Raw genomic sequence first — 57,671 nt, 5'->3', positions numbered from 1 at the left:
CCCAACCTGATTCAGAGCAACCTGACTCAACTGATCAGTATGGTACGTGACGCTGGGTCAGAGCCATTATTGATGCAGATACACGTGCTACCTAACTACGGGAAACGCTACACTCAGGCATTTTCTGCACTTTACCCAGAAACAGCAAAGCAGCTTAACGTCCCGTTACTGCCATTTTTCCTCGAAGGTGTCATTACCAAACCTGAGTGGATGATGGACGATGGCCTCCATCCAAAAGCAAGCGCTCAACCTTGGATAGCAGAATTCGTTGCCAGTGAGCTAATTAATCACCTCTAATTGGTCTAGCTCAATAAACTTTACCTAGCTTTACGTTAATGTTGCGAAACTCCGTATTGAAAAGGATGTTTCCATGATCATTGAACCAGTCATCGACGGCGTGATTGCTCGCTCTGCCCACCCATTAGGATGCGAGCAATCTGTTCTCCAACAAATTGAATACGCAAGCCAGGCCAAGCCGATCAAAAACGGCCCTAAACGCGTACTCATAATCGGTGGTTCGTCGGGCCTCGGCCTCGCGTCACGTATTGCGTTGACGTTCGGAGGCGCAGAGGCAGATACCATTTCGGTTTCATTTGAACGCGAGCCATCTGAGAAGTCGGTGGGTTCTGCAGGCTATTTCAATAACGCCTTTTTCAAAAAGCACGCACAAAAAGAAGGCCGTTTAGCAATCAATATTCAAGGTGACGCTTTTTCACCACAAACAAAATCGGAAGTTGTAGAAGCCATTGAAACTTATTTTGAAGGCGAAGTGGATTTAGTTATTTATAGTGTTGCAAGCGGCATGAGGCTTAAACCCGATTGCCAAGATGTCTGGCGCTCGACAATTAAACCTATCGGTCAAAGCGTTTCAGGTGCGTCCATTTCCCTCGAACACGACCAATGGATTGAAACAACACTTACATCTGCTACAGAAGAAGAAGCAGAGTCCACACGAAAAGTGATGGGAGGCGAAGACTGGGAGATGTGGATAGACACTCTCATTAACTCCGAATCGATCGCTCAAGGATGCAAAACCATTGCCTTCTCATATATAGGCCCAAAAGCAACCCACCCTATCTATCTTGATGGCACACTTGGACGAGCCAAAATAGACTTGCATCAGACGAGCCACTCTTTAAACCTCAAAATGGCAAACTTCAGCGGGGGTGCTTATGCGACAGTGTGTAAAGCGCTAGTCACCAAAGCGAGCGTCTTTATTCCGGGATTAACACCTTACATTCTAGCTTTGTATCAAGTAATGAAACGAAAAGGCACCCATGAAGGCTGCGTCGAGCAAATGCAGCGTTTGTTCAATGACAAACTCTACAATCACAATTCGGTACCTCTAGATAGTGAACGTTTGATCCGAATGGATGACTGGGAGCTTAATCCTGATACCCAGCAACAAGTTATCGACATTCTTGACCTTATGAATGCTGAAAACTTTAAAGAGTTAGGTGACTATTCAGGCTTTAAATCAGAGTTTTTAAAACTTAACGGATTCGGATTCAGCGAAATTGATTATACCAAACCCGTTGATTTGAGTGAGTTTTAACAACTAGCCGTATGCTCTTGAAGAGAGTCTTAATTTTGAAACACTAGTACAACAAGCGCCCTGCCTTACTGACAGGGCGCTTTTTTAAACGTAGCATCTGCCTTTCTTAATAATAAGAACGAAGGTTGTCTCCCAAGCATGCCCCTTCTCCTGCTTCCGACTAAATAGCGACTATTATTAACATAAGGGCTAGGATTGCCCGGTTAGAAGGCGAAGCTGCCAGGGATAAAAAATGTATGTCAAAAATAAATACTTCGAATTTGGTCATTCCAGACGAAATGACCAGTGGTTGGCAAAATATTGTCGACCTGCTTGCTGAGATTGTGTCGGTGCCTGCTGCATTAGTTATGCGTATTTACCCTAAACATATCGAAGTGTACTCATCAAACAACAACGGGCAACACCCTTATCGCGTCGGTGACTCAGAAACCTTGGGACAAGGGTTGTATTGTGAAACCGTGGTTAATAAGCAGAGCCAACTCATTGTTCCGAACGCCGAAATTGATCCTCAATGGCAAGATAATCCAGATATTAAATTTGGTATGCTGGCTTATTGTGGCGTTCCGATCAACTGGCCGAATGGAGATACGTTCGGCACAATCTGTGTGCTTGATAACAAGGAAAATCATTTTTCCGAAACTTATCAACAGTTGATTGAGAGCTTTCGAGACTCCATAGAATCACAGCTAAAAACTCTATATCAAAATGAAAAGCTCAAACACCTCAACTTAGAGCTCAAATCCAGAGTCCACACTCGCACGCAGGATCTTGTCGATCTCAACTATTCTTTGAACCAAGAAATAGACAAACGACGTGCCGCTGAACAAAAGATACGTTATCAGCAGAGACACGATTTGGGCACTGGATTTTTAAATCGCTCCGCCCTTGAACACGAAGCGGAACACTTCATTAAAGATGTAGGTGTCAGTCCTTCGCTACAAGCCGCGGCCATTCATATCGGCTTTACAAATGGCCGAAGGATTCAGTCGAAATATGGCTACAGCTCGTGGGAGACTGTTTTAGTCCAATATAGTAAAAGGCTGGGCGATTTAAGTCAGTATCAACTTCTGACCGCTCGTCCCACTTCCACCGACCTAGTGCTTCTACTTGAGTCGTCTCAACTCGAAAGCGACTTAAACTCGATCAGCCACCAATTGGTTGAGGTGAGTCAATCTGAGTTTGATATTGACGGCGACAAACTTCATCTCAATGCGTACATCGGTATCAGCACTACAAACGATACACTCTGCCCCAAAAGCTTACTTAAATACGCTTCTGAAGCGATGCAATCATGCAAAGACTCGGGGCATAAGTTTAGCTATTACTCGCAAGCCATCGCCGACATACAGAAACATATCAATCAGATGGAAAGCTATTTACTTCAAGCGGTTCGTAACGATGACTTGTTGCTCTACTTCCAACCTAAAGTGTCACCAACTACGCATAAATGGACAGGCGCTGAGGCACTTTTGCGTTGGCGCCATCCTATCCTCGGCGATATCTCTAATGAAACGCTCATTCATATGGCTGAACAGAATGGGCTCATTTTTGAAGTTGGTAGCTTTGTTTTGCGTGCAGCCATTCAAAAAGCAGCCGAATGGGCCGAGTATGTTGACGATTTTAAAATCGCCGTGAACATATCGGCCATCCAGTTGAAAAACCCTCACTTTATCGAGCAGATTGAAGATTTGCTCAATGCGTATCAATTGCCAGCTAAATTTCTGGAACTGGAAGTAACTGAAAGTGGTTTGATTGCTGATGAAGTCACGGCTCGTAATACTCTGATTGCATTAAACAATCTTGGAGTGACATTGTCACTTGACGACTTCGGAACTGGTTATTCTTCGTTCAATTATCTGAAAAAATTTCCCTTTGATGCTATCAAAGTGGACAAAAGCTTTGTCCAACAACTGGATGAAAGTGAAGAAGACAAAGAGATTGTGCGCTCAATCATTCACGTTGCTAAGAAGCTAAATTTAATTGTAACTGTTGAAGGTATTGAAAGTGAAACACATGAAGACTTCATTATTAGTGAAGGCTGTGAATATGGTCAGGGCTACTTTTACGGTAAACCGATGCCATGCGATGAATTTGAAACCGGCCTGCTGAGACAAAACTACCCAGGGAATACAAACATTACCTATCAGTAGCTTAATCCTTTACTCTGTGGCGAGCGATTCTTATAATCCTCGCCTTTATTTTATCTCGCTTGTGAATGCCTTATGGATCAGTTAACCGCCACGCTCAAAAAAATCGAAAAACAAAACTATCGCGCTTATCAGCAGATAAAAGGTCAATATGACTTCGGCGATTACACCTTTTTCATCGACTATGTTCAGGCAGACCCTTATGCTTCAGCATCAAGAGTGAGAGCGGTTAGACCATGGTCACTAACCGGTTTACAGTGGCTACGCGAAACATCCGAAGCCTATCAAGTGGCTGCACGTGATTTCATTGCACGTAGTTTTGCTGAATTCGCCAAGCAAGAAAACAGCGTTAGTATTGCTCTCACTGGTCAGACGGTCATGGATAGCACGTCTGTCTTGTTCACAGACGAAGGTATCGAACTTCGATTCCGCGTTAATCTTCCAGCTGAAGGCCGCTCGGTATTAGGTAAAAAGACAAACAACATCCTGACCTTCCACTTACCTAAGTTTATCCGTCGTGCCACATTAGAGCGTGAACTGGATAAAGAAGCACTAGTGCACCACTGTCAAATCGTTGAAGACCAAGAATTCATTCGCAGTAAGTTAGATGAGTATAACTTGCTTGCGTTCGTTGGTAATGGTTCTGTTCTACCTCGAGTGGCTGGTAACTGTGATTTACCCATGAAAGACGCGGTCGCACTGACTGCACCAGAGTCTTTGCAGGTGACTATCGCCACACCAAACCAAGGCGAAATCACTGGTTTAGGCATCCGTAAAGGCATCACTTTGATTGTGGGTGGTGGATTCCACGGTAAGTCTACTCTTCTGAATGCCATAGAACGTTCCATTTACAACCATATTCCAGGTGATGGCCGCGAGCGCATTGTAACGAATCTAAATGCGATGAAGATTCGGGCAGAAGACGGCCGATGTGTACATAGCCTCAACCTTTCTAACTATATCAATCATCTTCCAATGCAACGTGATACCGAAGATTTCACAACGCAAGATGCATCAGGCTCCACCTCTCAGGCGGCTTGGCTACAGGAATCAATTGAGGCTGGCGTTCAAGGTATTCTGATTGACGAAGACACGTCCGCAACAAACTTCATGATCCGAGATGAGCGCATGCAGGCGCTGGTTAGTAAGGGCGACGAGCCGATCACGCCTTTAGTTGACCGCATTGGCCAGCTGCGTAACGAACTTGAAGTTTCAACGGTTATTGTCATGGGTGGTTCCGGCGATTATCTAGACGTGGCTGATACTGTTATTCAAATGCACGATTATCAAGCCGTCGATGTAACGGAAAAAGCACGACAAGTTGTAAAACAACACCCAACAGAACGAAACAACGAGTGTGAAAGCGAGCTCAGCACATTCCGACCAAGATCTTTGAATCGAGCTGCTCTACAAAAAATTCTCGCCGACGGAAAATTCCGCGTTTCAGCGAAGGGCGTCGACTCTTTACGATTTGGTAAAGAATTTACCGACCTGTCTGCGCTGGAACAGCTGGAGTCTAGCTCTGAAATCAACGCCATCGGTTGGTTGTGGTTTCAGCTAGCAAAATTGCCAGGCTGGTCGAACAACCCAGCGAAGGAAATACAGCAAATGCTTGATGGTGATTGGTCTAAGAACATGCCAAATCAGGGTGACTTGGCCAAACCACGCACCATAGATGCGATGGCAGCATTGAACCGAATGAGAAAATCGCAGTTCAAATCAGCAAATTAACCAAAAAGCGCCTTATTCAATAAGGCGCTTTTTTTCAATGTCTTAATACATGCCAAGCTTCACACAGTACGCGGAAGCGATCACTATTTCCGTTTTCTCTATCAGGGTGCCATTTCAGCGCCAGTTTACGCCAAGTCTTGCGGATTTCAGTTGGGCTCGCGTCGTGTGGGAGTTTAAACAACGACAACGCTTTCGCTCGATCCATGTCACCGCCGTTAGTACTGCCAACAAATTCACGATAACGAGTCCAGAACTCATTCAGCAGCCTCTTAACTTCCCCCTCTTCTGCTTCGTAATTGTGCCAATCGAGATAATAATCACGCAAAGGGTCTTCATGATCAACTTCATGTCCAAAGACTCTAGATTGAGGCATCAGCACGATATCCATCGCTTGCACCTGTAGCCAGTTGTCTGGGTACAAGGTTTCTTGCAATTGGTACAATGCATTCATAATAAGAAAATTACGCTTGAAGAGGTCTTTCTCGGGCGAACCGTCTAGCACTGGCAGTAGCTCTAGCTCGCTGAGATGGGAAGATAGTGTATGAACTTTCCATCCTGAAGGCTGTTTTCTGAGAACTTCCATAATAGGCCACAGCAAAGGATTCTCCATATACTGCTGGAACTGGGCCGCGACTTCCTGATGTTCGTTCATATCCACTCTACGACGGGTTTATTTTTAATGAAAATGCAAAATGGCCCATTTGTCGAGAGATTATCTCAGAATTGACGATCATCACCCAAAAAAAGAGCCAGCATTTGCTGGCTCTTTCTTAGAAATTCGTGGTTAGATAACACCTAGCTCACGTAGTCGCTCCATCAGGTAGCTGCCTGCTGTATGGCGCTCTGAAAGAACAACTTCTGGTTTCGGGTGCAGGAACAGTGGCAATGAAATGCGTGATGTTTCCTGACGTTCACCTGTAGGGTTGATAACACGGTGTGTTGTTGATGGGAAATAGCCACCAGATGCTTCTTGAAGCATGTCACCGATGTTGATGATCAAGTTACCAAAGTCACAAGGTACATCAATCCAGTTACCATCTTTACCTTTAACCTGAAGGCCTGGTTCGTTCGCTGCTGGAAGAACCGTTAGAAGGTTAATATCTTCATGCGCAGCTGCACGGATTGCACCTGGTTCCTCGTCACCTGTCATTGGTGGGTAATGAAGAATACGAAGTAGCGTTTTGTCACTACCATTGATCATTTCAGATAGAGCAACAGAGAATTTCTCCTGCACATCTTTTGGTGCATAAGCTTCAACCCAGCCTAATAGTTCTTGAGCGAACTTGTTGGCACGATCATAGTAATCCATGATCTGTTCTTTGAGCTCTTCTGGCATTTGACCCCAAGGATATACATGGAAATATTCTTTAATATCCTTAACTGTATGTCCTTTTGCAACTTCAGAAACTGAAGGTGGGAAGTAACCGTCTTGAGTTTCAACATTATAAGTGAACTCGTTCTTGCGCTCAGTCATAAAGAACTGATACCAGTTCTCATAGATAGACTCTACAAGCTCTTTAGGAATCGGGTGGTTTTTCAATACACCGAATCCAGTCTCACGCAGTGAGGTAACAAATTGCTGAGCAGCATCTTCAGCTAGATAATCGACAGTTTCCAGTTTCATGGCTTTACTTTGAGTAGTTATTTAGTAGTTGGAGCGGCAATTTTAAGTGTGACATATAGGTAAATCAAACTTTGATGAAATGAAACAGACAGTTTGAGCGTTAAATGTGCGATGTTTACGCGTTTCAACATAAATAGTTAATTATTAGTTGACGAAAACGTTCAAATGAACAATTGAACACCGTTTTATTAAGTGGCATGATATAAAGAAATGTATTCAGGGAACCTTTCAATGAACTCAAACAACAGGTCTTCATTTTCGCTTTTAAGTGGGTTAACCGTTGCTTACGCTCTGGTCTTTTTGTTTTCCGCTTTCGAGCCATCTTCGCGCGCGGTTTGGATAGCTGAAATCATTCCAGCAATTGGTATTCTGGTACTTATATGGCTTGTATCACGTCAGTTTCAGTTTTCTAGTACCGCATATTGTTTGATGTTTATCTGGCTTACATTGCACACCATCGGTGCCAAATACACATTTGCCGAAGTACCATTTGACTGGTTTAACAACTTAATCGGTTCAGAAAGAAACAACTTTGATCGTGTGGCGCACTTCTCTATCGGTTTGTACGCGTACCCTATCGCCGAATACTTGATTAAAAAACGATTAATGAGCACAAAGCTAGCAATCGCTTTTGCTCTATTTGCGATCATGTCTCTGGCTGCAGGCTACGAAATTGTTGAGTGGTGGTACGCTGCCCTCGCGGGAGGCGACGAAGGCATCGCGTTTTTAGGGTCTCAAGGTGATATTTGGGATGCACAAAAAGACATGCTTATGGATACGCTGGGGGCACTTACTGCTCTGAGCTTGCTAGTGTCTCAGCAGCGGGTGTTTTCTTCAATCCAAGCAAGGTAAGGATTAAACCCTTCAGTAAACGGAACTTGAACAACTTGAGGTACCTCATAGTCATGATTGGAAACGATCACTTGTTCAAGTTCCGCATAGCAGGCTTTTTTGGTTTTGATGATCAACAGGGTTTCGTTGTCACAGCACACTTCACCTTCCCAGATATAATGGCTATTGACTGGCATGGTCTGAATGCAGGCCGCCAGTTCTTTCTTCAATACTGAGTTGATGATTTTCTGTGTGGTTTCATCATTATTTGTTGTCGTTAGCGTAATGCAGAACTGGCCACTCATACTTAATCCAACTCCCTATTTCTTAACTATTACCGGATAATCTTGTTCAGTAAGCTCTTTGACAAAACTCGAGCCTGAACCTGTATAAGTTATCCAAACTTTTTTCTTCGCTCGCGTCAGAGCAACATAAAACAGTCGGCGTTCTTCAGCATAAGGGAACGTATCTTCAGACTGAGTCAAGGCTCCATCAATATGAAGCGCTTTAACCCGCGCAGGAAACTGCCCTTCATCCACAGACAGAACAATAACAAAATCCGCTTCTTTGCCTTTACTCGCATGACAAGTCATAAATTCAATCGACAACAAAGCGAACTGTTTCTGCCATTCAGAAAGAAGCTCCGGCTTGTGATAATGATTTCTCCCGAGAAGCAATACAGTTTGCGTACTTTTAGCTTTTCGGTTGAGTTCGTCCAATATTTTCTCAACAGTGTTACTCGGTGCCAGCGTTACAGTTTTCGCCTTCTGCTCTTTGTGGCTTTGCAACACTTTTTCGAGCTGTGCTGGGTTCTGCTGAACAAATTGGTTTGCCACTTCCCCAATCTGATTGTTGAAGCGGTAGGTCGTATCAAGATGATGGATCGTAGAATGTGGGAAGCGTTCGGCAAATCCTGTCGTCAAATCAACATCCGCGCCTGCAAATTCATAAATAGACTGCCAGTCGTCCCCCACTGCAAATAGTACACAGTTGCGCTCATCCTTCTGTTGACATAACGCTTCTACCAACGCCAACCGCTGAGGTGAGATGTCCTGATACTCATCTATCATGATGTACTTCCAAGGTGCCTTGAACTTACCTTTCATCACGTGCTGTGTCGCTTTAGTGATCATAATATTGAAATCAATGTGGCCTTCCGACTTAAGCATATCCAGCCACGCTTGATAACAAGGCCACACCAACGCAAGCTCACTATTCAGGCGAGTATAATCGTTGTGATCCACCAGCCTTTGTTGAATTTCTTTTTTCGTGCAGCCCATCGCCGATAGCTGATTCAATTGTTTATTTAGCCAAGCGATCAGCTTAGGGTTTTCAACGTGACTACCAAGCTCATCATCACCCGCTAAATAGGCTATTGGCCATTTTTGTAGATGTTTTTGCCAACGTTTGAAAGCGGTAGGTGTCATCCAATGCTTTTTAAGCCAATCTACGCACCATGCACTTTTTAGGTTGTCATCCAAGGCAATGGGAGAAATAGTGACTGGATCTTTTTCAACCTGATTTAGAATCTTAAGACCAAGTTGGTGGAATGTGTTTACTGTCACTTGTTCAGCGCTAAGCCCGATTTTGTTTTCGAGACGTTGTTTCATCTCTTCTGCTGCATCGCGGCCAAAAGCTAACATAAGAATGTCTTCAGCTTGCGCCAAGTGACTTTGCAACAAATAAGCGACACGTGCTGTTAAAACACTGGTTTTACCTGATCCTGCCCCTGCCAGTACCAAGTTGTTGTCATCGTTAAGTAAGACAGCTTGTTGTTGAGACAGATTCAATGGCGAAGACTCGATTTGTGAAAAGAGTACTTTCCAGTTTTCTAACTCAGTGACCATCCAACGTTGGTTTCGTGTAGCCATCACCTCATCGGTGTCATCAATCCAAGGTAAAATCTCAGACATACGATCCGGCATTCGCAAAAGCGCATCTTCAAGCGTCATTTCCATGGTTAAAAAGTCGCGATTCATCTTTTCAAGCCATGCATTGACCGTAGAATGGGTTAAAAACGCAGGCTGGCGTTCAAAACCACGCACTTCCATTTCCCATTCAGGTAAAAACTTATTGAGTTGAACACACTGATGGTGGTGCCACTTCTGATAGGAAGCCACCGCTAATCGCGCAAAGTCTCGGCAACGCTCCCATGGTAATCCCTGAATTAACCAGGACTGCTGCTTTCCCTCTTCTGGGTGCGCAAAGAATTGCAGACCTCCCCAGAAAAGGCCACGCTTAAGTTTAACTTTGCCGCTCCAGACATTAAAAGGAATGCGCTCTTCGCTGCCCCGAGAGCTTAATACGAGAAAATCAGATTCTAGAGAAACCTGATGATATTCATTTTGAATAAGATATTGTGCAGTCTTGTTGGCGATTAGCTGCATTCTTGTTTTGTCCTTGAATTCAATTGCCGACATCATAACTCAACCGGATTGAAGAATGAAAAGATCCTGTCAATATCTACTGCTAAGCTCACGGTGTAGAAAAGGTAATCAAACAGACTTGTTTCTTTATCTGTATCAGAAGTTTACCATTGACTATTAGGTACAATAGTCAGTATCAAGCAACTCTAAGAATCGATAACGTGCAATTTTTCAGTCAGCTCCGCCTTTTTTGGGTAAACAAGACCATTAACTACAGCCTGCTCATTCTGGTGACTCTATTGGGTGTCGTCATTCCTAGCTGGTACTACCCTATTGATGCCTACATCATCCCGCTTATTTTAGGCGTGATCGCAGCAGCACTGGCTGAAAGCGATGACAATTTCACAGGCCGACTCAAATCTATTGTATTGACGCTGGCTTGTTTCGCTATTGCATCGTTTTCTATCGAATTGCTGTTTGAAACTCCCATTCTATTCGCAGCCGGATTATTTGCGTCTACTTTTGGTTTTATCATGCTAGGAGCAATAGGCCCTAGATACGCCAGTATCGCGTTTGGGTCGCTGCTTATCGCCATATACACAATGTTAGGCGCTCATGAAAGCACCAACATATGGCTACAGCCCATAATGTTACTTTCAGGCGCGGCGTGGTATTTCTTTATGTCGATTGTTTGGTCAGCGTTATGGCCTATGCAGCCCGTTCAACAAAGCCTAGCAACCGTTTTTCTTCAGTTAGCTAACTACCTCGAATCTAGAAGCCAGTTATTCCACCCTGTTACCAATCTAGAGCCCCAGCCTTTCCGGATTAAAGAAGCAACACTCAACGCAGCCACGGTTACAGCATTAAACCTGTGTAAAGCCACATTGCTCAGCCGTTCAAAACGAGGTCATGTGGATGGCGCAAGCGACCGATTTCTCAATATTTACTTCCTCGCTCAAGATATTCACGAAAGAGTCAGCTCCAGCCACTACCGTTATCAGGAGTTAGCTGAGCACTTTGGTCGTTCGGACGTTTTATTCAGGTTTAAACATTTACTGGAAACCCAAGCTCAAGCGTGTCGAAACATCGCTCAGGCCATTCGGTTAGGGAAAGAGTATCAACACAGCGAGGACTCCGTCGTTGCATTAGATGAGTTAATGAGCTCGCTTACTCATCTACAGGAACAAAATAATCCCCAGTGGAAATCCCTTCTTAACCAACTCAATTACCTGTTCAATAACCTTGCGACAGTAGAAAAGCAACTCAGTAACATCAGTAACCCCGACGCCAGTGCATTGGAAGAGGATGTACTTGATGATACAGAGGCTCATACACTTAATGCGATGTGGCTACGTATCACATCCAATCTAAACAAAGATTCGATGTTGTTTCGTCACGCAATCCGGATGTCTATCGCTCTGACCGCTGGCTATGGAATCATTCAGGCTTTCGGTATCGAAAGAGGCTATTGGATCCTACTGACGACCTTGTTCGTCTGTCAGCCTAACTACAGTGCTACACGACAGAAGCTAGTCGCTAGAGTATTGGGCACCATTGCGGGCTTATTGATTGGTGTACCGTTATTAACGTTTTTCCCTTCTCAAGAGAGCCAACTGGTCTTTATTGTCGTATCCGGTGTTGCCTTCTTTGCTTTCCGCTTGGCAAATTACGGTTACGCTACAGGCTTTATCACTGTATTGGTTTTATTCTGTTTTCACCAACTTGGAGAAGGCTATGCCGTCGTTCTACCACGCTTAGCCGATACGATTATTGGCTGCGCTTTAGCAGTAGTTGCCGTCGCTCTAATTTTGCCAGATTGGCAGTCAAAACGACTCTACACTGTGATGGCAGATACAATTCAAGCAAATCGAAGCTACCTTGCACAGATCATTGGTCAATACCGGATAGGTAAGAAAGACAGTCTCACCTATCGAATCGCGCGGCGAAGTGCCCATAACCATGACGCTAATCTGACTAACGCGATCAGTTCCATGCTCGCTGAGCCAGGTCGGTATCGTTCAGCGGTAGATGAGAGCTTTCGTTTCTTAACCTTAAGCCACGCGCTACTCAGTTACATCTCTGCGTTAGGTGCTCATAGAACGAGAATTAACGACGAGGACACGCATAAGCTCGTACTCGATGCGCATCGGGTTATCCACCACCATTTGGACATTTTGTTTAATCAGTTGAACGACCATTGTGATACCTGCGATACCAGTGACATCGATGATCCAGCAATGGAGGCAAGGTTGGCTGAATGGCGTGAAGAAGATGACAATTCCGTTAAAATGGTCTTACAGCAGTTGTACCTTATATACAGAATGCTGCCTGAATTACACTCATTAGCAAGCAAGTTCGCAGTGCGCGTAAATCAATCAGATACTATCGATAAAAAGCACTAATTGTAAGGGGCCGCGTTGCGGTCTCCTTCACCTTTCTCTAACACTACCTGACATTATCCGGACAAAACTTCACCTCTATTCCATAAACTGGAGTCAGATAATTCTTACGGGAGTAAGAAGATGAAAGGAAACATCTCTTGCTTTTCGAACCAGAAAACTGGATTGATTCGGAGGCAGCCTAATATGAACCCTAAACAGTTTGAACTGTTCAAAGAACAGATAAAAAATTTAAGCCCTCAGCAATTGCGTGCACTAAAGGGCGAGATAACAGAAACACTAGAAGGCTCACGACCTGTTTTGGTAACGGATGAAGAGCAGAAGCTCATCTCTAGCTTGTTTTCTTAGCACAACTTGCTGAAAACGCAAACACACCTTAAGCTTAAGTTATACAGGGGGTGTCCATGTCAGTTTCCTCAGTTCAGCCAGGTTATCAACTGATCGAACAGTCATCAAAAATGGCTGACGAAGCTGCGCGTGAGATCAATCAAGTCCACAAACCCAACCCTATTCAAAAAGACGAATCCTATGAGTTCAATAAAGTTGAATTCAAACAACCAGAACCCTCCGACATCGAACCCATGATCAAACTGACTCAAGCCGAGCAATACAGTCGCATTGGGACAAATATGCTACAACGTGATCAAGAAATGATTGGTACGTTACTCGACGTACACGTGTAGCTGGAAATTTGTACCAATAGGTAAACAAGATATTGTCTTCCCGTTCAGAGTCGTTAGAATCCACTGATAATTTTAATGTCTGTTTTCGCTATGCCCAAACTAAACTTGTCTCACCATGACAATAATCCAGTCTTCAATCAAGGGCCACAATCCGAACAACTTGAACAACTAATGAGCCCCCATTTTGAGGGGCCCGCTTTGCGGTTAACACCAAACCCTTATATCTCTGAGAAAAATTTGGCTAAACGTTGGGATAAGCTCAGTCCGTTGACTGATCGTGACGCGCTGCTCGACCCAGTAACCGAGCAACAAGCTGAGCTCTACAATAAGAACATCGAACACTTTATCGGTACAGTGAAACTACCCGTTGGCCTTGCTGGCCCTTTACGAGTCAATGGCTTGCATGCTAATGGCGATTATTTTGTCCCACTCGCGACAACCGAAGCTGCGCTAGTCGCCTCCTATAACCGTGGCTCACAATTGATCACGGCAGCGGGAGGAGCTAGCGCGATGCTCTTAAACGAAGGAGTCACCCGAACTCCCGTGTTTGAGTTTCAGCACTTAGCAGACGCTGGTCAGTTCGTAGCATGGGTCGTCACTCAGTATGACCATTTCAAACAAGTGGCGGAATCAACCACCTCGCATGGTCAGTTGCACGACATTAACATCAATATTGAAGGTAACCATGCCTATCTAATTTTTGAGTTTCATACTGGTGACGCTTCTGGCCAGAACATGGTGACAATCGCAACCAATGAAGTCTTCAATTACATATTGGATCACTCCCCTATCTCGCCTCAAGATGCCTTCCTTGATGGCAACCTCTCTGGTGACAAGAAGCCAAATGCGCACACCCTACGTCATGTTCGTGGTAAAAAAGTGACCGCAGAAATTCAACTAACCAGAGAACTGGTCGAAAAGTACTTGCATACCACACCCGAGCAAATGGTTAAGTTCGGTCAGATGACCACAACAGGCGCCGCTTTGAGTGGTTCTATTGGTGTAAATGCTCATTATGCGAATGCACTTGCTGCACTATATATTGCCTGTGGTCAGGATGCTGCGTGTGTATCTGAGTCGGCAATCGGCATTACTCGCATGGAGTTGAACAAACAAGGTGGGTTATATGCGTGTGTCACTCTTCCAAACTTGATGGTTGGAACCGTGGGTGGAGGAACACATTTGCCTAGCCAAAAAGCCTGTCTGGAGCTGATGGGGCTGTTAGGTACAGGAAAAGCAAAAGCCCTTGCGGAAGTCGCTGCAGTGCTATGTCTCGCAGGTGAACTTTCAATTGTTGGCGCATTTTGCGCCGGACACTTTTCACGAGCTCATCAAAAGCTTGCAAGATAGCACCTAGTTCACTCTTTCGTTAATTAAGGCCCTCGATAAATCGAGGGCTTTTTTTGTTCCTTAATTTTCTTTTAACCCAAAAAAACACTCGATTAACTTTCGAATTACACTCATTAGAATGATCTAGATCATATTTAGTGAGGTAAAATCTAACATCTGTGATTATAATGTGGTTATATTGCTCAAAACAAATGCTCGTTCGAACATTAGGAATCAAAAAGATGACCGTTAGTTACTTAAAAGAACAAAAAGAACAAGAATTGCTGGACTTAATAGTTGTCGGAGGTGGCATTAATGGTGCCGGTATCGCAGTGGACGCAGCAGGTCGAGGCTTAAAAGTCGGCCTCTATGAAGCACAAGATTTTGCTGGCGCAACCTCTTCTGCCAGTTCAAAATTGATTCATGGTGGACTTCGATATTTAGAACATTATGAATTCCGCTTGGTAGGTGAAGCTTTAGCAGAACGTGAAGTTTTACTCGCTAAAGCACCACACATCGCTTTTCCCATGCGTTTTAGGTTGCCTCACCGACCATTTCTTCGCCCTGCTTGGATGATCAGAGCAGGTTTGTTCCTATATGATCATTTGGGAAAACGAACCTCTCTGCCTAGCAGTAAGAAGATTAAGCTAGATAATGAGAATGTTACCTTACCTGAACTGAACGTTGGCTTTGAATACTCAGATTGTTGGGTCGATGATGCGCGATTAGTTGTCCTTAACGTCATCCAAGCTCAAGAACTAGGTGCCGAGGTCAGTAACTATTGTAAAGTCACTAAGGCTCAGCGTATTGAGGGCATCTGGCACGTAGAGCTATACGATCAACGTACATGTAAAACGTTTTTCAGGAAAGCGAAAGCGCTCGTAAACGCAACGGGGCCATGGGTAAAAGAATTCCTGACCGAGAACACTAAACTGCCTTCCCCTTACGGTATTCGATTGATCAAAGGCTCTCATATCATCGTTCGAAAAATTCATGATGAAGAGCAGGCTTACATCATGCAAAATGAAGATAACCGTATTGTGTTTGTCATTCCTTACCTCGGTAAGTTCTCGATGATCGGAACTACAGATGTCGAATACAAAGGTGACCCTCGTAAAGTCGCGATTAGTGAAGAAGAGAAACAATATCTGATCGATGTGACGAATCAGCACTTCCGCAAACAAATCACGATCGATGATGTTGTTGCTGATTTTAGTGGCGTGAGGCCACTTTGTGATGATGAGTCAGATTCACCACAGGCGATTACTCGAGATTACACACTCTCACTGGATCATAAAGATGGAGAAGCACCTTTACTTTCCATCTTTGGCGGTAAATTAACAACTTACAGAAAGCTATCTGAATCTGCGATGCAGCATCTTTCTCCATACTTCAACTTGAAAGAGTCTTGGACAAAGAACGCCCCACTTCCTGGTGGCGAAGACTTCACATGGGAAAAGATGGAAGCTCAATTGGCGAAGCAAGTTCCGTTTATAGACAATGAAACACGCTTACGCTGGCTAAGAGCTTACGGCAGCCGCGTTGAACAGCTTCTAGAAGGGGTGACCACAGAGCAGGATCTTGGTATCAAGTTCTCTGCAGGAATCTATCAAAAAGAAATCGACTATCTGGTAAAGCATGAGCTTGGCACCAACGCTGAAGATGTCTTAAAGCGCCGAAGCAAACTTCACCTATTATGCGACCAAGAATGCTATCAAGCTATTGAGAGCTACCTTGATGGAACTGAATACAGTATCCACGAACAATGCGCATAACAAACTGGGGGCTAAGCCCCCATTTTTAGTTTCAGAAGTTACACTTGTTTATGAAGGGAGTATATTTAAAAAGATATCGTTCAAATAATAATAAGATGTTTTGACCATGCCCTCTGTGAATGATGCTGCTACTGAACTTGTTAAATTACTTATTCCCGGAATGCGACTCTCTGCAACCATTGAGTTTGGCCCTGCCGATCAGTACCCGTTTAACACCCACTATGTTGGCTGTAAAACTAATCAATTTCTCATCATTGATTTACCTCAGAAAGCAAAAGAATCGCTTGTCATGAGAAAACTAAACAATGCGGTAGTAGTGGTAAGGGGAATAACGAATACCAAACTCGGTCATATCGTTGCCTTTAAGACCTCTGTCATTTCTCAAATCAGTTCACCTGGACATCTGATTTTCCTTCGCATGCCTCAGCACTTCGCTTCTAAACCTATACGCGAGCATGAAAGGTATGCTTTGGACATTCCTATTGAGGTCAAATCAAACACCATCAGTTATAAAGCTGCTATGGTCGATTTTTCAGTTTCTGGATGCGCATTTTTTATTTCAGGTGAGTGTGAATTAACGAAAAGCAGCAATATAGAGTTGGACACACCGCTAAATGAGCTAATCCCAGAACGCCTTAAATATACTATTGTCGGGATTCAGAAAGAAAAGAAAGGCCATCGCTTTGGCATAAAGTTCAGTGAGGAAATTGAAATGTCTGATGAATTGAAGCAAGAGTTGCTAGAGCAATCTGCGCTATCAACACTCTTCTAGCTTGGTAAGAAATTCTTCTTTGTAATGAATGAATGCCTGATTTAGAGCTAGTTCTTTAATTGGTTTGACAATTACATAGTCGGCGCCAACGCTCAAAAATGCGCGTTTGGTGTCCTGCATTCCGTCAGCAGTACAGGCAAAGATAGGAATATCAAGTTTCAAATCTTCGCGGATGATTTTAGTCGTTTCAATACCACCTAAATTTGGTAGTTGATTATCCATCAAGATTAGATCGACGTTATCCGATTTCTTCAGATGATCGATAGCATTATGTCCATCCTGAACCCAAGCCACCTCCATTCCATATTTTTCACAGAACGCCTTCGCAATAAATGCATTGGTATGATTGTCTTCGACAAGTAAAACATTCAATGTTCTATCAAATAGGTTTTCAGGCTCAATCAGGAATGTACTGGTTTCAACCTGCTCAACGGACTCAGTCAGTTCAATCGGTACAGATAAACTGAATTTAGTCCCATAGCCTATAGAACTTTCAATCTCAATCTGTCCATTTAGCATCTCGACTAAACTGTGGACTATCGCTAAACCAAGTCCACTTCCGCCATATTCGCGTGTTGTCGTCGCTTCGGCTTGTACGAAAGGTTCGAAGATATGAGAAATACGCTCACGTTCAATGCCGATCCCCGTATCTCTAACGCTGATGTTCAAGCGCGATTCTGGACTTTCACCATCACAAAATAGTGACACCGTTACCTCACCTTCGTGAGTAAACTTAATTGCGTTACTGACCAAGTTAAACAAGATTTGATTCAACCTGACCTGATCACTATGAGCGAAAGTGTTATTGCTGACATTAGTTTCAACAACAAATCCAATACCTTTTTCATCACACAATGGCGTATAGATTTTCTCGACAGCGCTTATCAATTCGACCAAGCGGAAATCGGCAGATTGAATATGGAACTTACCCTGCTCAATCTTCGAAAAATCGAGGATGTCATTCAAAACCGCAAGCAGGTGTTCACCGCTGTTACACAGTACGTCTAAATGCTCTATATCGTCTGTATTAGATATTTTCCCTTTAAGCAACTGGGAAACGCCTAAAATTCCGTTAAGTGGCGTCCGCAATTCATGGCTCATCTTAGCTAAGAAATCCGCCCGTACTCTTGCAGATTCTTCAGCTTCTTTTCTTGCCGCTTGGCTTTGAATCTCAGCATCGACAAAGCTGGTCACATCCTGACCTTGCGCCATGATATTGTTAATACCCTTATCGACAAAGATGGGGGAAAGGTTCCAGCGATAAGTTTTCTCTCTAATGGCAATATTAATACCCGTTAGCGTTGCTCCTTTCGCACACATTCGAATATGTGGGCCGAGCTTCTCAACCAAAAGCTGATAATCATTTTGCTCATCACCCATTTCTACACGAAAACTGCGCTCTGCGGCTGGGTTGCTTCTAATCAATTTTCCTTCGACATCCCAAAGAGTAATGGGAGAAAGGGAGAAATTGAACAAATCAGCAAATTGCTTTTCTTGCTCGCTTAAACGTTGGAATGACAGTTCAAATGATTGACCAATTTGATCAAATTCTTCAATCGGAGAGCCAGGAAACTTACTGGCATCTTTAATTTCGACCGTACTTTCTGTATAGCGCATTAAGTTAGCGAGTTCTTTCGATACACGTTTTCCAAGCCACAAGCGGCTATAAATCGCAATGACAACCAAAAGTAACCCTGCTACTGCCACCCATATATAGTGGCTTCGCATAAGGATCACGATAGATTGATTATCCTGAATGGTGTAAATCGATAGAAAGGTTGCCACATTGCTAATGGTCAGGTCTGTCTTTGATACCATGTATTTACTGGCGGTGAAATCCAACGCAGACTCTTCAAGCCATTCGATGTGCCGGAAATCTTTGTCTTTGGTGCTCGACGCGATCACTTCTGAGCCAACAGAAAGCAGGATTTGATCTGCGTTACTACCTCTCAATAGAGCATTGATCAACGCAAAGTTATTGTTCATCACAACGCCAATGTGGAGATAACCCAGTACTTCGCCAGAAGCCATGTTAATGATAGGCACCCGACGAACCATCAGATAACGCGTACCTAACAAGGATGGAGTTTGTGACAAGTGCCAACTGCCACCAGTGGTCATATCATCACTTAGATGAGAAAGCTGATCGGGTGAGATACCATAGAACTGGTAATTAGAATCATCCCAGACGACTTCTGTTTCCGCTGTGATAAAACGAAAATCAGGCGCCAACTCTGGAGCAGCTTGGTCAATGCCATTAAAAAAGCGATCCAGTCCATTTACGTCAGATTCAGCAAAAGCCTCAATCAAAGATTCATTGCGACTGTAACTGTCTTGCTGGATTTCTAGGGCTTTAAGTCGGAAGTTGAAAATTTGCTGCACTAAGCTTTGCGTTTGCAGCTTTGAGCGCGCCACCTCTTGGGAGACGACCTGGCGATTTACTTGATAGTTCTGGAACACCATCACCAACGATAAGACACCGATAGTGAGGAATATAGAACGGGTAAGTAATGTGGCGAGACGGCTTTTGCTGCCTCGCCGCGTTAACAATGCCATTATTGATCCGAGTACCTAAACGCTCTCTGCTTTAATTTCTCAACTTTTGAAGGGCTATCCGCTTTGGTCACTATTTCAAAGTCACCAGAGTAGACGTGCGGTACATTTTTACCTTCAAGATCCCACTTAATAGCTTCTGCCATAGCAATACCAGTGTCATCATTCATTCTCATGGCTGTAACATCTAGATCGCCTTTAGAAATAGCCTCCAACTCGGCGCTACCACCACCCCAACCATTAATAAGAATATCCTCTCTCTTCATCGATTTAAGTGCTTCTACTGCTCCTAAGGCAACATCTGTAGAGCACGCATATATGAAGGAGATACTTGGATCTTTCTCTACCGCTTTAACGGCAGCATTAAACCCAGATTCTCGAGTTGCTGTGGTGTAATACGATGAAGATAGCTTGTACGAATCATGATGACTCATCTCTTCAATGAACGTGTCACCACGAGCATCACTCACGTAACCTTCAGAAAAGTAAAGCACCGAGTAACGGCTTTCTTTAGGGATGGTGTCTTTGTAATACTGCTCAAGAATTCGAGCGCCTTTGATGTGATCGAACCCCACATACATGAAGGGTTGCTGATCGTCCCAAGCTCTAACAGGGGTCGTAATATTTTGCAGAATGAGCTTGGTATCGGTTGAACTCAAAACATGTTCAATAAATTTGCGGTGACGAGTCGTGTCAAGCGTGAATATCAAGTAGTCAGCTTTATTTTGAACCGCTTCAAGCAACGAAAGACTTTGTTGTCTGACATCGAGATTCGGCCGAGTAAAAACTTGGTTTATCTTGTAGCTGATTCCTAACTTTTCTAAACGAGTTTCAAAAGCTTTGATATTTCGAACCCAATAGTCCGAAATCTGCTGCCCAGGATAAACCACAGCAATAGAAACTGGCTTATCTTGCTTCGCCGAAATCGGAGTTGGGTAATTTCTTACTGTTTCAGACAACGCATCCGTTAACTGCTTCTGTACGGGATGGGAATCGAGATATTCGTCGTATTGCCAGTAACCATTGAGGACTTGTGTAGTGTGTGCCTGACTTGTCGCTGATACAGCGACCGCCAATGATAACAGCGTTGTTTTAAACATTGTTTGCCCTCTTGGATACCTAGCTAACTTTAGTTTTTAATTTATTAAAGGTTACTATTTGATTCCCAACTATGTCGATTATGTGGTTACAAATTAACCTATTAAAAACATCAACTTACATTAATAGGCTAATTATGCATAATTGAGTCTAGAACGTAAAAGACAAATTACCTGAGATGCCATATTGGTTATCACCAGCATAACTTCCCGCCAAGTCTAGGCTAACTAAATCACCTGGGCTAATACCAATGCCTGCTGTAATTGAGTTGTCTAATGTATCTTCCAAATCAATTTCATAACCAGCTCTGAGTTGTGCCCACCCCATAGCATTACCTTCAATACCAAAACGTAAGAATTGGGTATCATCATTTTGGTCAGTAAATCGCTCCTGCTTAGTCAAATCCCAGTCAACCGTCGCGACAAAATAATCCAGCGCATAAGCACCTGACACTGTCACCTGAGTATCAAGCTTATAAGTACTCACGCCGCTTATATCAAGCGTTTGAAGCTCTTGTGAAAACAAGTCTTTAATTGCGATTCCAGCACGGAATTGTTCATAAAACCATACGGCACCAAGGTCCAAGTTAAACGCGTTTTCCTTGGTTTCGCTTTGGTCATAATCACTTAAATCAAAATCTTCCACCGTCAGCGCTTGTTTGTAAGTTCGCATCGTCTGGAATTTTGGTGATATGCCGAGTGAAACATCTTGTCCTGCAAGAGTCATACGTTTTGCAACAGCAACACCAAACTCGCTGTATCCGAATGCAATCATGTCTACACGAGAGTTTTCATAGCGTGTTTGGGTATTGGAAGAGCTGGAAATATCTGTTTTTGCGATCACATCCGCATAGCCTCGCAAAAATAAATTTGTTGAAAAAGCGTTCAGAGGTAACGCAACCGAAGCAACAACACCACCATTCACACCAAGTGGCTTGTCGTCTGCGAGTTGGTCTAAGTAACCATTGATAGTGGCTTCAATTCCTGGTGTAGAAGGGTTGCTTTCAAACTGCTTTATTGCATCCTGAAGATCATCAACCGTTTCAAGGGTTTTGTCTGTATCTCGAATTCGAGCTCCAATACCAGGAAGCAGTATCCCAAACGTGTCCGAATCTCGATAAACAGCCACCAGAGCGGGGTTGTAGAAAGGCGCTAACACATAATCAGCGGTGGTAACTCCCGTGTTCCCCATCCCATTCCCACGACCATCTGGGACTACTGTTGCTGCGTTAGCGGTTAAAGAAATTAAACCTGCCGCCACTGCTATTGACGTTTTTCTTAATAGTTTCATATCCATATCAACCTTTTTGACGTCTCATAATCAAGGTTAATACAAATTTCAGAAAATGACGGGAATTTAATTGAGTAGATCGATATCGAAAAAGTCACTCAAAGTTGAGCTTCCAGAAATCAACCGCTCCTTTTGAGATTTCGTGAGCTTCTTGATGCGGTACTCTATTTGGGAAGCTGCTGAACGATTTTGACCCGCTTTAGCTGACCATTCGAGTGTCAATGGTCCTTTACCCTTTAACGCCTTGGCGCCGGTACCTAGTTGATGTTGAGAGTAGCGTCGCTCAACATCTGTAGTGATACCACAATACAAAGCATTCAAACGCGTCCGGATAAGATAAACGTACCAATCCGAACACGTTGCAGTTTGTTTTGGCTGAGACATTAAGCGGTTAGTTGCTCGACAAGTTGACGGAGTTCTGCCATTTCCGACTTTAGCGTCGCCACTTCTTGTTCAAGCGCCTCGACACGATCACTGTTAAAAGCTGGCTGAACAGTAGAAGCACTTGTCGCTGCCATAGCTTCTACATCCACGTCACCACCAAACAAATGCATATAACGTGATTCACGCTTACCGGCTTCACGCGGCAGTTTCACGACCAATGCACCTTCTTCACGTGCAGCCAGACGTTCCAGTATTGCTTCTACTTCTTTAACATCTGAAAATTCGGCCAATCGATTCGTACGCGTTCTCAATTCACCCGGCGTCTGAGCGCCGCGTAGAAGCATGCAGCAAACAATACCTTTCTCTTGCTTGGTCAGTTTCAAATCACCAAATTCAGTGTTGCAAAAACGATGCTGAAACTTGCTAGCACGACTATTAAATCCACTTTCATCGCTAACCAGCCTGCGCCCTATAAGGCTATCGACTGCTTCTTGAACATCCAATTCACTTAAGGCCATAACTGGCTCGCGGTTGCTTTTCTGATTACATGCGCTGGTCAGGCTGTTTAATGTTAACGGGTAGTAATCAGGTGTAGTGACTTCTTTTTCAATCAGGCAGCCAATAACACGGGCTTCAACAGGATTTAGTTCTATGCTCATTTTTATTTCCTTATTTGAATCTTCCCAAATCAATGTTCAGAAAGGATGGGAACTTTTTTCATGTTTCCGTTTTCATCGATCATCACGATTTTACTACGGTTTAATTCGACTTCCGTCACTTCCTGACGAGTACGCTCTTTTCTGTAAGCTTCGATGATTTTGCTCGAACGCTGGGGCACTTCAGCAGGCTCAATTTTAGGGATAATAATGTCAGAAGTTCGCATAGTGGTGCGGTGTTAGTTGATATCAATAGCGAAATCATATCCTGAACTATAGCCCTTGCTCAATCACCTAATAAGTAGATTGGTGATAAAATCGTCAACGCCTTGTAATGATTGATCTTAAGACTGTTATCGGCAGGAATGTTGTGTTTTAATCGAAGACAGTTAAAGGTAAGTAAATATAGGAAAGAAACCTATGAGTGGTGTATTTGAAATTGTAGCTCAGGCCCGTCGTAAGAATAAGCTAAAGCGTGAACTGCTTGATAATGAAAAAAAGGTTCGTGACAACCGTAAGCGCGTCGATCTTCTTGAGAACCTGATGGATTACATCAAGCCGGATATGACGCCTGATGAGATCGTCGGCATCATCAAAAACATGAAAGCTGATTATGAAGATCGCGTTGATGACCACATCATTAAGAGCGCAGAAATCTCGAAAGAACGTCGTGATATTAGTCGTCGCATCCGTGAGCTAACGGAAGAAGACAAACAAGTGCTTCAGGGTAAAAAGAAGTAGTTGATATCACTAGTAGCACACCAAGCCCACATTACTAAATGTGGGCTTTTTTAGTAATGACAGTTAGAGCAGCCAACATTTTTAGTTATTACAAATTAGTAAACTACATTAAACGTTTGCGTAATCGCTAACCTTCTACAAACCCAAAACTGGGGCTTTCATCACACATTTAGCCCTGTTATATTTTCCACAGATAATTATTCAGACCATTCGAGGCATGGAGCTTCCTCAGTTATCTCAAGGCGAGAAGAATTGGTACCGACACTGTTCGGCAAACTTTTAGAGGGTCAAATTATGGATATGAATATGGTTGAAATTCTAGGCTACGCTGCATCTATCATGGTAGCAATTTCTCTAACCATGAAAGACATTGTTAAGCTGCGCGTGCTGAACTTCATTGGTTGTGCGCTTTTTACTGCTTACGGTCTTATGATTGATGCTTGGCCAGTCGTAGTGACTAATGGCTTTATTGCATGCGTTAATGTTTACTTCCTTGCGAAAATGCAAAGCGAAAAAAAGAGCACTGAAGCAGAAAGTGCTGCATAGCAAATAATTAGCTGAATGAATCAAAACGCCCCGGACATGTCCGGGGCGTTTTTGTATCACTCTTCGTCGTGCATGTCTGCCCAAGCCTGAGCACACTTCACGGCACGCTTCCAACCTTTGTAGCGTCGGTTACGCTTTTCTTCATCGTGATGAGGAACAAATGTCTTGTCGATTTCCGCTTTGTCCGCCACTTCATCTAAGCTATCCCAGAAACCAACTGCCAAGCCTGCAAGATAAGCAGCGCCCAACGCCGTAACTTCTGTGACCTTAGGGCGAAGTACTTGTGTATCAAGAACATCCGATTGGAACTGCATCAAGAAGTTGTTCGCAACCGCGCCGCCATCAACACGAAGTGCTTCAAGTTTAATTCCGGAGTCTGCTTGCATTGCATCAAGGACGTCACGTGTTTGGTAAGCGATACCTTCTAGTGTCGCACGGATAATGTGGTTGGAGTTTACGCCGCGCGTCAGTCCAACAATGGTACCACGTGCGTATGCATCCCAGTACGGAGCACCAAGACCAGTAAAGGCAGGTACTACATAAACGCCATTAGATGTGTCTACTTTAGTCGCAAAATATTCAGAATCTTTTGCGTCTGCTAAAAGCTTCATTTCATCACGCAACCATTGAATCGATGCTCCACCCATAAAGACCGCGCCTTCCAATGCATAAGCAGGTTCACCCGCAGGTCCACAAGCAAGCGTAGTTAGAAGCCCATTCTTTGAGGTCACTTTTTCCTGACCGGTATTCATTAGAAGGAAACAACCCGTACCGTAGGTATTTTTCGCCTGACCTGCGTTGACGCACATCTGACCGTACAGTGCTGCTTGTTGGTCACCCGCAATACCAGCGATTGGGATACGCGTACCCCCTTTACCACCAATGTTCGTTTGACCGTACACTTCTGATGATTTCTTCACCTCAGGCATCATAGACAACGGAATGTCCATTTCCTTAAGCAGTTTCTCATCCCATTGAAGTGTATTGATATTGAACAGCATCGTACGTGACGCGTTAGTGTAGTCTGTTACGTGAACACGACCTTGAGTCATCTTCCATACCAGCCAAGTATCAACCGTACCAAACAGTAGCTTACCAGCCGCAGCATCTTCACGTGCACCTTCAACGTTGTCCAAAATCCATTTGATTTTGGTACCGGAGAAGTAAGGGTCCAAGACTAGGCCCGTATTTTCTTGAATATACTCTTCTAAATTGCACTGTTTGAGATCCTCACAGATTGCAGCAGTACGACGACATTGCCAAACAATCGCGTTATAAATCGGTTTGCCTGTTTCTTTGTTCCAAACAATGGTTGTTTCACGTTGGTTTGTAATACCAATACCGGCTACTTCGTCGCTACGAATACCTGATTTACCCAATGCTTCCACCAACACTGAGCTTTGTGTTGCATAGATTTCCATTGGATCATGCTCTACCCAACCCGCTTCTGGGTAAATCTGAGTGAACTCACGCTGAGAAACGCTAACAATATTTGCGTCGTGGTCTAGTACAACCGCTCTTGAACTTGTGGTGCCCTGATCTAGCGCGACTATGTATTTTTGCTCAGTCATGATCATTTCCTTTTCGTTTCTATATTTCTATTAGTAATTTTAGTATTAAACATGCGCTTCTTGATTCTCTTCAGTGTCTTCACACTGATTTGGAATCGTGCAACCTGTACCTGTATTCGGTAGGTATTGAGCGATAAATTTCGGGTAAGCCCAAGCGCCAAAACATGCGCCAGCAATCGGACCTAAAATAGGAACAATAAAGTATGGAATGTCTTTAGCACCTGAGAGCGCATAATCCCAACCTGCAAGGTATGCAAACAACTTAGGAGCAAAGTCACGTGCAGGGTTCATTGCGAAACCTGTTAGTGGACCAAGAGAACCACCAATCACAGCAATCAAAACACCGATAAGTAGAGGGTTCATTGCACCGCGTGCGGCACCGTTGTTTTCATCACCGAGCGCCAAAATAGCAAACATCAGAACTGCTGTGATAACAAACTCAACTGCTAGCGCTCCTGCAAATGACAACGACGCATGAGGGTATGTAGAAAAGATTCCTGCCGTGGCCAGTGCATCTTGGCTACTGCGAGCAAAACCATGTGCAATTTCGTAATCGACGAACAAATTGCTGTACAGACTGTATACCAGTGCAGCTGAACAAAAAGCGCCTAACATTTGAGCGATGATGTATGGAACAACCTTTGCTTTATCAAATCCATGAAAAGCAGCCAATGCAATCGTCACAGCCGGGTTAATGTGCGCTCCTGACACACCTGCTGTACAGTAGATAGCAATCGCAACCCCAAAGCCCCAGACAATACTGATTTCCCATTGCCCAAACTGAGCGCCCGCCAGTACTAAAGCGGCTACACAGCCAACGCCAAAGAATATCAACAGTCCAGTACCTATAAACTCAGCGATACATTCACCAAGTAAGGTTGGTTTTCTATTAGTCATAGTAAGAGTCCTTGTTTACATTAATATGTGCAATTTAGTTTTTTTATTGATTGCGCATTGTATTTTGCATACATGAGCGTGAGATTAAACTTTCACTCCCCATTAATGAGCGTTCGAGCACATTTTGTTATTTTTATGTTCTCTATTTTGTTAATTAAATCAATTTTTTGATCTTCACTTTCAGATTCACTATTAACACTATTCTCATATCATCTGAACGCTTACCCGCTAAGACTTATGCCCACCAGGCCTTTAATAAAAACAGGTGTATTTACTCTAATCACTACCCCGACATATGTTGAGCTATTGTTACGTATACTTTTTGACAGTTTAAACAGTGTACGCCTGCCCGTATTTTGACTAATTGAAAACAAACCTGATTGTTTACTAGTAACACAACAACCATTAAACACTCGTTCGCTCATTTGTGAACAAGATACCGAAAACAAAATGAAATTAATGGCACATTATAATTATGGATATTTCACCAAAGGCCAACTTTACTATGGTTAAACGGTTCGAAACTGATGTAGTCATTATCGGTGGAGGCGCAACAGGTACAGGAATCATGCGAGACTGCGCATTACGGGGAATCAACTGCGTTCTGCTAGAACAAGATGACATTGCGTCAGGAACAACAGGACGTAATCATGGCTTACTTCACTCAGGCGCTCGTTACGCCGTCACAGACAAAGAGTCAGCAAAAGAGTGTATTCAAGAAAACCGCATACTAAAGTCAATCGCGAGTCATTGTGTAGAAGAGACAACAGGACTCTTTATTACTTTGCCTGAAGACGATATTAAATTTCAGGACACCTTTATAAGCGCATGCAGTGAAGCAGGGATCGAAACAAAGCGGTTAACAACAAAACAAACACTTGCTCTTGAGCCCAACACCAACCCTAACCTATTAGGCGCGATCCAAGTCCCCGATGGCACGTTAGATCCATTTCGTTTATGCGCGTCTAATGTTTTAGATGCCAGTGAGCACGGAGCGCGTCTATTCAATAAAACCAGAGTCACCTCCTTAATACGTCATGAAGACACCGTCCTCGGCGTGAACTGCTACAACACTCTGAGGAACGAATCCTTTCAGATATTTGCCAAGCAAGTCATCAACGCCGCTGGTATATGGGGACAAAACATTTGCGAGTATGCCGATCTCAGCATCAAGATGTTCCCGGCAAAAGGCTCGTTACTCATACTCGATTATCGAATCAACAATCTCGTAATCAATCGCTGCCGAAAACCTTCAGACGCCGATATATTGGTTCCCGGTGACACCATTTCTCTCATTGGTACTACATCAGAGCATATCGATTACGATCAAATAGATGACCTGCATGTTACCGAGCGAGAAGTCGACGTGTTGCTGAGAGAAGGCGCGAAGCTCGCGCCTATTATGGCTAATACTCGAGTACTCCGCGCGTATGCAGGTGTACGACCATTGGTTTCAGTCGACGATGACGGCAGCGGACGCAACATCAGCCGAGGCATCGTATTACTTGATCACGAAAAGCGAGATGGCCTGAAAGGCTTCACTACCATTACTGGCGGCAAACTCATGACCTACCGCCTAATGGCTGAATGGGCGACAGATTTGTTAGCCGAGAAGCTATCTGTTAATGAGCCATGCACCACACACATCAAGCCTCTTCCCGGCTCAAACAAACCAGTGAACAAGCCAAAGAAAACAGCCAGTATCGTAAAACCTGTCTACGAATCAGCGCATTATCGACATGGTGAACGTGTTACTGACTTTCTGGATGAAAGTGCAGAAAAACAAGCCGTTATTTGCGAATGTGAAATGGTCACAGCAGGAGAAATAGAATACGCGATTAAACAACTCAATGTGCACACTCTGGTCGATTTGCGTCGCCGCACGCGTCTTGGAATGGGGCCTTGCCAGGGAGAGCTTTGCAGTTATCGCGCTGCAAGTTTGTTTAACCAGTACGCCAACCATAGTGGTAATCAGTGCAGTCAACTTCTCAATGAATTCCTTGAAGAAAGATGGAAAGGTATTAAGCCCATCTTCTGGGGCGATGCGCTTAGAGAAGCCGAATTTAGCCATTGGATTTACGAAGGTTTGTTTGGTGCTGGTCAAATACTTCCTCACAACGAAACTAAGGAGGAACCCAGATGAAGTACGATGTTGCTATTATAGGAGGCGGAATAGCTGGTTACTGCTCAGCTTTAAAATGTTTGGAATCTGGGTTGAAAACGGTCTTGATTAATCAAGGCCACAGCTCCCTGCACTTCTCCTCGGGTTCAATTGATGTACTTGGACACCTACCAAATGGCTTGGAAGTGACAGACCCTTTTGAAAGTATTGATGCTCTCAAAAAGCTTTCACCTGAGCACCCTTATAGCAAGCTATCTGTTTCTGAGGTGAAACGTGCAATGTTATGGTTTCAGACTCTACTTAATCAGGCTGGGGTTTCGCTGTCATCAAGCAAAAATGGTCATAATCACCATCGAATAACACCTTTGGGGACACTCAAACCCACATGGTTGTCACAACCATTTGTGCATCAGCACATCCCCCATTCGTCATTCAAGAGGTTCGTTTTAGTCTCTATTGACGGGTTTCGTGATTTTCAACCTCAACTCGCTCTCGATAACTTGAACCAAATTGAAGAGTTCAACAAAGTCGAAAAGAAAATACTGTCGGTTCGTATTCCCGGCTTTGATTCTCTACGACAAAATCCGAATGAACTGCGTTCCATCGATATCGCTCGAATACTCAAACAGCCCAAAGCATTTTCGAGCCTTGTACATCAGTTAAGCGCAGGAGCGACGGTGGATGATCTTGTCATTCTCCCTGCTATCATGGGAAATGGCGACGGCCTTACGCTGATGGAAAGATTACAAAGCGAGACCCAACTGCGTTTCCATGAAGTGCCGACAATGCCACCTTCCTTGTTAGGAATTAGGCTAGAAGAAGCATTACAAGGCATGTTTACCAAAATGGGTGGAGTGCAACTCAAAGGTGACAAAGTTATTTCCGCACACTGGCACGAGGATAAAAAGGCCATTCGATCAATACAGACAGCCAACTTAGAAGAGTTTCCGCTCATCGCCAAACACTACGTGCTCGCTTCAGGGAGTTACTTTAGCCATGGTTTGGTTGCTGAATCGAATCGGGTTGTCGAACCAATATTCGACTTAGATGTACATTATCATCAAGACCGGCGCCAATGGCGAGATAAAGACTTTTTCAGCCAGTCTTCACACCCATTTATGCAATTTGGTGTGGTCACTGATGACCACTTTAACCCGACTCTAAATGGTCAAACGGTTCGTAACTTACACTGCTGCGGTTCAGTATTATCTCATTACGATCCTATACAACAAGGCTGTGGAGGCGGTGTTGCCATCGCAACCGCTTTCCATGTAGCAAGTAATATTGTCCATGCCATAACGTCAGAGGAGGCCTTAGTATGACCACCTATTTTGCTGATCACGCTCCTCAGGTTACCAGTTTTGATCATTGCATTAAGTGCACCGTTTGTACTGTTTACTGCCCAGTAGCCAAAGCAAACCCGCTCTACCCCGGCCCTAAGCAATCTGGGCCAGATGGAGAGCGACTGCGGATTAAAAACGCCGACTATTATGATGAAGCATTAAAGCTATGTACCAACTGCAAACGCTGCGAAACGGCTTGTCCTTCTGGCGTCAACATTGGTGACATTATTGCCGTGGCAAGAGGAAAATACGCGAAGAAAACTTTGAGCCCGAAACTCATTAGAGATTTTGTCCTCAGTCATACCGATCTTTTCGGGAATTTGGCTACCCCTGTTGCCCCCATAATCAATAAAGTAACGGACAACAAGCCTGTCAAAAAAATCATGCATAAAGCAGTGGGTATTCACGATCACAAATCGTTACCCAAATACTCACACGGAACATTTCGTCGCTGGTACAAAAAACAGGTGTCGGATCAAGCAAGCTATCCTCGTCAAATCAGCTACTTTCACGGCTGCTTTGTCAATTACAACCACCCTCAGCTTGGAAAGGATCTGATCAAAGTTCTCAACGCACTAGGCATCGGCGTACAACTATTGGAAAAGGAAAAGTGCTGTGGTGTCCCACTGATTGCGAACGGCTTTCATAGTAAGGCTCGTCGCAATGCAGAACTAAACATTAAAAATATAGAAGAGGCCGTTATTGAGCGGGATCATACAGTGCTTTCAACGTCTTCAACTTGCTCATTTACGCTCAAGCAGGAATACCCGCATGTTTTGGGCGTTGAAAATGATCATGTCAGCCATCGTATTGAATACATCACTAAGTTCCTTTTAAAGGAGTTTATGAATGGTAATACGTTGAATATGAAACCGCTCAACAAACGGGTCGTATACCACACACCTTGCCATCTGGAACGAAGTGGTAATGTCATATTCACTTTGGAAGTGCTAAAACAAATACCTGGATTGGAATTGATCGTCCTTGATAGCGAATGCTGTGGTCTGGCAGGAACTTATGGTTTTAAAGAAGAAAACTATGATGTTTCCATGAAAATTGGCCATCATCTATTTGAGTCGATTAAATCAGCTGAGGCGGACTTTGCTATCACGGATTGCGAAACCTGCAAATGGCAAATTGAAGAGAACACACAACTTGAGACTATCCATCCAGTCACATTACTGGCAATGGCCATAGCCCATTAGCTTGTGCACTGAGGGTACGTCAATAATTGAGATGTGCGTTGAGGATAGATTGTAGATTGCCACTCTTTTTGATGACTTTCAGACCTTCATTGAAAGTCATCAAGTTCTGTACGCTTTCAGGATTTTGATTGGGCAGCAACAGGTGCAGTGTATTCACAAAAAGAGGCCTAGGGTGGTAAGCCAGAAGCTCTCTTTCCGACTCTAGCCCTTCACTTTTAAGTACATAGTTGACGTGCGTAATGTACAGTGGTGACACATCAATAGTACCTGCGAGCAGTTTCTTGATGTTTTCAGCTTCATCATGCACTCGTTCAACGATCAATGTTCCACTTTGCTCCGCTTTTTCAAACGGTTCACCGTAGTAGCCACCAATCAAAGCGCTCACCTTCAAACCTTCTAGATCTTCCACACGATCCCAGTCGAATGTCTTGTCTACTTTGTAGAAGAAATGCGCGTTTATCTTATACACAACATCACTTATCAGGAATAATTCTTGGTACTCCTCATTCAGCTCCCATAGCGCTGTTGCATCAGCCTTCCCCTGCGCTGCGAAATCAAATGCCTCTTTCCAAGTTGGCAAGTGGACATACTTTACTTCTACATTTTGAGTTTTAAATGCAGCAGTAACAATTTGGGCGTTAATACCATAACCAGGCAATTGTTTAGAGTGATATGGAGGATACTCACCACCAACGGCAATGGTAAGAGTCATCGCAGATACTGACATTGGAGAGACGATAAGAAGTAAGTGGGCAAAAAATACGCCAATGGGCTTTGATAAAAACTCAGACTGATGGAGCATAAACTCTCCGCTACACTAAATGGCTAAATACAACCCGATGAAACGACATCAGGTTGTATTTGAAGAGTCTAGCTTTGGCTTTTGAGTTACGCTAATTTTTGGTCAGTTATTCGAAACGATAAACAGGACTTCTACTCGTCTGTTACAAGCTTTTCCGGCGCTGGTTGTGTTTGAACATGCTGGCACATATTCACCGTAACCGCGTGTGTAGATAGAATTCATTGCCACATTATTGCTAACCAGCTGCTTTTTCACAGCTTTGGCGCGTTTCATTGAAAGTGAGTCATTAAAAGTCGGCGCTCCAGTACTGTCTGCGTGCCCATCAATCACAATATCAATTCCTGGCTGTGTTGCTAAGTATCGGCCCATCATGTCCAGCCAATACATGGAGTCCGGTTTCACCATTGACGAACCCGTATTGAATTTGATTGTATCGGTTAACTTAACCATGATGTGATTACCCGGCAGTACCTCGTAGTCCACACCATTTTTCAATAGGAAACTTTGCAAATCACTGTAGCTCGTGGTGCGCATCTGCCCCATTGGTCCTTTCACACCAGACGAAGCCAGTTGAGGCGCGTCACCCCAATTCGGGTATCGTACTTCGAAATCTGTTTTTGGCGCAGTCTCTAGCATGTCATCCGTTAGATAACTCATTTCTTTAGCCAGATTGCCACAACCAGTGAGGAGCAAGAGCAAAGGTAAGGCAAAATATTTCATTGATCCACCATTCGTTTCCGTTTCGATACATCATTTATATCGGCAACTTCTGGAATACTTTAATTATAATTTAACCCTTTGCTTATCGCCTGTTGACGACTTAACGTTCTGAAATGATTTAATAAGCATTTCGCGCGGTTTGCTATTTAGTTACTAGCCGTGAAAGAGTAAAATCCGCCTACCGTGATCTCGCTGAAAACACAGCGTGAACAGCGATAATAAAGAGAACACACTATGAAAAAGATAATGACCTTACTGACCATCGCATTTGCCGCTCTCTTGGCTGGTTGTGCAGATAGCGATGTCCCACAGGAAGGTAAGCACTTCCAAAAACTTCCTGTCAACTTATCGACCTTTCGCTTACCTCAAGTGACTGAAGTTTTCTCACTCAATTGTGGCCACTGTAAAAAGATGGAATCAGTTTTGCCTCAATTGGAAGAGCTCACCAAGCAAAACATTGGCAAGATCCACGTGACGTTTAACGAAAGTGCACAAGTTGGCGCCATGATCTATTACACCGCCGAAATGCAATTGGGCAAAAAGCCAGAACCATCAATGATGGATGAATTGTTTACCGCGGCTCAAATGGGCGACGGCGCAACAATGGCCGAGAAAAAGCAAGCCATCGATGATGCCTTCCATTCTCGCGGACTAATTAGCCCTTACGAACTCAAAGAAGATCAGCAAAAACAGTTATTCAGAGCGATGCAAGTTGCTGAAGACATCACTGAAAAAGGTCAAATTAATTCAGTTCCAACCTTTATCGTAAACGGTAAATATATGGTGCTGACATCCGGTCACAAAGATGTTGAAGACATCGCCAAGACCATTAACTATTTAACTCAAAACAACCCTAAGTAAAAACGGAAAGGACTCATGTCTAAAATAATCATCCCAATCGTCGTTTTAGTGCTAGCTGGCTTTATGATTTATCGCACTATGGTTACCAGCAAAGCGGGCGAGCAAAACTTTGCAGCAGGCCAAGCATTTCTTCTTGAGAATGGCGAAAAAGAAGGTGTGGTAACAACGGAAAGCGGCCTGCAATACCTTGTGCTAAACAAAGGCACTGGCACAGTAAATCCAACCGCAAAGAGCAAAGTGAAGGTGCATTATCATGGTACGCTAATCGATGGCACTGTGTTTGATAGCTCTGTTGAGCGTGGTGAACCGATTTCATTCGCTCTCAACCAAGTGATCAAAGGTTGGCAAGAAGGCCTAACCTACATGGTTGAAGGTGACAAGTTCCGCTTCTTCATTCCTAGCCCTCTAGCCTATGGCAAAGGTGGAAGTGGCCCAATTCCACCAGCGTCAACGCTAATATTTGATGTCGAGTTGTTGGAAATCCAATAACCAAAAAGGCCAATCATTCGTGATTGGCCTTTTTTCTATGCAAGCTCTTTCAACTCTCTGCAAAGATGCTTGTTTAAATGTTGCTGAATAAAGTTAACATCAGCCTTATAAAAATCGTGTGTTGGAATCTCTTCTGCTGTCATCCAATGGAAGGTTTGCTGCCTTTCTTCAGAATGAGCAACGGGTTGTGCAGATTCACCAGCATGAAGAACAACGTAGTAAATTCTTCCACCATACTCATTAATATCGCTATACGTGGCGACGTGAGATAGTCCACTCAAGTGAGTCTCTTCATGCAGCTCTCTAATGGCGGCATCTGTACCAGACTCATTGCTGCCCACTTCCCCACCGGGAAATTCCATGATCATACCTTGAGTATTTCGGTGGCGCTCCTGAATCAGAACTTTTCCATCTCTGATAACTACTGCCATCGATAAATGCTTCATTGGGGGCTCCTTGGATTAAGCTGACTTCATCGGCGTTCTAACTCAGACGTTTATGTTTTTAGATTTGAAATGTCTGATGCCGATACAAGATTGTAAGAACCCGCGAAGGGTAACCGAATATGCATTTAAGTTCTCGCTCCGCCTTCAAAAAACGAAATGTAAAACAATAAAAAACGGCACCTTTCCAAAGGTGCCGTTTTGCTCAATGATTTAATGGCTACTTATGTTTTTTCTGAACAAACTTCTTACTGACATCTACAACCGCGACATCTTTAAAGAAGCTACGCCCGAGGAGTAATGGAAACTTCAAATGAGTGCGGTCTGCAAGCGTGAATTCTGTTTTCTCTTTCAGATCACCAATTTGAATCCATGATTCGACTACAGCACGACGCTCTGATTTTTCCGCACTGGACTGACGAATCTTAACCCAGCGCTCAACGGGAAGAGCGATCTCCTTACTCTTAACCCCATCATGTTCAATTTTGAACTTAACCCAATCTTTGCCATCACGTTCGAACTCCACCACATCCGTGGCACTGATCGATGAGGTTGTCGCACCAGTATCAATACGCGCTTTGAAGTTCTCTTCAAGCCCTGGAACGTAAACCCATTCTTGCTCACCAAGGATCAGTTTTCCATCTGATGTTTTCTTTGGTTGCGGTTTTGGCTTAGGTTTTGGTTTTTCTTCTGGCTTCACTTCCGGTTTAGGTTCCGGCTTCGTCTCTTTCTCAACTTCTTTTTCTGGCTGCTCTACTTTAGGCTCTTCAATCTGTGGTTTTTGCTCTGGCTCTACTGGCTGCTGGCCTGTCGTTGAACATGCCATCAAACCACCACTAAGCATAACTGGAATTAGAACCTTCCATGTTTTGTTCATTCGATCACCTAACTCAATAACAAGATACGACCGCTTTAAAAAAGGCCCACATCAGGGTGAGCCTTAAAGCGAAACTTAAGACACTTTAACTATCGCATCGGCTACGTAAGGAATATCTTTTTCTGTCAGACCTGCGATGTTAATTCGACCATCCCCAACACCATAAATACCATATTCTTCACGGAGTTGCGTCATTTGGTCTTGAGTAAAGCCTAGCACAGTAAACATGCCTTTGTGGCTTTCAATGAAATCGAAATGTGAAGTATTATGGGTATTTCTCAATTCATTACACAAAGTATGACGAAGATTGAGCAAGCGCTGCTGCATTTCGCTCAGTTCCTGCTTCCAGACGCCTGTCAGCTCTTCGCTTTGCAGGATGGTTTTGACTAATGCCGCACCGTGATCTGGCGGCATTGTGTAAGTGGCACGTGCGAGCGTTAACAGCTTACCTTTTGCATTGCCAACATCCTGTAATGATTTGCCAACCACTATAGCAGCACCCGTACGCTCACGGTAAAGACCAAAGTTCTTTGAACAAGACGTGGTAATCAACATCTCTTCAACGTTATCAGCCATAAAGCGTAAGCCTTTAGCATCTTCTTCCAGTCCGTCGCCAAAACCTTGGTATGCAATATCGACAAATGGAGTAAACCCGTTTTTCTGCGATAACTCCGTCACCGCCTGCCAAGCAGAAAAGTCGATGTCAGCCCCAGTTGGGTTGTGACAACACCCGTGCAGAAGGACCACATCTTTTGGTCCCGCTTGAGACAATTCTTCTAACATTCGCGCTGTATCAACCTGTTTGGTTTCAGGGCTAAAGTAGCTGTACAGCTTCACTTTAAGACCCGCAGCTTCCATAACAGGACGATGGTTAACGTAGCTAGGGTTTGAGATCCAAACCGTCGTTTCAGGTTGTGCGACTTTCATTAGATCGCCTAACATACGCAGAGCACCACTAGCGCCCGGCGTTTGGGTGGCTGCAACGCGATCCATGGCCGAAGTGCCCGACAGCAGCAAATCAACCATACTCTGGTTAAACTCTTCACAACCGGCCAAACCGACGTAAGATTTCGTTTTTTGCGTTTCAACCACAATATCCTGTGCTTGAGATATTGCTTTCATGATTGGTGTTTCACCAGTACTATTTTTGTAGACGCCGATACCCAAGTCCACTTTGTCAGGACGAGGATCATTGCGGTAAGCAACTGATAAAGAAAGGATGGGATCCAGTGTAGGTGTTGGTAAATGAGAGAACATGAAAGTCATAACCCTTTGAAATTCAATTAACAGTGGTCAATTTATCACTTAATCCTCTAACTCAGAAATAAAATTTTAGTGCCTAAGAGCAAAACAGGATAAAAACCTTTTATTATTAACATATTTGCAACATCAAGAGTTCGGTCAGAATATAATACTAAGATTTACAGCTAAACCTTGAATCGGTGAATAATCTGATTGGAGCTACCACGCCACTCTAGGTTGAGATCCTTTTTCTCTTGCTCAAACTTGCCGTCAATTAAAACATCAATTAGCGCGACTACTTCTTGTTGCGCCGCCGTCAATTCGGCTAGCGTATAACCTGTCCACATCCAGATATCTTTGTCTGGGCACTCTTGGCGTACACGTTTTACCAACCGAAGAACATCAGTAACATTGGCTGGATGGAGTGGATCGCCACCGGATAACGAGAGCCCACGTCTCTTAATACGTGTATCTTTTAAGTCCTGCAGAATCTGGTCTTCCGCTTGTTGAGTAAACAATACCCCTGAGTCGAGTCGCTGTGTCGATTGGTTATAACACCCACGGCACTGATGTATGCAGCCAGAGACAAACAGAGTACAACGCGTACCCGGCCCGTTAACCACATCCACAGGATAGTACTGGTGGTAGTTCATGACGTTTTCCGATGTTGGATATTTGAGAAAATGCTTTCGCTCTGATGATAAAGGGCGAGTGACTCCCCGCCCCCCTTTTCGTCACTGAATCAATTCACGCATTAGCTTTATAGATGCTTAACCCGACGCTTTACTTCTTCTTGCTTACCAAAGTTGAACGGCCTCGCATCAGGACTGCCCAGATAACCACACACTCTGCGGGTTACAGAGACTTTGGTAGAGTCGTGATTACCACAGCTAGGACACGTAAACCCTTTGCTCGTACAGTCAAATTCGCCGTTGTAACCACACTCATAACACTCATCGATTGGTGTATTGGTACCGTAGTAAGGAACTCGGCTGTAGCTATAGTCCCAAACGTTTTCCAACGCTTCCACATTGCGCTGCATGTTAGGAAATTCGCCGTAACAAATAAAACCACCACTCGAGATCTGCGGGTAAGGCATTTCAAAGTCGATTTTGTCGTATGGGTTGACCTTTTTCTCTACATCGAGATGGAAACTGTTCGTGTAGTAACCTTTCTCTGTAACACCTTTCAATACACCAAACTCTTTCGTATCAATGCGGCAGAATCGGCTACATAAGTTTTCACTAGGTGTGCCATACAAACTGTAACCATAACCCGACTCTTCGGCCCATTGGTTCACCTTATCTTTAAGGTGCTTGATGATATCGAGCGCTTTCTGACGAAGCTCTGAGTTGTCATAAACGTGTGTCTGATTGCCATACAAAGCATTAATGGTTTCATGAACACCTATGTAACCCAAAGAAATAGACGCGCGGCCGTGTTTAAAAATGTTAGCAATAGGTTCATCAGCCTTTAGGCGAACGCCACAAGCGCCTTCCATATAGAGAATTGGTGCAACACGTGCTTTCACATTCTCTAACCTAGCAATGCGTGTCTCTAAAGCGCGGCGTGCGAGTTCTAACTTCGTATTCAAAATCTCATAAAACTTACCCTCGTCACCTTTTGCTTCAATCGCAATTCGAGGAAGGTTTAGACTAACAACGCCTAGATTGTTGCGACCTTCATGGATCAACTCACCATTTTCCTCGTAGGTTCCTAGGAAACTACGACATCCCATTGGCGTTTTGAATGAACCCGTTACCTCAACCACTTTTTCGTAGTTAAGAATGTCTGGATACATACGTTTAGACGCACACTCAAGTGCTAGCTTCTTGATGTCATAGTTAGGGTCGTCAGCTTTATGATTCAGACCATCTTTGATCCCGAAGACAAGCTTAGGGAATACGGCCGTTTTACGGTTTTTGCCTAGACCAGCGATACGATTCTTGAGAATCGATTGTTGGATCAATCGCGAGGCCCAACTAGTACCAAGGCCAAACCCGAAGGTGACAAAAGGTGTCTGACCATTGGCGGTATGCAGCGTATTCACTTCGTATTCCAGAGACTGAAAAGCGTCATAGCACTCTTTTTCAGTGCGAACGCGTGCAAACGCTTTGGGTTCATGAATGTCCCATTCCTGAGCAATGCTAAGGTGCTTTTCGTAGCTGGCCATCACATAAGGCTCAAGCACTTCATCAATACGGTTGATCGTCGTGCCGCCGTATATATGGCTGGCAACTTGAGCGATGATTTGTGCGGTAACGGCGGTCGCTGTAGAAATCGATTTTGGCGTATCTATCTCCGCATTGCCCATTTTGAAACCATGGGTCAGCATGCCTTTTAAATCGATTAACATGCAGTTAAACATCGGAAAGAACGGAGCGTAGTCCAAATCGTGATAATGAATATCGCCTTGCTCATGTGCCTGAACAATGTCGCGGGGAAGGATGTGCGTTTTAGCGTAATGTTTAGCAACAATCCCGGCCAGTAGATCACGCTGAGTTGGGATAACCTTGCCATCTTTATTCGCGTTTTCGTTAATCAGATCGACATTGCTTTCTTCAATTAACCCTTCGATCTCGCGAGTCAAAGCGCTTTGCTTCTCTCGTGCAATATCGCGATCATGGCGGTACTCGATGTACGAGCGTGCGAGTGACTTATAAGGCCCTTGCATTAACTCATTTTCCACCAACGTCTGAACTTCCGTTATATGAACTTCATCGTGATCTTTAAGCTGCAGCTCCACCGCTAGTGCGACATTCAGCGCGTATATAGCGATTTCTTTATCTACATGCTCTGCCGCTGCTTCAACAGCAGCCTGAATGCGATCCCTGCTAAACGGAGCTCTAGAGCCGTCACGCTTGATTACGATTGGTTTCACCTTCTCTCCTTACCCTTTACATACTCACAGACTTATCCACAAATACACTATATAGGGTTGTTTTTTATTCTACCGACACAATATGTTGTGGCGTATTTAACGAGATGAACCAAGCTCGTGTATTGATTTCGATCAATAAAATTAGGCCCTAGATTAAGATCAAATCGATCTTAGTGGCAGTGATCTCAGCTTGAAAGAAATGTATGCAAAAAGTGATTTTTATTGGATTTTAACTTGCTTTTTTTTGAGGACTTATAGAATAAAGGCTGTACCTGAGAACAGAGTTTATAGAGTATGACTAACACTAAATTCAAAGCGATTTTGGCTATCCTGTTGATAACGACCTCAACCGCTTCTTTTGCCTCCTCCTCCCTTACAGTCACAGCATGGAATTTGGAGTGGCTGACATCTCACCCTTCAGACAAATTTTCAGAATCCCAGCGAAGCAAACAAGATTTTCAGGCACTAGCTGGGCACTTTTCGACAATCGATAGTGATGTACTTGCTTTCCAAGAAGTGAACGACCAACAGGCTTTGCGTAAAGTGATTGGAGATGGCTATCACGTTTATTTCTCAGACCGTGCATCAGACGCGTATATGAAGCAACAGTTTGACGATATCAATCAATATACGGGATTTGCAGTCAAAGAAGATATTGAGGTGGCGGATAAGCCAGACATTCAGCTCGATCAAAGAAAAAACAGTAAACTCCGATTTGGCACTTACATTGTACTCAACCCAAATGGCTCACAGCCCATACATGCCCTGTCCGTCCATCTAAAAGCTCGCTGTAGTGGCGCCTATAAAAACAGCCGTGACTGCAAAATACTCAAATCGCAGGGCAAGGCATTGAACCAATGGATCAGTGAACGAGAGCGACAAGGAGAGAACTACGCCATACTGGGCGACTTCAACCACAACCTCAGTTACAACGGAGATTGGTTATGGGAAGTAATCTCTCACTCTTCACAAGCCGTACTGGCGACAAAAGGCACGCCGGCAGCATGTAAGGTGCGTTCGCGCAAGAACCCAAATAAGACGCACCAATTTCGTTCCCTCATCGACCATATTATTGTGAGCCCTGGGTTGACCACCGCTCAAACCAATCAAGATGTTTTTCCCACTTCATTGGTTCTCAAACATCATTTGAGTGACCACTGCCCTATCAGCACCCAACTAAACTAACAAGGCGCTCTTATGAGCGCCCTATTATCAGTTTTGCGAAACCATTTGGGGGCTCGGTGCTGCCACATATTTAGCGAGCAAAGACCCAGACACCATAGACGCTATGAAGATAGCGATATCAAGATTACCAAACGCTAAACTCGTAATAGCAGGGCCTGGGCATATACCTGCGAGTCCCCAGCCAACTCCAAACAAAGCTGCCCCATAGATGAGCTTACTGTCCAGCTGCACTCTCGTAGGCAGAGACAACACATCGCCGGACAGTGCTTTGGCTTGAGGTTTTATCAAAAAGTGATAGGCCGGAGCAAATATGAGTAACGCGCCCCCCATTACAAATACTAAGCTTGGATTCCATGCTCCAGTAACATCTAAAAAACCAATCACATTCTCTGGATTTGTCATACCTGACAGCGCCATACCAATACCAAAAAGCAGACCACTTACTAATGCAGAAATTCGAAGAGTAGCGTTACCCATAGCGTTTACCTTAGCGAATATAGACAGTCAGAGCCGCAACTACCATAAAAATGGCTGTCGCGACGATTGAACGAAAGGAGAATCGACCAACACCACATATGCCGTGCCCGCTGGTGCAACCGTTGCTTAGTCGAGTCCCAAACCCAACCAGCAAACCTGCTATTACCAGAACAAAAGTGGAAATAGATTCGGTGCTTGGTATTTCGATACCAAGCACCATTACACTTAGAGCCCCACCCGAAACCATGCCGATAAGAAACAACAGACGCCAGAAAAGATCATTACGTTTTGGTGAGAGCACACCGTTGACGATGCCACTGATTCCCGCCACTTTACCGTTAATCATCAACAGCATAGTTGCTGATAAACCCAACAACGCGCCCCCGATGAGTGATAGCCAAGGAAAAGACTCAAATATCATGATTACCTCCGACAAAAGACCGAGTGGAAACACTGAATTAAAGCTTCGATGCGCGAGTCAGCCAGTGAGTAAAACACTTGTTGAGACACCTTACGGGCCTTAATCAAATTGCTTTTACGTAATACCGTCAGATGCTGAGAAAATGCAGACTGACTGAGGAGAGAATTGCTTTGCAGCTCCCCAACGCCAATTTCACCTTGAGTGAGTTGGCAAAGGATCATTAGTCGAACCGGATGAGCCATGATCTTAAGAATATCCGATGCTTCCTCTGCACTTTCCCTCATCTCCATGATATCAATTGTGTTTGGATTCATATCGCCTTTACATTAGGTGTTACTAAATTACCTCAAATTGTACGTAACTCATTATATTAGTCAACCCTAAATTAGATGATTAACATTTAGACCATTTTAGTTTAGCATTAGCTAATATTTACTACATCAAGACCCATTCTTATAGGTATTCACTATGACTAAGATTGTTATCGTTGGTGGCGTTGCCGGAGGAGCTTCAGCGGCCGCTAGGGCGCGCCGCTTAAGTGAAAGCGCAGAAATCATTATGTTTGAACGCGGCGAGTTTGTTTCATTTGCCAATTGCGGCTTGCCTTACCACATCGGTGGCGAGATACAGGATCGTAGCAAGCTTTTACTTCAGACACCCGAGAGCTTCCTTGCTCGTTTTAATATTGATGTACGTGTCATGAGCGAAGTTGTTTCTGTCAATCGACAAACTAAAACCGTTAGCGTCAAGAACCTCATTGATAACAAGGAATACAACGAGAGTTATGATTTCTTGCTATTGAGTCCAGGAGCTGCGCCTATCGTCCCTCCAATTCACGGTATTGAAAATCCACTCACCCACTCTCTTCGAAATATCCCCGACATGGATCGTATTATTCGAACTATCGAGATGAACAAACCTGAGCACGCAACAGTTGTAGGTGGTGGCTTTATCGGATTAGAAATGATGGAAGCCTTTCATCAGCGTGGAATTAAAACAACGCTCATCGAGCAAGCAAATCAAGTCATGACACCTGTGGATAAAGAAATGGCGGGGTTTATCCACGAAGAAATTCGAAACCAAGGTATAGATATGCGCTTAGGCGTTGCTTTGGAATCTGTTCAGCACATTCCAAATGATCACATTTCTACTCTCGAATCAGGAGAAGATGAAGCACACCAGCACTTAAGCGGTGAGCTAGACTTGACGCTCAACAATGGCGACACAATCAGAACTGACATTTTAATAATGGCCATTGGCGTGAGGCCAGAGATCAAGCTCGCTCAGCAAGCAGGGCTTCAAATTGGTCAACTCGGCGGTATCTACACCAATGAGATGATGCAGACGAGCGATCCTTCTATATATGCCGTTGGTGACGCAATCGAAGAGAGAGACTTTGTCACGGGCACTCAAACCTTAGTTCCTTTAGCCGGGCCAGCTAACCGCCAAGGTCGAATGGCGGCTGACAACATGCTAGGACGCAATGAAACTTACCAAGGAACACAAGGGACTGCTATTTGTAAAGTTTTTGACCTGGCCGTAGCGTCTACTGGTCAAAACGAGAAACAACTTCAGCGTGATGGTATCGACTATGAAAAAGTCTATGTACACACCGCAAGCCACGCAAGCTACTACCCTGGAGCCGAAACAGTATCGTTTAAAATGCTGTTTGACCCCAAATCTGGCAAAATTTTCGGCGCACAAGCCGTGGGTAAAGATGGTATCGATAAGCGTATTGACGTAATGGCAGTAGCACAGCGTGCTGGGATGACGGTAGAGCAGCTTCAGCATCTCGAACTGACTTATGCACCGCCTTTTGGCTCGGCAAAAGATGTCATCAACCAAGCTGCATTTGTAGCAAACAACATCATTAAAGGTGACGCAACAGCGATACATTTCGATGAAATTGACAGCCTATCCGAAGACCAAATACTGCTTGACGTACGCAACCCTGCAGAACTTGAGAACAATGGTTTTATCAAGGGAGCGCTTAATATTCCTGTTGACCAACTACGACCACGCATGAGTGAATTACCGAAAGATAAAGAGATCATTATTTACTGCCAGGTAGGTCTACGTGGCAACGTAGCTTATCGTCAGTTAGTGAATAATGGTTACAGAGCAAAAAACTTAATTGGTGGGTATCGAACTTACCTGTACTCGAAAAGGTAATTGAACCTACCAACAGCAGGGAGCATTTCGCTCCCTGCATAGTATTCTCATCATTATCGACAATTCACTCAACCGTTATACAACTTAAATATTTCTTTCACATTTTCTCCTTAGTATCAGCGCGTTATTTCACGGAGGAACAATTTTGTTTACTGCTCATAAATTGGCTACTTTGGCCGCTTGCACTGCTATCGCTCTATCGGGCTGCACTTCTCAGCAAAACACTCAACTAGCTCCGGAATGTAAGATCTCCGAAAAGCCAGAAATATCTGAATCTTCCATCACTGGGTTAACACTCTTAGGTACTTACGTTGCTGACAGCCAGTTTGATACTTCAGCAGCTGAAATCGTTGCTTATGATGAATGCAGCGATCAATTGTTTGTGGTTAATGCTCAAGCAAAACGTGTCGACGTGATGGCTTTAGATACACAAAATCGTCCCACTAAAACCGCGCACATTGATTTATCCACTGCTGGTAAAATGGCTGGCATTGAGATTGGTGCGGCAAACAGTGTCTCCGTTCACAATGGCTTAGTTGCTGTCGCGATTGAAAATCAAGTGAAACAGAAAAATGGCCTAATTGCTTTGTATAAAGCAGAAACACTTGAGCTTGTTAAGACTTACCCTACAGGCGCACTGCCGGATATGGTGTCTTTCTCTAAAGATGGTCGATACATTGCAACTGCGAATGAAGGTGAGCCTAATGCCGATTACACCGTTGATCCAGAAGGCAGTATTACTTTAGTTGATCTTGCTTCGGGTATTGAACAAGCGAAAGTTAGCCAAATCTCCTTCAAAGCCTTCAATCAGGGAGAGTCTCGACACCATGAGCTCACTGATTCGGTCAGAATATCCGCGCCTGGCGCAACCGTCGCACAAGATTTGGAACCGGAGTATCTCACTTTTTCTGATGACGGCTATTTGTACGTCGCTCTGCAAGAAAACAACGCCCTCGCTAAAGTGGATATCGAATCGGCTTCAATCGCATCTATCTATGGTTTGGGTGGAAAGAGCTGGGAAACTAACACTCTAGACGCCTCGAACAAAGATAAAAAACTCGGTCAGTTCCATTCCTACCCTCAGTTAGAAGGGTTGTACATGCCAGATTCTATCGCCAGTTTCCAAGTCGATGGTCATACGTACATCGCGACAGCCAACGAGGGCGATGGCCGCGAGTATGGATTCAAAACAACACAAAATGTCTGCGATGAGCGGGGTTTCGAGTGGGATGAAGATGATTTCTCAGGCACAGAGAAATACTCCAGCGAACAAGGTTTCTGTATCGCCTACAGCGATGAACTGCGTGGTAAAGACCTCGAAGTTGCTGCCTCCCACCCACTTAAACAATCACTCAGTGATAAAAAACAACTGGGTCGCCTAAAAGTGGTCAAGCCAACAGGAGCACTAGAGCAAGAAGATACAGTGTATAGCTTCGGCAGCCGCTCTTTTTCACTATGGAATGAAAAAGGTGAGCTGGTGTTTGATAGCGGAGATGAGTTTGCAGACATAGTACACACGTTAGACTCAGAACACCTAAATAGCAGCAATGACAGTAACAATACGGCTGATGATCGCAGCGATGATAAAGGTGTAGAACCGGAAGCGATAGAAGTCGCCTCCATCAATGGTCGCCAGTACGCATTTATCGGATTGGAACGACAAGGAGGGATTATGATTTACGACGTCAGCACTCCCACGGCTCCTATGTTCATTAACTACGTTAATAATCGTGACTTCTCAAAGCCGGTTTGTACTCAAGTGTCTGAAGGTGAATGCGCTAACGGTACCTACAATTCTGAAGCTGGAGATTTAGGCCCAGAATCAATTCGCTATTTCACCCGCAGCGGCCAGCACCTACTCGCGGTGGGTAACGAGGTAAGCGGTACAACATCTATTTATCGCATTGAGCTTTAAAACTGAAAAGGCCACATCAAGTGGCCTTTCTCTTTCATGTTCATCTCGACTTCATATCAGATACCTTCAACACAACCTGCGGCTGAACACCCTCAAGCTCCTGCAGGCAAATACCAATTTAAATTGGTTATAGTTCCACCACCACTTACCCACTTCGTTCAATATTTACAGCAATTTATAATGATTTAAGATTTTTCATAAACTACAAACACATCAATAAGTAGTGGTAACGACCTAAATTTAAACAACATCCAGCATAAACATCTATCCACAATTAATCACACCAACCATCCTGTAAGTTGTATGTTTTTTCACACATTTTGTGACATTCCTCTTTTTAACAAGGGATGATAGCGTTCACTTCCTATTTATAAATGTAACAACACATAGGAAGTATCAATGGCAGAACAAACCTTGCAAAGTAAGAAGCCGAACGGCTTTGCAAGCGCAATAGAAAAAGCCGGAAAGAAGATCCCTGACCCTATCATCATTTTTATGTTTCTGTTTGGGTTCAGTCTGGTCGTCACTTGGATTCTGGATGGCACCACTTTTCAAACCGCAGGAAAAGCCGGGGGCTCAGTAGAATTCGCTATCAAAAACATGATGTCTGCGGAAAACTTCCGTTGGATGTTTGAAAACGCTCTACTTCAAAACTGGCTCGCATTTGGTCATGGTGTACTAGGCATTATTTTGATTGTCATGCTGGGTGTCGGTATCGCAGAAAACTCTGGGCTCCTCACCGCTGTCATCAAAAAAGTTGGCTTAAAAATCAGTGATCGCCTGCTTCCGTTATTAATTGTCTTCCTAGGCATTATGAGCTCGTTAGCCGCCGATGCGGGTTACTTAGTTTTGGTGCCGCTGGCTGGCCTGCTTTATGCCGGTTTAGGCAAAAACCCATTAATTGGTATGGCAGCTGCGTTTGCTGGCGTGTCTGCGGGCTTTAGCGCAAACTTGCTTCCTGCGACACCCGTTGACGTCGTCGTTGGTGTTAACGCGAAGATCTTTGCAGAATCGCAAAACATTCCTTTCATAGGTATGACGGGAGAAATGCTCAACCCTGCGACCATGCACTACTTCTTCGTTTTGGTCTCGACATTTGTATTGGCTGCTGTTGGTGCAGTTATTACACAAAAAGTTGTTACGCCTCGACTAGAGAAAATGTCTTACCAGCTTCCTGAAGAGATCAACTTTGACGAGTTCGAAGTGACTAAGGAAGAACAGAAAGGTCTTCGTAGTGCGGGAATTGGCCTGATTGTTTCACTGCTTGCTATCTACGGCTTAGCGACTGGTCCTCTAGCAACGTACACAAACGAAGCAGGCAAAGAAGTTACGCCTTACCTAGATAACATCATTCTGCTTATCTCTATGGTATTTGCGGTAACCGGTTTATGTTTTGGCTATGCCACGGGCAAATTCACCAAGCTACAAGACGTAGTAACAGCCATGGTGAAACAGATGAACACCATGGGCTATGTTCTGGTTCTCACGTTTTTCTGTTACAACTTCCTTGCCCTACTGAGCTATTCAGGCCTAGGTACTTATGTCACTTACCTTGGCGCTTCTACTCTGCAATCTATGGGCCTGCAAGAGTACCCTGCTCTTATGTTGATTGGTTTCATCATTACCACAGCGCTTATCAACTTGTTCGTTGGTGGCTTGACGTCAAAATGGATGCTATTAGGTCCAATTTTTGTTCCTATGCTGTATCAGGTAAACCCAAATATGACACCAGACTTAGTCTCTGCCGCGTACCGTATTGCTGACTCTTCTACTAACATCATCACTCCGATGATGAGCTATGCAGGCGTCGTACTTGCCTTCATGCGCAAGTACAAACCAGAGCTAAGCTTTGGCGACGTGATTGGAATGATGGTGCCTTATTCAATGGCTTTCCTGACCATTTGGACTGGTGTACTGCTCATTTTCTTTGGTTTTAGCTTACCTCTTGGTTTCTAATCTCTACGTTGAGCAGTAAAAAAGCGCCTTATGGCGCTTTTTTTGTATTGAAGCCATACGATAAAATAAATATTTATCCGTCTTTCGTGAATTTTTCATTTATCAACGCCTCCAGCCTCTTTAGTGACAATTTAATAAAATTAATTATTCACCCAAGATAACTATATAAATAACAGTACAATCAATAACAAGAGGTGACCTTGTTTACATATTGTGTTGATACATGAATCCAGATCTTGCCGATCAAAAAATAGTCATTGCATTTAATAACACTTAGTTATATTTTGTTTCGAAACATTAATATTTTATAAAAATAAAATGAAACTTGTCAGTTGTCTGTTAACACTTCTTTCTTCTGCTGTTATTGCAAATCCACTTCCTAACGATGAGAAGCTTCTTGATTCTTTAATCGAACGAGGTGTTATTTGTGATAATCAAACCTTTGAAGAAAAACAGGAATCTTTACAGATTTATCTCGCTAACAGATTCGACAAAAACAAACCTAATAATAAAAACAATAATAATACAAATACTCAAAGTAACCCGACTGAAACAAAATGCATCTCAGCAAATAAAAATAAATAAGCTGTAAATTCATTTATCAATCTTCCCTTTGATTAGGGATTTTGTTGTTCACGCAACGTTATACCCACTTTATTAAGTGGGATTTGGCAATCAGAATATAATAAGGAAATAATATGAGTCCTATGAGGAAAACACTGCTGGCGACAGCGGTGATGACCCTTTTTAGTGTCAGTGGTCACGCCAAAACACCTATAGATTTAGGTGTCATGAACGAAGAGAAAATAATCGAGATGCTGGTCCGAAAGGGTCTTCTTGATGAAAACTCTTCCGTTGACGATCAAAAAACGGCACTTAACAAATACCTCAACGCGAAACTCAACAATGGCTTTAAAGGTGACGCGCAATTCGGTAAGAAAGCACTCGAACAACGCGCTAAGATCCTAAAATCAATAGAAGCAAAGAAAGGTCAACATAGAGCACACATGTTCGCTTTTGATTTATCTCAGAAGCGTACAGACAAGGTGTTAGCTGTATTGGTTGATTTCCCAGACTTACCATGGAATGACAACCGATTAACGTCTGACCATACCGAAATGCTCTACGATAGCTACAAACCTGAACACTATCAGAATCTGCTTTTCTCTGGCGCTGGTTACCTTGGGCCGAATGGCGAAAACCTCATCTCGATGCGTCAGTACTATGAGAGTGAATCTGGGGAAAGTTATAGCGTTGCTGGTCAAGCTGCAGGCTGGTACCGAGCTTCAAAAGATGCTTCATTCTATGGTGGTAACTCACCAACAACAGACAACGATCTTAATGCTCAGGAACTAGTTCGTGAAGCGCTGAACCAGTTAGCACAAGATCCAAGTATTAACCTCGCCGACTACGACATCGAAGACCGTTATGACTATGACGGCGATGGTAACTTCCGTGAACCGGATGGCGTTATTGATCACTTAATGGTGTTCCACTCTTCCGTAGGTGAAGAAGCCGGCGGTGGTGTATTGGGCGACGATGCTATTTGGTCACACCGTTACAACCTTGGCAAGTACCATGTGCTTGAAGGCACCTCGAGTACTCTACCTGGTCGCTTTGACGGAAAGTACGCTGCATTTGATTACACTATTCAGCCTATTGATGCCGCAGCAGGTGTTTGTGCACACGAATACGGCCACGATTTAGGCTTGCCAGATGAATACGACACTCAATACACGGGCAAAGGCGAACCTGTTTCTTACTGGTCAATCATGTCTTCAGGTAGCTGGGCTGGTAAGATTGGCGGCACACAGCCAACTGCATTCAGTTCATGGGCAAAACAGTTCCTTCAAGAATCGATTGGTGGTAAATGGATTGCGAACCAAACCATTTCGGTAGACGACCTGACTCCAAAAGGCGAAGAAATCACTCTTCACCAGACTATCGATAACGATAAGCAGAATATGGTCCGCATTGACCTACCTGTAAAACGTACCGAAGGTCATAAGCCTTTCTCAGGTAACTACAGCTTCCATTCAGGTAAAGGTGACGATCTTAAGAACAAGATGTCTCGTCAGCTGACTCTGCCTGAAGGTACTAGTGTCAAACTAGCGTTTAAAGCTTGGTATCAGATTGAAAAAGACTACGATTACGCTCGCGTGCTAATCAATGGCCAACAGATCGCTGGTAACATCACAACGATGGATGATCCATACAATACGGGGCTTGTACCTGCTATTGCAGGTGAATCTGACGGTTGGGTTGATGCAGAGTTTGACCTATCACAATGGGCAGGCCAAACCGTCGAATTGAGCTTCGATTACGTGACGGATGGCGGACTAGCGATGGAAGGTCTGCACATCGATAACATCTCGATTGAAGCTGACGGCAGTACGACTTTGATCGACGATGCCGAAGGAAAATCTAGCTTTGCGTTCAATGGATACCGTCTAAACGATGGCTTCAACGAAGCGGCACATTACTACCTACTTCAATGGCGTAGCCATAACGATGTGGACGAAGGTCTGAACAACATTAAACGCTTCGGCAAATTAATGTCATTCGAGCCGGGTCTGATTGTTTGGTATGTCGATGAGTCAATGACCGATAACTGGGTTGGCAAACACCCTGGTGAAGGTTGGCTTGGTGTTGTCGATGCGGACCAAAATGCAATGATTTGGGCTAATTCTGGCGCTGCAGCACAAACTCGTTACCAAGTACGTGATGCGGCATTCTCAATGAATGACCAAAAGCCAATGCGTCTTGAGAACAGCGACGGTGATGTGCTGGAAGATGTCAGCTTGATTGGTAACGCTTACTTCGCGGACAATCAAGATTACTCAAATCCACAATCACCTGATGCTGGCCGCCTTCTGGCTGAACACGGTGTTCAAATTGAAGTGATCGAGCAAGCTGCCGACAATACCTATGGCGTAATTAAAGTATCGAAAGCGGAAGAACCTAACCAACTTCCAGTCGCAGCATTCACATTGTCATTGGATGGCCTAAATGTCACTGCAAGTAACTCTAGTTCCGATAGTGACGGTTCAATCGTTGCGTACAACTGGGACTTTGGTAACGGTGAGTCAAGCTCAGAGCAGTCACCTTCTTGGACTTACTTGAATGACGGCAGCTACACTGTCTCTCTAACTGTGACAGATGATCGTGGTGATCAGCATACTGCGACAGAAACCATCACAGTTGAAGCGAACAATGTACTTCCTACAGCAAGTGCACGTTACATTCATCTAGGTCGTTGGGTCACCATGTGGTCTACCAGCTCGGATCCTGACGGTCGCATCGTTGATACAGAATGGGTTCTACCAAACGGAAAAGTAAAACGTGGACGCGTATTTACCTCTATCTTCCCAAGCTACGGCAAACAGGAAGTTCGTTTAACCGTTATGGATAACAACGGCGATAAAGTATCTAAAATCATTACTGTCGATTTATAAGGATTTCTCCGTTCCTTAACTTCCCTACTCCTCTTATTTGAGTGAGATTTGAGCGCAACTCTGGTTGCGCTCTTTTTTTGCTTAAAACTCAGCTACTAATTACTTCTAATACTTCAACACTCAGTCAATATATTAAATCGCTTCATATTAATATTTTCCCCTCAATCTAAATTACATACTCTTAAAAATATTCTACCGTCTATAAATACATATATTATTAAAATAATTAAATTTCGTGATTCAAAGTCTTTACTAAAAGACATATTAATAATCCGTTCAATTCAACAAAATGCATAATAAGTTCAAAATTTGCACACATCGCTTGTTTATTGAACCTAATTATTAACTACTCATTTCTGTATAAAGTTTGATCTTCATTCAATCCCAACTCATTTATCCAATGAATACTTTGACTACATCGTGGTAGGTATGCGATCAAAGATGAGTAAATACTCTACAATCAAAACAATAAGTGAATAATTATGAAAAAGACGTTAATTTTGGCTGGTTCCTTGTTGGCAGCACCAGCTTTTGCAGATGACCTACCCATGGCTCCTGAAGCAGTAAGCGCTAGTTACGCTGCTGAAGTACAAGCAAATCAAACATACACCTACGTTCGTTGCTGGTACCGTCCAGCCCAAAATCACGATGACCCTTCTGCAGATTGGGAATGGGCGCGTGATGACAATGGTGATTACTACACAATTGACGGCTATTGGTGGTCATCCGTTTCATTCAAAAACATGTTCTACACCAACGCCACTCAAACTGACATAGAAAACCGCTGCAAAGAAACGTTAGGGGTTAACCATAACACTGCCGATCTTCTTTACTATGCATCTGACAACCGTTTTTCATACAACCACAGCATCTGGACAAACGACAATGCTGTAAACAATAAAATCAATCGCATTGTTGCCTTTGGTGATAGCCTGTCAGACACAGGGAATCTCTACAACGGCTCTCAATGGGTATTCCCCAACCGAAACTCGTGGTTCTTAGGCCACTTTTCTAATGGGCTTGTATGGACAGAATACTTAGCCCAAGCTAAAGGTGTTCCCCTATATAACTGGGCGGTTGGCGGTGCGGCTGGAACCAATCAATACGTTGCTTTGACGGGGATTTATGACCAAGTCACGTCATACCTGACTTACATGAAAATGGCTAAGAACTATAACCCTCAGAATAGCTTAATTACGCTTGAGTTCGGCCTCAATGATTTCATGAACTATGACCGTGAAGTCGCAGATGTTAAAGCGGACTTAAGTAGTGCAATGATCCGATTAACAGAATCTGGCGCAAACAACATCCTATTGTTTACCCTACCTGATGCCACTAAAGCGCCGCAGTTTAAGTATTCAACACAAGACGAGGTTGATACGGTAAGAGCCAAGATCGTTGAGTTCAATGAGTTTATCAAAGAACAGGCGACACTCTATCAAACGAAAGGGCTTAACGTCGTGCTTTACGATGCACATGATATATTCGATCAAATCACATCAAACCCTAAACAGCATGGCTTTGAAAACTCAACGGATGCATGTTTGAACATCAATCGTAGCTCGTCAGTCGACTACCTCTACAGCCATGAGCTTACCAATGACTGTGCTTACCACAGTTCGGACAAGTATGTTTTCTGGGGGGTTACCCACCCTACAACTGCAACACATAAGTACATTGCAGACGAAATCATTCAGACAAAGCTAAACCAGTTCAATTTCTAGCTAGGTCGGAAATCAAAAAAGGAGGCAGTATGATTGCCTCCTTTTTCCATTTTAATGCCTAGCTAAGCAGTCACACTTTTAGCCCTGAATACGTTAATGCCGAATAACGCGATAACAGCAAGCACAAACGGTAGCACATAAATATTTAAGTTCTCCCACCCTACCGTTGCTTCCAGCCAACCAGATAACAAAGCAGTAATTGTCACACAGCTAAAGACAAAAAATTCGTTAAAGGCTTGGGCTTTAGATTTGTTGTGCGCGGCATACGATTGACTGAACAGCCCCGTTGCGGCGATAAACATAAAGTTCCAACCAACACCGAGTAAAACCAGAGCGAGCGAAAAATGCCAAATCGACTGACCATGGATATTAATCGCCACGCAAAGCACGAATAAAATACCTCCCGTCAGGATCATTTGTCTCGCGCCAAACTTTTCAATCAATTTACCGGTAAAAAATGCCGGTACGAACATCCCAAGCACGTGCCACTCGATGACGCCTGCGGCTTTCTCGAAGTCGAAGCCACAACCTATCATCGCAAGTGGCGTGGCTGTCATGAGAATGTTCATCACGGCATACGCCACCATGGCAGCAAACACCGCCAACATGAAATTAGGCGCTTTGATGATTTGAAGCAGTGGCTCAGGGTTATCCTTAGCAGTTCCCGTATGATGCGCTGGGAACTGAATGGTCTGAAGTAAACACAATGCAATAATATTTAGCACAATCAATGACATGAAAGCACCTACGTATAGTGAATCACCTGTCATTTGTTGCGAGTATACGGCTAGATTAGGTCCAAGAACCGCAGCTAAAACGCCACCAGCCATAGAGATAGATATCGCACGATGTCGTGCGCTTTCTTCACACACTTCAATTGCTGCAAAACGATACAAGGTACCAAACCCGATACCAATACCAAGTAAGAAAGTCCCGACACAGAACAGATAAAACTGCTCATTAGACAAAGCATAGGTCGCTACTGACGCACCGGTAATGCCAACCAAGTTACCTAAACTAAAGCCTTTTCTTCGACCAAATTTCCCCATGATCAGAGAAGCAGGAATCGTTGCGCTCATTAGCCCGAGGAATTGCAATGCGACGGGCAAGGTGATCATACTTTCACTTGGCGCAATTTCCTTACCCACTAACCCAATCACAGATATCAGCAGGATATTGCCCGTCATCAGTAGTGCCTGACAGAGTGACAGAATCCAAACATTCCTATTCACTTTAACGCCTCGCTAACCGCAGAGTTTGCGTGTATTTCAGTGGTGTCGAACAATGGAATATCCGTATCTTGCTCTGAAATCAATAAGCCTATTTCGGTACAACCTAGAATCACGCCTTGTGCGCCGTCCGCGGAAAGATCCTCAATAATGGTTTTAAAATCTTGTTTCGATCTAGCGTTTATCTCACCAAGACAAAGCTCATTGTAAATAACATCATGGACAAGCCTTCGCTGAACACCATTTGGCACAATCACTTCTATTCCAAATTTATCGGTTAGGCGTTGTTTGTAGAATGACTGCTCCATTGTGAAAGCCGTGCCAAGCAAACCAACTTTATTGATTCCTTGCTCTGCCAACTGCTGACCTGTCGCATCGGCAATATGGAGTAACGGTATTGAGACGGCTTCTTCGACCTGACTCGCCACTTTGTGCATCGTATTGGTCGCAATTAGAAGAAAGTCAGCACCAGCCTTTTCAAGTGATTGAGCAGCTTCACTAAGAATAATTGCGGTTTTATCCCATTCACCTTTGTGTTGCAGGGCTTCTATCTCAGCAAAGTCGACGCTGTTCAGGATGAGCTTAGCTGAGTGCAATCCGCCTTTTTCGGCTTTAACTCTCTGATTTATTTGCTTGTAGTAACTTGCTGTTGATTCCCAGCTCATTCCACCAATAATACCGATTGTTTTCATCACGACTCCCTTCACGTAGATATTCCACTAATTAATCAAATGCATAACAAAATTACAAACAAAATAAAATGAGTCAGGATTATTACTCTCCGCCCTCACCCTAAAATTCTCACCCCATAAAAAAACCCTGAGCTGTTCACTCAGGGTTTTTGTCTTTTCAGTAACATCAGGCTAGCTAGTCACTTCTTCTTTTACGGGAAGTACTTGCTTCACATAGTCACCCGGTGCAGGCCCTAGTACAGGGAACTGTTCGTTACCTGTACTGAACGGCTCAACTTGCTCTTCAGGGCTAAAGCCCAACAACCATTGATGCCAATGTGTCCACCAAGAGCCTTCAGTATGAGTGGCATTACTTAGCCATTCATCAGCACTCTCGTCCAAGCTATCGTTGGTCCAAAAACCGTACTTGTTCTTCGATGGGTGGTTAACGATACCAGCAATGTGGCCAGACTCACCCAAAACGAACGTTTTGTTGCCACCGACGTTGAGAGCGCCGCGGTAAGTACCTTGCCACAAAGCAATATGGTCTTCTTTAGTCGACACAAAGTAGCTCGGGATCTTTATCTTGTTCAGATCGATCCATACACCGCCAACTTTCACACCTTTGTCTTGTACCAGTTTGTTGTTCAGATACAGCTCACGAAGCATAAAGTTGTGACAAGTCGAGCTGACATTGGTGCTGTCGCTGTTCCAATAAAGCAGATCAAAATCTACTGGGCTTTGGCCTTTTAGGTAATTATCTACATAGTAGTTCCAGTAAAGGCTATTCTCACGCAGTAGGCTGAATGTCACGCTTAATGAACGGCCATCCATGTAACCTTTAGCATTGTTTTGCGCTTCAATTGCGCTAACAATGGTGTCATTAATATAGGCACCAACTTCACCTGGTTGCGAGAAGTCTAACAAGGTCGTGAAGAACGTCGCACTCTTAATACGCTTCTTCATTCGCTTCGCAGCATAGTAAGCAATGGTGCTAGCCAGAACCGTACCACCAATACAGTAACCCGCTGCATTGATTTGCTCCTGACCAGTGATATCTTCTATTGCCGATACCGCTTTCGCTACACCTTCAGTAACATAGTCACCAAACTCTACCTGACTTTGCTCTTTGCCTGGGTTGCGCCAAGACATCATAAATACCGAGTGTCCCTGTTCAAGCAGCCAGCGAACCATTGAGTTCTTCTGACGCAAATCCAGAATGTAGTATTTGTTGATGAATGGAGGCACGATCAACAACGGCGTCGCATGAACTTTTTCCGTCATTGGACGGTACTGAATCAGCTCAAACAGTTCATTGCGGTAAACCACTTCACCTGCCGTGTTCGCAACGTCGTCGCCTAAGCGAAATGCATTGTTGTTTGTCATGCGGATCTTGAGGATATCTGCACTCGATTCAACATCTTCTTTCAGCTGCTCCAAACCTGCCAACAGGTTTTCGCCATTTTGCTCTAGAGTCAGCTTCAATAACTCTGGGTTAGTTGCGATGAAGTTGCTTGGAGACATAGCGTTGATTGCTTGACGGGAGAAGAAGCTGATACGCTCTTTCGCTTTCTCGTCAAGGCCTTCAATGCTATCGATTGTTTGTAGGTAAGTTTTGCTGAAGAGTAAGTATGACTGTTTGATGAAGTTATAAAACACATCACTTTGCCATTCTTCGTTGGAGAATCGCTTATCGCCCTTTTCTGCTTCAACAACGGATTCACTGTTTTGAGCGAGCGCGACGTTTTGCCAAATTTGCAGCTGCTGTTGCCACCATTCAGCTTGGATTTGCAGCATTGCAGCTGGTTGGTTTGCAGCACTTTCGAAGAGCTTAGTGGTATCTTCGAAATTCACTTCTTGCATTGCTTTGTTCAGAGGGGAGTTAACGGCTGCCCTGCTTAGTTCTAGATCTTCCCACCACTTTTGATTGGTTTCCTGGAGCTTCACAAGGTAGTCCGAAAAGAAGTGTTGATACATATTGCTACTCCTATGATCGGAAAAAATGCCGCCTTTCGGCGGCACAAACAAGTCAGTGTTATGCGGGAGTCACTGTCTTAAGGTTTTCCGTTGTTAGCTGATCAACGTCATCTTTGAACTCTTTAGCAATAGACTGAAGCTTGTTGCTGTCGTCCATCATTTGCTGAGAAAGCTTAGTTAGAACTGAAAGCTGCTGGCTGTTGAATGCAGTTAGAGAAGTCACGTCTTTGATTTCACTTGCCGCTTTCATTTGAGTCAGACCCATTTCGCTGTATGTGCGAATCGCATTCAGTTGAAGTTCAGTCATGACTTCAACATTCTTAGTCACAAGTTTGTTGAACTTCACGTATGGTTCTAGGCTCTTTTCAGTTTGGTCTGTGAAAGATTTGAAAAAATCAGTGTACATAGTCTTACTCCTGGGTTAATTCCATTTTAATTTAGCGAAAATTCAGGCTCGAATTGAATTTAAGCGATTGATTTAATAACTACTGCAGTTCCCATACCACCACCAACACATAGTGAAGCGACACCATAAGTACCGTTACTTCTGTTAAGT

The 57,671-nt window shown here is 43.9% G+C and carries 52 protein-coding genes (2 of these 52 cut by a window edge); 25 read left to right on the top strand and 27 right to left on the bottom strand.

All coding sequences use genetic code 11. The annotated features are described in order from the left end of the window. The 4 genes from tesA to FIU99_RS17025 form a co-directional block, all read left to right on the top strand. A protein-coding gene (tesA, locus tag FIU99_RS17040; RefSeq protein ID WP_006961062.1) for a multifunctional acyl-CoA thioesterase I/protease I/lysophospholipase L1 crosses the window boundary here: on the top strand, window positions 1-297 show its 3' end. The gene continues 303 nt to the left of window position 1, outside the view; the window shows 297 of its 600 coding nt (coding positions 304-600); its start codon lies beyond the left edge, outside the window; the stop codon is at window positions 295-297. A 73-nt stretch (window positions 298-370) separates the two neighbouring features. Beyond that, complete coding sequence (gene fabV, locus FIU99_RS17035) at window positions 371-1,555, top strand: enoyl-ACP reductase FabV (protein ID WP_006961063.1); 1,185 nt, start codon at window positions 371-373, stop codon at window positions 1,553-1,555. A 236-nt stretch (window positions 1,556-1,791) separates the two neighbouring features. After that, a complete protein-coding gene (locus tag FIU99_RS17030; RefSeq protein WP_006961064.1) occupies window positions 1,792-3,705 on the top strand; it encodes an EAL domain-containing protein in 1,914 nt (637 codons plus the stop codon). Window positions 3,706-3,777: 72 nt separating this feature from the next. After that, window positions 3,778-5,433: an ABC-ATPase domain-containing protein gene (locus tag FIU99_RS17025; protein ID WP_006961065.1), complete on the top strand. Its 1,656-nt coding sequence runs from the start codon at window positions 3,778-3,780 to the stop codon at window positions 5,431-5,433. Between the two features lie 34 nt (window positions 5,434-5,467). On the opposite strand, the gene FIU99_RS17020 is transcribed toward FIU99_RS17025, so the two are convergent. Together FIU99_RS17020 and FIU99_RS17015 are read right to left on the bottom strand one after the other, a co-directional pair. Further along, window positions 5,468-6,085 (bottom strand): DNA-J related domain-containing protein, encoded by a 618-nt coding sequence (locus tag FIU99_RS17020; RefSeq protein ID WP_019276866.1) that lies wholly within the window; start codon window positions 6,083-6,085, stop codon window positions 5,468-5,470. A 132-nt stretch (window positions 6,086-6,217) separates the two neighbouring features. Further along, window positions 6,218-7,057, bottom strand: coding sequence for an isopenicillin N synthase family oxygenase (locus FIU99_RS17015; protein WP_006961067.1), 840 nt, complete (start codon window positions 7,055-7,057; stop codon window positions 6,218-6,220). A 231-nt stretch (window positions 7,058-7,288) separates the two neighbouring features. On the opposite strand from FIU99_RS17015, the gene FIU99_RS17010 reads away from it, so the two are divergent. Further along, window positions 7,289-7,909 carry a DUF2238 domain-containing protein gene (locus tag FIU99_RS17010; RefSeq protein WP_006961069.1) on the top strand — a complete coding sequence of 207 codons (621 nt, stop codon included), beginning with the start codon at window positions 7,289-7,291 and terminating at the stop codon, window positions 7,907-7,909. Here FIU99_RS17010 and cutA read toward each other — a convergent pair. Both cutA and helD read right to left on the bottom strand, forming a co-directional pair. Next, window positions 7,873-8,193 carry a divalent-cation tolerance protein CutA gene (gene cutA / locus FIU99_RS17005; RefSeq protein WP_006961070.1) on the bottom strand — a complete coding sequence of 107 codons (321 nt, stop codon included), beginning with the start codon at window positions 8,191-8,193 and terminating at the stop codon, window positions 7,873-7,875. The genes FIU99_RS17010 and cutA overlap by 37 nt on opposite strands. 15 nt (window positions 8,194-8,208) lie before the next feature. Beyond that, window positions 8,209-10,275, bottom strand: coding sequence for a DNA helicase IV (gene helD / locus FIU99_RS17000; RefSeq protein ID WP_006961071.1), 2,067 nt, complete (start codon window positions 10,273-10,275; stop codon window positions 8,209-8,211). Between the two features lie 200 nt (window positions 10,276-10,475). Here helD and yccS point away from each other — a divergent pair, with 200 nt between their 5' ends. The 6 genes from yccS (at window position 10,476) to FIU99_RS16975 (ending at window position 17,212) form a co-directional block, all read left to right on the top strand. Then, entirely contained in the window at window positions 10,476-12,656 is a 2,181-nt protein-coding gene (gene yccS / locus FIU99_RS16995) for a YccS family putative transporter (RefSeq protein WP_152472417.1), read from the top strand. A 183-nt stretch (window positions 12,657-12,839) separates the two neighbouring features. Further along, window positions 12,840-13,001 (top strand): hypothetical protein, encoded by a 162-nt coding sequence (locus FIU99_RS27375; protein ID WP_006961073.1) that lies wholly within the window; start codon window positions 12,840-12,842, stop codon window positions 12,999-13,001. A gap of 56 nt (window positions 13,002-13,057) precedes the next feature. Continuing rightward, window positions 13,058-13,336 carry a hypothetical protein gene (locus FIU99_RS16990; protein ID WP_006961074.1) on the top strand — a complete coding sequence of 93 codons (279 nt, stop codon included), beginning with the start codon at window positions 13,058-13,060 and terminating at the stop codon, window positions 13,334-13,336. A 90-nt stretch (window positions 13,337-13,426) separates the two neighbouring features. Next, window positions 13,427-14,686 (top strand): hydroxymethylglutaryl-CoA reductase, encoded by a 1,260-nt coding sequence (locus tag FIU99_RS16985; RefSeq protein ID WP_152472416.1) that lies wholly within the window; start codon window positions 13,427-13,429, stop codon window positions 14,684-14,686. A 221-nt stretch (window positions 14,687-14,907) separates the two neighbouring features. After that, window positions 14,908-16,440 carry a glycerol-3-phosphate dehydrogenase gene (gene glpD / locus FIU99_RS16980; RefSeq protein WP_006961076.1) on the top strand — a complete coding sequence of 511 codons (1,533 nt, stop codon included), beginning with the start codon at window positions 14,908-14,910 and terminating at the stop codon, window positions 16,438-16,440. A gap of 106 nt (window positions 16,441-16,546) precedes the next feature. Next, window positions 16,547-17,212 (top strand): PilZ domain-containing protein, encoded by a 666-nt coding sequence (locus FIU99_RS16975; RefSeq protein WP_006961077.1) that lies wholly within the window; start codon window positions 16,547-16,549, stop codon window positions 17,210-17,212. Here FIU99_RS16975 and luxQ read toward each other — a convergent pair. From luxQ to FIU99_RS16945, 6 genes are all read right to left on the bottom strand, one after another. Beyond that, window positions 17,198-19,768, bottom strand: coding sequence for a quorum-sensing autoinducer 2 sensor kinase/phosphatase LuxQ (gene luxQ, locus FIU99_RS16970; protein ID WP_006961078.1), 2,571 nt, complete (start codon window positions 19,766-19,768; stop codon window positions 17,198-17,200). The two genes, FIU99_RS16975 and luxQ, sit on opposite strands and share 15 nt — an antisense overlap. Continuing rightward, on the bottom strand, window positions 19,768-20,865 hold the full coding sequence (locus tag FIU99_RS16965; protein ID WP_006961079.1) for an autoinducer 2-binding periplasmic protein LuxP: 1,098 nt from the start codon (window positions 20,863-20,865) through the stop codon (window positions 19,768-19,770). Before FIU99_RS16965 ends, luxQ begins: the two co-directional genes overlap by 1 nt. Window positions 20,866-21,013: 148 nt before the next feature. Next, window positions 21,014-22,153 (bottom strand): conjugal transfer protein TraF, encoded by a 1,140-nt coding sequence (gene traF, locus FIU99_RS16960; protein ID WP_039952225.1) that lies wholly within the window; start codon window positions 22,151-22,153, stop codon window positions 21,014-21,016. 66 nt (window positions 22,154-22,219) lie between these two features. Continuing rightward, window positions 22,220-22,537, bottom strand: a complete 318-nt coding sequence (locus FIU99_RS16955) for a GIY-YIG nuclease family protein (RefSeq protein ID WP_019275432.1) — start codon at window positions 22,535-22,537, stop codon at window positions 22,220-22,222. Then, window positions 22,537-23,196 carry a YceH family protein gene (locus tag FIU99_RS16950; protein WP_006961081.1) on the bottom strand — a complete coding sequence of 220 codons (660 nt, stop codon included), beginning with the start codon at window positions 23,194-23,196 and terminating at the stop codon, window positions 22,537-22,539. The genes FIU99_RS16955 and FIU99_RS16950 overlap by 1 nt, the downstream gene beginning before the upstream one ends. A 29-nt stretch (window positions 23,197-23,225) precedes the next feature. Then, window positions 23,226-23,420, bottom strand: coding sequence for a hypothetical protein (locus FIU99_RS16945; RefSeq protein ID WP_006961082.1), 195 nt, complete (start codon window positions 23,418-23,420; stop codon window positions 23,226-23,228). Window positions 23,421-23,613: 193 nt separating this feature from the next. Here FIU99_RS16945 and FIU99_RS16940 point away from each other — a divergent pair, with 193 nt between their 5' ends. Together FIU99_RS16940 and FIU99_RS16935 are read left to right on the top strand one after the other, a co-directional pair. Then, window positions 23,614-23,934 (top strand): DUF496 family protein, encoded by a 321-nt coding sequence (locus FIU99_RS16940; protein ID WP_006961083.1) that lies wholly within the window; start codon window positions 23,614-23,616, stop codon window positions 23,932-23,934. A gap of 294 nt (window positions 23,935-24,228) precedes the next feature. Then, entirely contained in the window at window positions 24,229-24,480 is a 252-nt protein-coding gene (locus FIU99_RS16935; RefSeq protein ID WP_029236068.1) for a YgjV family protein, read from the top strand. 56 nt (window positions 24,481-24,536) lie between these two features. Here the strand turns inward: FIU99_RS16935 and glpK are convergent, their stop codons facing one another. Both glpK and FIU99_RS16925 read right to left on the bottom strand, forming a co-directional pair. Next, entirely contained in the window at window positions 24,537-26,051 is a 1,515-nt protein-coding gene (glpK, locus tag FIU99_RS16930) for a glycerol kinase GlpK (protein WP_006961085.1), read from the bottom strand. 45 nt (window positions 26,052-26,096) lie between these two features. Beyond that, on the bottom strand, window positions 26,097-26,948 hold the full coding sequence (locus FIU99_RS16925; protein WP_006961086.1) for an MIP/aquaporin family protein: 852 nt from the start codon (window positions 26,946-26,948) through the stop codon (window positions 26,097-26,099). Between the two features lie 505 nt (window positions 26,949-27,453). On the opposite strand from FIU99_RS16925, the gene glpA reads away from it, so the two are divergent. The 3 genes from glpA to glpC are packed head-to-tail and all read left to right on the top strand — an operon-like array spanning window position 27,454 to window position 31,618. Next, a complete protein-coding gene (gene glpA / locus FIU99_RS16920; RefSeq protein WP_039952226.1) occupies window positions 27,454-29,091 on the top strand; it encodes an anaerobic glycerol-3-phosphate dehydrogenase subunit A in 1,638 nt (545 codons plus the stop codon). Then, a complete protein-coding gene (gene glpB / locus FIU99_RS16915) occupies window positions 29,088-30,392 on the top strand; it encodes a glycerol-3-phosphate dehydrogenase subunit GlpB (protein ID WP_006961088.1) in 1,305 nt (434 codons plus the stop codon). The genes glpA and glpB overlap by 4 nt, the downstream gene beginning before the upstream one ends. Further along, entirely contained in the window at window positions 30,389-31,618 is a 1,230-nt protein-coding gene (gene glpC, locus FIU99_RS16910; RefSeq protein WP_006961089.1) for an anaerobic glycerol-3-phosphate dehydrogenase subunit GlpC, read from the top strand. Before glpB ends, glpC begins: the two co-directional genes overlap by 4 nt. 19 nt (window positions 31,619-31,637) lie before the next feature. Here glpC and FIU99_RS16905 read toward each other — a convergent pair whose 3' ends face one another. Together FIU99_RS16905 and FIU99_RS16900 are read right to left on the bottom strand one after the other, a co-directional pair. Continuing rightward, window positions 31,638-32,420 (bottom strand): ABC transporter substrate-binding protein, encoded by a 783-nt coding sequence (locus FIU99_RS16905; protein WP_152472415.1) that lies wholly within the window; start codon window positions 32,418-32,420, stop codon window positions 31,638-31,640. A 102-nt stretch (window positions 32,421-32,522) separates the two neighbouring features. Continuing rightward, the gene (locus tag FIU99_RS16900; RefSeq protein ID WP_006961091.1) at window positions 32,523-33,140 is read right to left on the bottom strand and encodes an OmpA family protein; all 618 of its coding nucleotides are present in this window, start codon (window positions 33,138-33,140) and stop codon (window positions 32,523-32,525) included. A gap of 234 nt (window positions 33,141-33,374) precedes the next feature. On the opposite strand from FIU99_RS16900, the gene FIU99_RS16895 reads away from it, so the two are divergent. Both FIU99_RS16895 and FIU99_RS16890 read left to right on the top strand, forming a co-directional pair. Then, entirely contained in the window at window positions 33,375-34,001 is a 627-nt protein-coding gene (locus tag FIU99_RS16895) for a thiol:disulfide interchange protein DsbA/DsbL (RefSeq protein WP_006961092.1), read from the top strand. 15 nt (window positions 34,002-34,016) lie between these two features. Then, a complete protein-coding gene (locus FIU99_RS16890; RefSeq protein ID WP_006961093.1) occupies window positions 34,017-34,490 on the top strand; it encodes an FKBP-type peptidyl-prolyl cis-trans isomerase in 474 nt (157 codons plus the stop codon). Between the two features lie 35 nt (window positions 34,491-34,525). On the opposite strand, the gene FIU99_RS16885 is transcribed toward FIU99_RS16890, so the two are convergent. The 5 genes from FIU99_RS16885 to nrdD form a co-directional block, all read right to left on the bottom strand. Next, window positions 34,526-34,936, bottom strand: coding sequence for an NUDIX hydrolase (locus FIU99_RS16885; RefSeq protein WP_006961094.1), 411 nt, complete (start codon window positions 34,934-34,936; stop codon window positions 34,526-34,528). Window positions 34,937-35,153: 217 nt separating this feature from the next. Then, window positions 35,154-35,810: an ATP-dependent zinc protease gene (locus tag FIU99_RS16880; protein WP_039952107.1), complete on the bottom strand. Its 657-nt coding sequence runs from the start codon at window positions 35,808-35,810 to the stop codon at window positions 35,154-35,156. A 75-nt stretch (window positions 35,811-35,885) separates the two neighbouring features. After that, a complete protein-coding gene (locus tag FIU99_RS16875; RefSeq protein ID WP_006961096.1) occupies window positions 35,886-37,067 on the bottom strand; it encodes an amino acid aminotransferase in 1,182 nt (393 codons plus the stop codon). A gap of 170 nt (window positions 37,068-37,237) precedes the next feature. Then, window positions 37,238-37,705 (bottom strand): anaerobic ribonucleoside-triphosphate reductase-activating protein, encoded by a 468-nt coding sequence (gene nrdG / locus FIU99_RS16870; protein WP_006961097.1) that lies wholly within the window; start codon window positions 37,703-37,705, stop codon window positions 37,238-37,240. A gap of 107 nt (window positions 37,706-37,812) precedes the next feature. Further along, the gene (nrdD, locus tag FIU99_RS16865) at window positions 37,813-39,933 is read right to left on the bottom strand and encodes an anaerobic ribonucleoside-triphosphate reductase (RefSeq protein WP_006961098.1); all 2,121 of its coding nucleotides are present in this window, start codon (window positions 39,931-39,933) and stop codon (window positions 37,813-37,815) included. A gap of 294 nt (window positions 39,934-40,227) precedes the next feature. Here nrdD and FIU99_RS16860 point away from each other — a divergent pair, with 294 nt between their 5' ends. Further along, the gene (locus FIU99_RS16860) at window positions 40,228-41,118 is read left to right on the top strand and encodes an endonuclease/exonuclease/phosphatase family protein (RefSeq protein ID WP_152472414.1); all 891 of its coding nucleotides are present in this window, start codon (window positions 40,228-40,230) and stop codon (window positions 41,116-41,118) included. Window positions 41,119-41,145: 27 nt separating this feature from the next. Here the strand turns inward: FIU99_RS16860 and FIU99_RS16855 are convergent, their stop codons facing one another. Genes FIU99_RS16855 through FIU99_RS16845 form a run of 3 tightly spaced genes read right to left on the bottom strand, consistent with a single transcriptional unit; the run spans window position 41,146 to window position 42,330 of the window. Next, window positions 41,146-41,595: a YeeE/YedE family protein gene (locus tag FIU99_RS16855; RefSeq protein ID WP_152472413.1), complete on the bottom strand. Its 450-nt coding sequence runs from the start codon at window positions 41,593-41,595 to the stop codon at window positions 41,146-41,148. A gap of 10 nt (window positions 41,596-41,605) precedes the next feature. Then, window positions 41,606-42,016, bottom strand: coding sequence for a YeeE/YedE family protein (locus FIU99_RS16850; protein ID WP_021457588.1), 411 nt, complete (start codon window positions 42,014-42,016; stop codon window positions 41,606-41,608). 2 nt (window positions 42,017-42,018) lie between these two features. Beyond that, a complete protein-coding gene (locus FIU99_RS16845) occupies window positions 42,019-42,330 on the bottom strand; it encodes a helix-turn-helix transcriptional regulator (RefSeq protein ID WP_095663766.1) in 312 nt (103 codons plus the stop codon). 154 nt (window positions 42,331-42,484) lie between these two features. Here FIU99_RS16845 and FIU99_RS16840 point away from each other — a divergent pair, with 154 nt between their 5' ends. From FIU99_RS16840 to FIU99_RS16815, 6 genes are all read left to right on the top strand, one after another. Further along, entirely contained in the window at window positions 42,485-44,188 is a 1,704-nt protein-coding gene (locus FIU99_RS16840; RefSeq protein ID WP_152472412.1) for an FAD-dependent oxidoreductase, read from the top strand. Window positions 44,189-44,378: 190 nt separating this feature from the next. Continuing rightward, entirely contained in the window at window positions 44,379-46,103 is a 1,725-nt protein-coding gene (locus tag FIU99_RS16835) for a choice-of-anchor I family protein (protein ID WP_251768494.1), read from the top strand. Window positions 46,104-46,502: 399 nt separating this feature from the next. After that, window positions 46,503-48,059, top strand: a complete 1,557-nt coding sequence (locus tag FIU99_RS16830) for an AbgT family transporter (RefSeq protein WP_006961105.1) — start codon at window positions 46,503-46,505, stop codon at window positions 48,057-48,059. A gap of 318 nt (window positions 48,060-48,377) precedes the next feature. Further along, window positions 48,378-48,644 carry a hypothetical protein gene (locus tag FIU99_RS16825; protein WP_019275874.1) on the top strand — a complete coding sequence of 89 codons (267 nt, stop codon included), beginning with the start codon at window positions 48,378-48,380 and terminating at the stop codon, window positions 48,642-48,644. A gap of 113 nt (window positions 48,645-48,757) precedes the next feature. Further along, on the top strand, window positions 48,758-51,514 hold the full coding sequence (locus FIU99_RS16820; RefSeq protein WP_152472410.1) for an immune inhibitor A domain-containing protein: 2,757 nt from the start codon (window positions 48,758-48,760) through the stop codon (window positions 51,512-51,514). Between the two features lie 482 nt (window positions 51,515-51,996). Further along, complete coding sequence (locus tag FIU99_RS16815) at window positions 51,997-53,238, top strand: SGNH/GDSL hydrolase family protein (RefSeq protein ID WP_152472409.1); 1,242 nt, start codon at window positions 51,997-51,999, stop codon at window positions 53,236-53,238. A gap of 62 nt (window positions 53,239-53,300) precedes the next feature. Here FIU99_RS16815 and FIU99_RS16810 read toward each other — a convergent pair whose 3' ends face one another. The 5 genes from FIU99_RS16810 to FIU99_RS16790 all read right to left on the bottom strand — a co-directional run. Beyond that, entirely contained in the window at window positions 53,301-54,470 is a 1,170-nt protein-coding gene (locus tag FIU99_RS16810) for an MFS transporter (RefSeq protein ID WP_031343086.1), read from the bottom strand. Next, on the bottom strand, window positions 54,467-55,159 hold the full coding sequence (locus FIU99_RS16805) for an aspartate/glutamate racemase family protein (RefSeq protein ID WP_152472408.1): 693 nt from the start codon (window positions 55,157-55,159) through the stop codon (window positions 54,467-54,469). Before FIU99_RS16805 ends, FIU99_RS16810 begins: the two co-directional genes overlap by 4 nt. Window positions 55,160-55,330: 171 nt before the next feature. Next, a complete protein-coding gene (gene phaC, locus FIU99_RS16800; protein WP_006961110.1) occupies window positions 55,331-57,115 on the bottom strand; it encodes a class I poly(R)-hydroxyalkanoic acid synthase in 1,785 nt (594 codons plus the stop codon). 58 nt (window positions 57,116-57,173) lie between these two features. Then, window positions 57,174-57,521, bottom strand: a complete 348-nt coding sequence (locus FIU99_RS16795; protein ID WP_006961111.1) for a phasin family protein — start codon at window positions 57,519-57,521, stop codon at window positions 57,174-57,176. Between the two features lie 59 nt (window positions 57,522-57,580). Further along, window positions 57,581-57,671: the end of an acetyl-CoA C-acetyltransferase gene (locus FIU99_RS16790; RefSeq protein ID WP_045985178.1), read on the bottom strand. It continues 1,118 nt past the right edge of the window; only the last 91 of its 1,209 coding nucleotides appear in the window; its start codon lies off the right edge, out of view — the gene reads right to left on this strand; the stop codon is at window positions 57,581-57,583.

This window comes from Vibrio sp. THAF64, from assembly GCF_009363455.1.
In the GTDB taxonomy this organism is placed as follows: domain Bacteria; phylum Pseudomonadota; class Gammaproteobacteria; order Enterobacterales; family Vibrionaceae; genus Vibrio; species Vibrio coralliilyticus.
This window is presented reverse-complemented; position numbering and strand designations above follow the sequence as displayed.

Excerpts from the sequence above, each read along its gene's own strand:
- fabV (WP_006961063.1), top strand. The coding sequence starts at position 371 with ATGATCATTGAACCAGTCATCGACGGCGTGATTGCTCGCTCTGCCCAC.
- FIU99_RS17030 (WP_006961064.1), top strand. The coding sequence starts at position 1,792 with ATGTCAAAAATAAATACTTCGAATTTGGTCATTCCAGACGAAATGACC.
- FIU99_RS17025 (WP_006961065.1), top strand. The coding sequence starts at position 3,778 with ATGGATCAGTTAACCGCCACGCTCAAAAAAATCGAAAAACAAAACTAT.
- FIU99_RS17020 (WP_019276866.1), bottom strand. The coding sequence starts at position 6,085 with ATGAACGAACATCAGGAAGTCGCGGCCCAGTTCCAGCAGTATATGGAG.
- FIU99_RS17015 (WP_006961067.1), bottom strand. The coding sequence starts at position 7,057 with ATGAAACTGGAAACTGTCGATTATCTAGCTGAAGATGCTGCTCAGCAA.
- FIU99_RS17010 (WP_006961069.1), top strand. The coding sequence starts at position 7,289 with ATGAACTCAAACAACAGGTCTTCATTTTCGCTTTTAAGTGGGTTAACC.
- cutA (WP_006961070.1), bottom strand. The coding sequence starts at position 8,193 with ATGAGTGGCCAGTTCTGCATTACGCTAACGACAACAAATAATGATGAA.
- helD (WP_006961071.1), bottom strand. The coding sequence starts at position 10,275 with ATGCAGCTAATCGCCAACAAGACTGCACAATATCTTATTCAAAATGAA.
- FIU99_RS27375 (WP_006961073.1), top strand. The coding sequence starts at position 12,840 with ATGAACCCTAAACAGTTTGAACTGTTCAAAGAACAGATAAAAAATTTA.
- FIU99_RS16990 (WP_006961074.1), top strand. The coding sequence starts at position 13,058 with ATGTCAGTTTCCTCAGTTCAGCCAGGTTATCAACTGATCGAACAGTCA.
- FIU99_RS16985 (WP_152472416.1), top strand. The coding sequence starts at position 13,427 with ATGCCCAAACTAAACTTGTCTCACCATGACAATAATCCAGTCTTCAAT.
- glpD (WP_006961076.1), top strand. The coding sequence starts at position 14,908 with ATGACCGTTAGTTACTTAAAAGAACAAAAAGAACAAGAATTGCTGGAC.
- FIU99_RS16975 (WP_006961077.1), top strand. The coding sequence starts at position 16,547 with ATGCCCTCTGTGAATGATGCTGCTACTGAACTTGTTAAATTACTTATT.
- luxQ (WP_006961078.1), bottom strand. The coding sequence starts at position 19,768 with ATGGCATTGTTAACGCGGCGAGGCAGCAAAAGCCGTCTCGCCACATTA.
- FIU99_RS16965 (WP_006961079.1), bottom strand. The coding sequence starts at position 20,865 with ATGTTTAAAACAACGCTGTTATCATTGGCGGTCGCTGTATCAGCGACA.
- traF (WP_039952225.1), bottom strand. The coding sequence starts at position 22,153 with ATGAAACTATTAAGAAAAACGTCAATAGCAGTGGCGGCAGGTTTAATT.
- FIU99_RS16955 (WP_019275432.1), bottom strand. The coding sequence starts at position 22,537 with ATGTCTCAGCCAAAACAAACTGCAACGTGTTCGGATTGGTACGTTTAT.
- FIU99_RS16950 (WP_006961081.1), bottom strand. The coding sequence starts at position 23,196 with ATGAGCATAGAACTAAATCCTGTTGAAGCCCGTGTTATTGGCTGCCTG.
- FIU99_RS16945 (WP_006961082.1), bottom strand. The coding sequence starts at position 23,420 with ATGCGAACTTCTGACATTATTATCCCTAAAATTGAGCCTGCTGAAGTG.
- FIU99_RS16940 (WP_006961083.1), top strand. The coding sequence starts at position 23,614 with ATGAGTGGTGTATTTGAAATTGTAGCTCAGGCCCGTCGTAAGAATAAG.
- FIU99_RS16935 (WP_029236068.1), top strand. The coding sequence starts at position 24,229 with ATGGATATGAATATGGTTGAAATTCTAGGCTACGCTGCATCTATCATG.
- glpK (WP_006961085.1), bottom strand. The coding sequence starts at position 26,051 with ATGACTGAGCAAAAATACATAGTCGCGCTAGATCAGGGCACCACAAGT.
- FIU99_RS16925 (WP_006961086.1), bottom strand. The coding sequence starts at position 26,948 with ATGACTAATAGAAAACCAACCTTACTTGGTGAATGTATCGCTGAGTTT.
- glpA (WP_039952226.1), top strand. The coding sequence starts at position 27,454 with ATGGTTAAACGGTTCGAAACTGATGTAGTCATTATCGGTGGAGGCGCA.
- glpB (WP_006961088.1), top strand. The coding sequence starts at position 29,088 with ATGAAGTACGATGTTGCTATTATAGGAGGCGGAATAGCTGGTTACTGC.
- glpC (WP_006961089.1), top strand. The coding sequence starts at position 30,389 with ATGACCACCTATTTTGCTGATCACGCTCCTCAGGTTACCAGTTTTGAT.
- FIU99_RS16905 (WP_152472415.1), bottom strand. The coding sequence starts at position 32,420 with ATGCTCCATCAGTCTGAGTTTTTATCAAAGCCCATTGGCGTATTTTTT.
- FIU99_RS16900 (WP_006961091.1), bottom strand. The coding sequence starts at position 33,140 with ATGAAATATTTTGCCTTACCTTTGCTCTTGCTCCTCACTGGTTGTGGC.
- FIU99_RS16895 (WP_006961092.1), top strand. The coding sequence starts at position 33,375 with ATGAAAAAGATAATGACCTTACTGACCATCGCATTTGCCGCTCTCTTG.
- FIU99_RS16890 (WP_006961093.1), top strand. The coding sequence starts at position 34,017 with ATGTCTAAAATAATCATCCCAATCGTCGTTTTAGTGCTAGCTGGCTTT.
- FIU99_RS16885 (WP_006961094.1), bottom strand. The coding sequence starts at position 34,936 with ATGAAGCATTTATCGATGGCAGTAGTTATCAGAGATGGAAAAGTTCTG.
- FIU99_RS16880 (WP_039952107.1), bottom strand. The coding sequence starts at position 35,810 with ATGAACAAAACATGGAAGGTTCTAATTCCAGTTATGCTTAGTGGTGGT.
- FIU99_RS16875 (WP_006961096.1), bottom strand. The coding sequence starts at position 37,067 with ATGTTCTCTCATTTACCAACACCTACACTGGATCCCATCCTTTCTTTA.
- nrdG (WP_006961097.1), bottom strand. The coding sequence starts at position 37,705 with ATGAACTACCACCAGTACTATCCTGTGGATGTGGTTAACGGGCCGGGT.
- FIU99_RS16860 (WP_152472414.1), top strand. The coding sequence starts at position 40,228 with ATGACTAACACTAAATTCAAAGCGATTTTGGCTATCCTGTTGATAACG.
- FIU99_RS16855 (WP_152472413.1), bottom strand. The coding sequence starts at position 41,595 with ATGGGTAACGCTACTCTTCGAATTTCTGCATTAGTAAGTGGTCTGCTT.
- FIU99_RS16850 (WP_021457588.1), bottom strand. The coding sequence starts at position 42,016 with ATGATATTTGAGTCTTTTCCTTGGCTATCACTCATCGGGGGCGCGTTG.
- FIU99_RS16845 (WP_095663766.1), bottom strand. The coding sequence starts at position 42,330 with ATGAATCCAAACACAATTGATATCATGGAGATGAGGGAAAGTGCAGAG.
- FIU99_RS16840 (WP_152472412.1), top strand. The coding sequence starts at position 42,485 with ATGACTAAGATTGTTATCGTTGGTGGCGTTGCCGGAGGAGCTTCAGCG.
- FIU99_RS16830 (WP_006961105.1), top strand. The coding sequence starts at position 46,503 with ATGGCAGAACAAACCTTGCAAAGTAAGAAGCCGAACGGCTTTGCAAGC.
- FIU99_RS16825 (WP_019275874.1), top strand. The coding sequence starts at position 48,378 with ATGAAACTTGTCAGTTGTCTGTTAACACTTCTTTCTTCTGCTGTTATT.
- FIU99_RS16820 (WP_152472410.1), top strand. The coding sequence starts at position 48,758 with ATGAGTCCTATGAGGAAAACACTGCTGGCGACAGCGGTGATGACCCTT.
- FIU99_RS16815 (WP_152472409.1), top strand. The coding sequence starts at position 51,997 with ATGAAAAAGACGTTAATTTTGGCTGGTTCCTTGTTGGCAGCACCAGCT.
- FIU99_RS16805 (WP_152472408.1), bottom strand. The coding sequence starts at position 55,159 with ATGAAAACAATCGGTATTATTGGTGGAATGAGCTGGGAATCAACAGCA.
- phaC (WP_006961110.1), bottom strand. The coding sequence starts at position 57,115 with ATGTATCAACACTTCTTTTCGGACTACCTTGTGAAGCTCCAGGAAACC.
- FIU99_RS16795 (WP_006961111.1), bottom strand. The coding sequence starts at position 57,521 with ATGTACACTGATTTTTTCAAATCTTTCACAGACCAAACTGAAAAGAGC.